The organism is Bradyrhizobium sp. HKCCYLS2038 (assembly GCF_051167655.1).
In the GTDB taxonomy this organism is placed as follows: Bacteria; Pseudomonadota; Alphaproteobacteria; order Rhizobiales; family Xanthobacteraceae; genus Bradyrhizobium.
Window position 1 is genome coordinate 56534 of sequence record NZ_JBNPTM010000014.1, and the last position, 57671, is coordinate 114204.

At 66.9% G+C, this 57671-nt stretch carries 49 protein-coding genes (1 of these 49 cut by a window edge); 23 read left to right on the top strand and 26 right to left on the bottom strand.

Annotated elements, in window-relative coordinates:
* Positions 1-38: 38 nt before the first annotated feature.
* From ACQR1I_RS34445 to ACQR1I_RS34460, 4 genes are all read right to left on the bottom strand, one after another.
* Positions 39-983 (bottom strand): electron transfer flavoprotein subunit alpha/FixB family protein, encoded by a 945-nt coding sequence (locus ACQR1I_RS34445; RefSeq protein ID WP_434870771.1) that lies wholly within the window; start codon positions 981-983, stop codon positions 39-41.
* A complete protein-coding gene (locus ACQR1I_RS34450; RefSeq protein ID WP_316237108.1) occupies positions 983-1732 on the bottom strand; it encodes an electron transfer flavoprotein subunit beta/FixA family protein in 750 nt (249 codons plus the stop codon). Before ACQR1I_RS34450 ends, ACQR1I_RS34445 begins: the two co-directional genes overlap by 1 nt.
* A 118-nt stretch (positions 1733-1850) precedes the next feature.
* On the bottom strand, positions 1851-2423 hold the full coding sequence (locus ACQR1I_RS34455) for a cob(I)yrinic acid a,c-diamide adenosyltransferase (protein ID WP_434870770.1): 573 nt from the start codon (positions 2421-2423) through the stop codon (positions 1851-1853).
* Positions 2424-2472: 49 nt separating this feature from the next.
* Positions 2473-2667 carry a twin transmembrane helix small protein gene (locus tag ACQR1I_RS34460; RefSeq protein ID WP_434870769.1) on the bottom strand — a complete coding sequence of 65 codons (195 nt, stop codon included), beginning with the start codon at positions 2665-2667 and terminating at the stop codon, positions 2473-2475.
* 145 nt (positions 2668-2812) lie between these two features.
* Here ACQR1I_RS34460 and ACQR1I_RS34465 point away from each other — a divergent pair, with 145 nt between their 5' ends.
* Positions 2813-3706, top strand: coding sequence for a YihY/virulence factor BrkB family protein (locus ACQR1I_RS34465; RefSeq protein WP_434870768.1), 894 nt, complete (start codon positions 2813-2815; stop codon positions 3704-3706).
* Here ACQR1I_RS34465 and ACQR1I_RS34470 read toward each other — a convergent pair.
* The 3 genes from ACQR1I_RS34470 to ACQR1I_RS34480 form a co-directional block, all read right to left on the bottom strand.
* The gene (locus ACQR1I_RS34470) at positions 3633-4766 is read right to left on the bottom strand and encodes an ATP-binding protein (RefSeq protein ID WP_434870828.1); all 1134 of its coding nucleotides are present in this window, start codon (positions 4764-4766) and stop codon (positions 3633-3635) included. The two genes, ACQR1I_RS34465 and ACQR1I_RS34470, sit on opposite strands and share 74 nt — an antisense overlap.
* Before the next feature lie 651 nt (positions 4767-5417).
* Positions 5418-6290 (bottom strand): tRNA glutamyl-Q(34) synthetase GluQRS, encoded by an 873-nt coding sequence (gluQRS, locus tag ACQR1I_RS34475; RefSeq protein WP_434870767.1) that lies wholly within the window; start codon positions 6288-6290, stop codon positions 5418-5420.
* Positions 6287-7153: a nucleotidyltransferase domain-containing protein gene (locus tag ACQR1I_RS34480; protein WP_434870766.1), complete on the bottom strand. Its 867-nt coding sequence runs from the start codon at positions 7151-7153 to the stop codon at positions 6287-6289. The genes gluQRS and ACQR1I_RS34480 overlap by 4 nt, the downstream gene beginning before the upstream one ends.
* A gap of 90 nt (positions 7154-7243) precedes the next feature.
* On the opposite strand from ACQR1I_RS34480, the gene ACQR1I_RS34485 reads away from it, so the two are divergent.
* The 4 genes from ACQR1I_RS34485 to ACQR1I_RS34500 all read left to right on the top strand — a co-directional run bounded on the left by ACQR1I_RS34485 (position 7244) and on the right by ACQR1I_RS34500 (position 11512).
* A complete protein-coding gene (locus ACQR1I_RS34485; RefSeq protein ID WP_434870765.1) occupies positions 7244-7888 on the top strand; it encodes a DNA-3-methyladenine glycosylase family protein in 645 nt (214 codons plus the stop codon).
* Between the two features lie 84 nt (positions 7889-7972).
* The gene (locus tag ACQR1I_RS34490; protein ID WP_434870764.1) at positions 7973-9745 is read left to right on the top strand and encodes a flavin-containing monooxygenase; all 1773 of its coding nucleotides are present in this window, start codon (positions 7973-7975) and stop codon (positions 9743-9745) included.
* 30 nt (positions 9746-9775) lie between these two features.
* Positions 9776-10750, top strand: a complete 975-nt coding sequence (locus tag ACQR1I_RS34495) for a peptidyl-alpha-hydroxyglycine alpha-amidating lyase family protein (protein ID WP_434870763.1) — start codon at positions 9776-9778, stop codon at positions 10748-10750.
* Between the two features lie 204 nt (positions 10751-10954).
* Positions 10955-11512 carry an HNH endonuclease gene (locus tag ACQR1I_RS34500; RefSeq protein WP_009025578.1) on the top strand — a complete coding sequence of 186 codons (558 nt, stop codon included), beginning with the start codon at positions 10955-10957 and terminating at the stop codon, positions 11510-11512.
* A 125-nt stretch (positions 11513-11637) separates the two neighbouring features.
* Here the strand turns inward: ACQR1I_RS34500 and ACQR1I_RS34505 are convergent, their stop codons facing one another.
* The 8 genes from ACQR1I_RS34505 to ACQR1I_RS34540 all read right to left on the bottom strand — a co-directional run bounded on the left by ACQR1I_RS34505 (position 11638) and on the right by ACQR1I_RS34540 (position 22766).
* Entirely contained in the window at positions 11638-12177 is a 540-nt protein-coding gene (locus ACQR1I_RS34505) for a hypothetical protein (RefSeq protein WP_434870762.1), read from the bottom strand.
* Positions 12178-12201: 24 nt separating this feature from the next.
* Complete coding sequence (locus ACQR1I_RS34510) at positions 12202-15573, bottom strand: ATP-binding protein (protein WP_434888875.1); 3372 nt, start codon at positions 15571-15573, stop codon at positions 12202-12204.
* A gap of 195 nt (positions 15574-15768) precedes the next feature.
* A complete protein-coding gene (locus ACQR1I_RS34515) occupies positions 15769-17790 on the bottom strand; it encodes an alpha-glucosidase (RefSeq protein WP_434870760.1) in 2022 nt (673 codons plus the stop codon).
* Positions 17787-18638 carry a carbohydrate ABC transporter permease gene (locus tag ACQR1I_RS34520; RefSeq protein WP_434870759.1) on the bottom strand — a complete coding sequence of 284 codons (852 nt, stop codon included), beginning with the start codon at positions 18636-18638 and terminating at the stop codon, positions 17787-17789. The genes ACQR1I_RS34515 and ACQR1I_RS34520 overlap by 4 nt, the downstream gene beginning before the upstream one ends.
* A gap of 2 nt (positions 18639-18640) precedes the next feature.
* A complete protein-coding gene (locus ACQR1I_RS34525; protein ID WP_434870758.1) occupies positions 18641-19555 on the bottom strand; it encodes a carbohydrate ABC transporter permease in 915 nt (304 codons plus the stop codon).
* Positions 19555-20790 (bottom strand): ABC transporter substrate-binding protein, encoded by a 1236-nt coding sequence (locus ACQR1I_RS34530; RefSeq protein ID WP_434870757.1) that lies wholly within the window; start codon positions 20788-20790, stop codon positions 19555-19557. Before ACQR1I_RS34530 ends, ACQR1I_RS34525 begins: the two co-directional genes overlap by 1 nt.
* 55 nt (positions 20791-20845) lie before the next feature.
* Entirely contained in the window at positions 20846-21919 is a 1074-nt protein-coding gene (locus tag ACQR1I_RS34535; RefSeq protein ID WP_434870756.1) for an ABC transporter ATP-binding protein, read from the bottom strand.
* Between the two features lie 139 nt (positions 21920-22058).
* Positions 22059-22766, bottom strand: coding sequence for a GntR family transcriptional regulator (locus tag ACQR1I_RS34540; protein ID WP_434870827.1), 708 nt, complete (start codon positions 22764-22766; stop codon positions 22059-22061).
* A 110-nt stretch (positions 22767-22876) separates the two neighbouring features.
* Here ACQR1I_RS34540 and ACQR1I_RS34545 point away from each other — a divergent pair, with 110 nt between their 5' ends.
* The 3 genes from ACQR1I_RS34545 (at position 22877) to ACQR1I_RS34555 (ending at position 27146) form a co-directional block, all read left to right on the top strand.
* A complete protein-coding gene (locus ACQR1I_RS34545) occupies positions 22877-24034 on the top strand; it encodes an LLM class flavin-dependent oxidoreductase (protein ID WP_434870755.1) in 1158 nt (385 codons plus the stop codon).
* The gene (locus ACQR1I_RS34550) at positions 24034-24927 is read left to right on the top strand and encodes an aldo/keto reductase (RefSeq protein WP_434870826.1); all 894 of its coding nucleotides are present in this window, start codon (positions 24034-24036) and stop codon (positions 24925-24927) included. Before ACQR1I_RS34545 ends, ACQR1I_RS34550 begins: the two co-directional genes overlap by 1 nt.
* A gap of 251 nt (positions 24928-25178) precedes the next feature.
* Positions 25179-27146 carry a putative bifunctional diguanylate cyclase/phosphodiesterase gene (locus ACQR1I_RS34555; protein ID WP_434870754.1) on the top strand — a complete coding sequence of 656 codons (1968 nt, stop codon included), beginning with the start codon at positions 25179-25181 and terminating at the stop codon, positions 27144-27146.
* A 61-nt stretch (positions 27147-27207) separates the two neighbouring features.
* On the opposite strand, the gene ACQR1I_RS34560 is transcribed toward ACQR1I_RS34555, so the two are convergent.
* Both ACQR1I_RS34560 and ACQR1I_RS34565 read right to left on the bottom strand, forming a co-directional pair.
* Entirely contained in the window at positions 27208-28482 is a 1275-nt protein-coding gene (locus ACQR1I_RS34560; protein ID WP_434870753.1) for an MgtC/SapB family protein, read from the bottom strand.
* A 131-nt stretch (positions 28483-28613) separates the two neighbouring features.
* Positions 28614-29855 carry an APC family permease gene (locus ACQR1I_RS34565; RefSeq protein WP_434870752.1) on the bottom strand — a complete coding sequence of 414 codons (1242 nt, stop codon included), beginning with the start codon at positions 29853-29855 and terminating at the stop codon, positions 28614-28616.
* A gap of 853 nt (positions 29856-30708) precedes the next feature.
* Between ACQR1I_RS34565 and ACQR1I_RS34570 the strand changes: the two genes are divergently transcribed.
* From ACQR1I_RS34570 to prfH, 4 genes are all read left to right on the top strand, one after another.
* Positions 30709-31692: a phosphotransferase enzyme family protein gene (locus ACQR1I_RS34570; RefSeq protein ID WP_434870751.1), complete on the top strand. Its 984-nt coding sequence runs from the start codon at positions 30709-30711 to the stop codon at positions 31690-31692.
* Positions 31693-32108: 416 nt separating this feature from the next.
* On the top strand, positions 32109-32561 hold the full coding sequence (locus ACQR1I_RS34575) for a hypothetical protein (protein ID WP_434870750.1): 453 nt from the start codon (positions 32109-32111) through the stop codon (positions 32559-32561).
* Positions 32562-32834: 273 nt separating this feature from the next.
* A complete protein-coding gene (locus ACQR1I_RS34580) occupies positions 32835-33974 on the top strand; it encodes an RNA ligase RtcB family protein (protein WP_434870749.1) in 1140 nt (379 codons plus the stop codon).
* Positions 33971-34594 (top strand): peptide chain release factor H, encoded by a 624-nt coding sequence (gene prfH, locus ACQR1I_RS34585; RefSeq protein WP_434870748.1) that lies wholly within the window; start codon positions 33971-33973, stop codon positions 34592-34594. Before ACQR1I_RS34580 ends, prfH begins: the two co-directional genes overlap by 4 nt.
* 275 nt (positions 34595-34869) lie before the next feature.
* Here the strand turns inward: prfH and ACQR1I_RS34590 are convergent, their stop codons facing one another.
* A complete protein-coding gene (locus ACQR1I_RS34590) occupies positions 34870-35484 on the bottom strand; it encodes a WG repeat-containing protein (RefSeq protein ID WP_434888876.1) in 615 nt (204 codons plus the stop codon).
* A gap of 83 nt (positions 35485-35567) precedes the next feature.
* On the opposite strand from ACQR1I_RS34590, the gene ACQR1I_RS34595 reads away from it, so the two are divergent.
* The gene (locus tag ACQR1I_RS34595; protein ID WP_434870746.1) at positions 35568-36827 is read left to right on the top strand and encodes an Hsp70 family protein; all 1260 of its coding nucleotides are present in this window, start codon (positions 35568-35570) and stop codon (positions 36825-36827) included.
* A 9-nt stretch (positions 36828-36836) separates the two neighbouring features.
* Here the strand turns inward: ACQR1I_RS34595 and ACQR1I_RS34600 are convergent, their stop codons facing one another.
* From ACQR1I_RS34600 to ACQR1I_RS34610, 3 genes are all read right to left on the bottom strand, one after another.
* Positions 36837-38384: a hypothetical protein gene (locus ACQR1I_RS34600; RefSeq protein ID WP_434870745.1), complete on the bottom strand. Its 1548-nt coding sequence runs from the start codon at positions 38382-38384 to the stop codon at positions 36837-36839.
* 260 nt (positions 38385-38644) lie between these two features.
* Positions 38645-39997 (bottom strand): hypothetical protein, encoded by a 1353-nt coding sequence (locus ACQR1I_RS34605; protein WP_434870744.1) that lies wholly within the window; start codon positions 39995-39997, stop codon positions 38645-38647.
* A 178-nt stretch (positions 39998-40175) separates the two neighbouring features.
* Positions 40176-41687 (bottom strand): hypothetical protein, encoded by a 1512-nt coding sequence (locus tag ACQR1I_RS34610; RefSeq protein ID WP_434870743.1) that lies wholly within the window; start codon positions 41685-41687, stop codon positions 40176-40178.
* 303 nt (positions 41688-41990) lie between these two features.
* Between ACQR1I_RS34610 and ACQR1I_RS34615 the strand changes: the two genes are divergently transcribed.
* Complete coding sequence (locus tag ACQR1I_RS34615; RefSeq protein WP_434870742.1) at positions 41991-42560, top strand: GNAT family N-acetyltransferase; 570 nt, start codon at positions 41991-41993, stop codon at positions 42558-42560.
* Between the two features lie 9 nt (positions 42561-42569).
* On the opposite strand, the gene ACQR1I_RS34620 is transcribed toward ACQR1I_RS34615, so the two are convergent.
* Complete coding sequence (locus tag ACQR1I_RS34620; protein WP_434870825.1) at positions 42570-43619, bottom strand: alpha/beta fold hydrolase; 1050 nt, start codon at positions 43617-43619, stop codon at positions 42570-42572.
* Between the two features lie 139 nt (positions 43620-43758).
* Between ACQR1I_RS34620 and ACQR1I_RS34625 the strand changes: the two genes are divergently transcribed.
* Positions 43759-45315, top strand: coding sequence for a winged helix-turn-helix domain-containing protein (locus tag ACQR1I_RS34625; protein ID WP_434870741.1), 1557 nt, complete (start codon positions 43759-43761; stop codon positions 45313-45315).
* A gap of 153 nt (positions 45316-45468) precedes the next feature.
* Positions 45469-45645, top strand: coding sequence for a Flp family type IVb pilin (locus tag ACQR1I_RS34630; RefSeq protein ID WP_434870740.1), 177 nt, complete (start codon positions 45469-45471; stop codon positions 45643-45645).
* A gap of 117 nt (positions 45646-45762) precedes the next feature.
* Here the strand turns inward: ACQR1I_RS34630 and ACQR1I_RS34635 are convergent, their stop codons facing one another.
* The 3 genes from ACQR1I_RS34635 to ACQR1I_RS34645 all read right to left on the bottom strand — a co-directional run bounded on the left by ACQR1I_RS34635 (position 45763) and on the right by ACQR1I_RS34645 (position 49611).
* Entirely contained in the window at positions 45763-46167 is a 405-nt protein-coding gene (locus ACQR1I_RS34635) for a four-helix bundle copper-binding protein (RefSeq protein ID WP_434870739.1), read from the bottom strand.
* Positions 46168-46407: 240 nt separating this feature from the next.
* Positions 46408-48387: a primary-amine oxidase gene (locus ACQR1I_RS34640; protein ID WP_434870824.1), complete on the bottom strand. Its 1980-nt coding sequence runs from the start codon at positions 48385-48387 to the stop codon at positions 46408-46410.
* A gap of 33 nt (positions 48388-48420) precedes the next feature.
* Entirely contained in the window at positions 48421-49611 is a 1191-nt protein-coding gene (locus ACQR1I_RS34645; protein ID WP_434870738.1) for a serine hydrolase domain-containing protein, read from the bottom strand.
* 158 nt (positions 49612-49769) lie between these two features.
* Between ACQR1I_RS34645 and ACQR1I_RS34650 the strand changes: the two genes are divergently transcribed.
* The 7 genes from ACQR1I_RS34650 (at position 49770) to ACQR1I_RS34680 (ending at position 56858) form a co-directional block, all read left to right on the top strand.
* Complete coding sequence (locus ACQR1I_RS34650) at positions 49770-50792, top strand: helix-turn-helix domain-containing protein (protein WP_434870737.1); 1023 nt, start codon at positions 49770-49772, stop codon at positions 50790-50792.
* Positions 50793-50862: 70 nt separating this feature from the next.
* The gene (locus ACQR1I_RS34655) at positions 50863-52380 is read left to right on the top strand and encodes an AMP-binding protein (protein ID WP_434870823.1); all 1518 of its coding nucleotides are present in this window, start codon (positions 50863-50865) and stop codon (positions 52378-52380) included.
* A gap of 70 nt (positions 52381-52450) precedes the next feature.
* Positions 52451-53896, top strand: a complete 1446-nt coding sequence (locus tag ACQR1I_RS34660; RefSeq protein ID WP_434870736.1) for an FAD-binding oxidoreductase — start codon at positions 52451-52453, stop codon at positions 53894-53896.
* Complete coding sequence (locus ACQR1I_RS34665; protein WP_434870735.1) at positions 53893-54336, top strand: DUF4383 domain-containing protein; 444 nt, start codon at positions 53893-53895, stop codon at positions 54334-54336. The genes ACQR1I_RS34660 and ACQR1I_RS34665 overlap by 4 nt, the downstream gene beginning before the upstream one ends.
* Positions 54333-55436 carry a hypothetical protein gene (locus ACQR1I_RS34670; protein ID WP_434870734.1) on the top strand — a complete coding sequence of 368 codons (1104 nt, stop codon included), beginning with the start codon at positions 54333-54335 and terminating at the stop codon, positions 55434-55436. Before ACQR1I_RS34665 ends, ACQR1I_RS34670 begins: the two co-directional genes overlap by 4 nt.
* Positions 55420-55725, top strand: coding sequence for a hypothetical protein (locus ACQR1I_RS34675; RefSeq protein WP_434870733.1), 306 nt, complete (start codon positions 55420-55422; stop codon positions 55723-55725). The genes ACQR1I_RS34670 and ACQR1I_RS34675 overlap by 17 nt, the downstream gene beginning before the upstream one ends.
* A 161-nt stretch (positions 55726-55886) precedes the next feature.
* Positions 55887-56858, top strand: coding sequence for a S1C family serine protease (locus tag ACQR1I_RS34680; protein WP_434870732.1), 972 nt, complete (start codon positions 55887-55889; stop codon positions 56856-56858).
* A 12-nt stretch (positions 56859-56870) separates the two neighbouring features.
* Here the strand turns inward: ACQR1I_RS34680 and ACQR1I_RS34685 are convergent, their stop codons facing one another.
* A protein-coding gene (locus ACQR1I_RS34685) for a hypothetical protein (protein ID WP_434870731.1) crosses the window boundary here: on the bottom strand, positions 56871-57671 show its 3' end. It continues 1137 nt past the right edge of the window; the window shows 801 of its 1938 coding nt (coding positions 1138-1938); the start codon falls outside the window, past its right edge; it ends in the stop codon at positions 56871-56873.

A 57671-nucleotide genomic window follows, 5' to 3' on the forward strand; every position in this document is an offset into this window, starting at 1 on the left:
CCGGCCGCGACAGTCCCATGCGCGGCCGGTGTGGAGTGTCACTTGCCGAGCTTGCCGAGCGCGTCGGTCAGTTCGGGAACCGCCTGGTAGAGGTCCGCCACCAGGCCGTAGTCGGCCACCTGGAAGATCGGCGCGTCCTCGTCCTTGTTGATCGCGACGATCACCTTGGAGTCCTTCATGCCAGCCAGATGCTGAATGGCGCCTGAAATGCCGACCGCCACATAAAGCTCCGGCGCGACGACCTTGCCGGTCTGCCCGACCTGCCAGTCGTTCGGCGCGTAGCCGGCATCGACCGCGGCGCGCGAGGCGCCGACACCGGCGCCGAGCTTGTCGGCCAGCGGCTCGATGTACTTGGCGAAGTTCTCGCGGCTCTGCATCGCGCGGCCGCCGGAGACGATGATCTTGGCCGAGGTCAGCTCGGGGCGATCGCTCTTGGCGACCTCCTCGCCGACGAAGCTCGACAGCGCCGGATCGCCGGCCGCCGCCACGCTCTCCACCGTCGCGCTGCCACCCTCGCCCGCGGCTGCGAACGTGGAGGTACGAACGGTGATGACCTTCTTGGCGTCCTTCGACTTCACGGTCTGGATCGCGTTGCCGGCATAGATCGGCCGCTCGAACGTGTCGGGCGCCACGACCTTGATGATCTCCGAGACCTGCATCACGTCGAGCAGGGCTGCGATGCGCGGCATCACGTTCTTGAAGCGCGACGTCGCCGGCGCGACGACCGCGTCGTAGTTCGCGGCGAGCTTGACGACGAGGTCGGCGAGCGGCTCGGCGAGATCATGCGCATAGGCCGCGTCATCCGCGAGCAGCACCTTCTTGACGCCGGCGAGCTTGGCGGCGGCCTCGGCCGCGCCCTTGGCGCCCTGACCCGCAACCAGCACATCGACATCGGCGCCGAGGGCTGTAGCCGCCGTCAGCGCCTTGTTGGTCGCGTCCTTGATCGCGGTGTTGTCGTGTTCTGCAATCAGCAGCGTGGCCATCAGAGCACCCCCGCCTCGGTCTTGAGTTTGTTGACGAGCTCGGCGACGTCCTTGACCTTGACGCCGGCCTTGCGGCCCGCGGGCTCAGCGGTCTTGATGACCTCGAGCCGCGGCGTGAGATCGACGCCGGTGTCGGCGGCGGTCTTCTCGGCGATCGGCTTCTTCTTCGCCTTCATGATGTTCGGCAGCGACGCATAGCGCGGCTCGTTGAGGCGGAGATCGGTGGTGACGATCGCCGGTCCCTTGAGCTTCACGGTCTGCAGGCCGCCATCGACCTCGCGGGTGACCTTGAAGTCGGAGCCTTCGACCTCGAGCTTGGAGGCGAAGGTCGCCTGCGCCCAGCCGAGCAGCGCCGCCAGCATCTGGCCGGTCTGGTTCGAGTCGTCGTCGATCGCCTGCTTGCCGAGGATGATCAGGCCCGGCTGCTCCTCCTGGGCGACCGCCTTGAGGATCTTGGCGACCGCGAGCGGCTCCACATTGCCCTCGGCCTTGACCAGGATGCCGCGGTCGGCGCCCATCGCGAGCGCGGTGCGGATGGTCTCGGAGGCCTGGGCGGGCCCGATCGACACCACGACCACCTCGGTGGCCTTGCCCGCTTCCTTCAGGCGCAGGGCTTCCTCGACGGCAATCTCGTCGAACGGATTCATCGACATCTTGACGTTGGCGAGCTCAACGCCCGATCCGTCGCTCTTGACGCGGACCTTGACGTTGTAATCGACCACCCGCTTGACCGGCACCAGAACCTTCATCGATCCTCTTTCGCTCTTAATATGTCCGGGGTTGACCTTTTCGGCGCGGAACCTAAAGCGCCCGTACCCCCCGGTCAACGCGCGAAGGGGGAAAAAAGCAGGCCCGCGCGCCCCCGGGTTAACGGTTTTGCCCGGGCACCCATAGCACGTCGCCGGCGCCATTGCGGTTGGCCGCCCGGCTGGCCACGAACAGGAAATCCGACAGCCGGTTCATGTAACGAATGGCAGCCTCGCTGACCGGCTCGTCCGGCTTACCAGCGAGTTCCGCCATGATCCGTTCCGCCCTGCGGCAAATGGTACGGGCCACGTGCAGGTGCGCCGCCGCCGGAGTTCCGCCGGGGAGCACGAACGAGGTCAGCGGCGACAGCCGCTCGTTGAGCGTGTCGATGTCGCGCTCGAGACGGTCGACCTGGCTGGCGACGACGCGCAGCCGCTCGGCCTTGCCCTCCCGCTGGGGCACCGCCAGGTCGGCGCCCAGATCGAACAGATCGTTCTGAATGAGGCCGAGCATCGCATCGATCTCGGGCGCATCGGCAAGGTGCAGCCGGACGACGCCGATCGCAGCGTTGGTCTCGTCGACGGTTCCATAGGCGGAGACGCGCAGATCATATTTCGGACGGCGCTCGCCATTGCCCAGCGCCGTCGTGCCGTCGTCGCCCGTCCGCGTGTAGATGCGATTGAGGATGACCATATCGTTTTCAGCGTCCCGTTCTCAACGTCCCGATCTTAACGACCCGTTCTTAACGTCCCATGGCCCAGATCGCCGCCATCGCGATGACGATCGCGACGAACTGCAGGATCACCCGCCAGCGCATCAGCTTCTGCGACAAATTCGGCGAGCCGCCGCGCATCATGTTGAAGAGGCCGAGAAACAGCACCAGAGCGACCGCGCCGACGGCGATGGGAAGGATGAATTTACCGAGGAGTGAAGCCATTGGGGCTAGATAACATCGCAAAAGCGGAAGCGCCATGCCGGATCGGGGCACCTGAGCCACCAACTTCCGGGGCTGCAACTTCTGGCTTTTGGGCTCGTAATATCGGATTGTGGAATCAAATTTGTTTCGCGGAGTGCAGGAACAGGTGAAGGCGCTTCGCTACATCGTCCACGTCGTCATGGATGCGTTCTACACCTTCCTCGCCGATGACGGCTGGGCGATCGCCAGTCACATCGCGCTGTCCACCCTGATGGCGCTGTTTCCCTTCCTGATCGTCCTGACGTCGCTGGCCGGCTTTCTCGGCTCCAAGGATCTCGCCGACCAGGCCGCCACCCTGATCCTCGAGACTTGGCCGGCCCAGGTGGCCGATGCGCTGACCGGCGAGATCCACGACGTGCTGACCACGACCCGGACCGACGCGCTGACCATCGGCGCCGTGCTCGCGGTCTATTTCGCCTCGAACGGCGTCGAGGCGCTGCGGGTTGCGCTCAACCGCGCCTATGGCGTGATCGAGCAGCGCCGCTGGTACTGGCTGCGGCTGGAATCGATCGGCTATACGCTGATTGCCGCCTTCACGGCGCTGGCGATGTCGTTCCTCATCGTGCTCGGCCCGCTGATGCTGGCCACCGCGCGCCGGTTTCTACCCTTGGCGGTCGAAGCCAACGAGCATTTCGTCAATCTGACGCGCTACGGCATCACTATCAGCGCGTTGGTCGTTGCCCTCTTCATCCTGCACGCCTGGCTGCCGGCGGGACGGCGCAGCTTCATGCAGATCGTGCCCGGCATCGTCTTCACCTTCGTGGCCTCGCTGGTGTCGGGTATCGTGTTCGGCCAGTATCTGGCGCGCTTCGCCTACAACTACGTTACCATGTATGCGGGGCTCGCCTCGGTGATCATCGCTTTGGTGTTCCTGTATTTCATCGCTGCGATCTTCGTGTATGGCGGCGAGTTGAACGCATCGATCATCAAGTCGCGTCTGCCGCGCGGCGTGTCGCTTCAAGAAGCGCAGTCGCTAGAGCCCGCGGCGAAACGGGTTTGAGCAGGAACGCATCCGCGCCGGCGGCGCGCGAGGCCGCCTCGTCCTCGCCCCGTCCGGACACGCCGATGATCGGGATCGTTCCATGCGGCCCTTCGAGCTTGCGCACCCGGGCAATCGCCTCGACACCGTTGATGCCCGGCAGCACCATGTCCATCAGCACGGCATCGTAGCTGCCCGCCGCGATCCGCTCCGGCGCCGCCTCGCCGCGGCCGATGAACTCGGCCTGGTGGCCGAGTTCGTTGAGGATGGTGTTGAGCACCACACGGCCGAACGGATTGTCCTCGACGCCCAGGATGCGCAGCGGCCGCGTCGGCGCCAGGGTGACGCCATCCTCGCCTTCCGCGCTGGTGTGCGGCGCCGCTGCGATCGTCAGCGCGACGGTCAGCGTGAACGTCGTGCCGCCGCCCTCGTGCGGGGACACGGCGACGTCGCCGCCCATCGCCCGCGCCAGTTGCCGCACCGAGGACAGGCCGAGGCCGGCGCCGCCGAACCGCGAGGCGATCGAGACATTGGCCTGGCTGAACGGGCGGAACAGCCTCCTGATCTCCTGCAGCGTCAGGCCGATGCCGGAGTCGGAGACAGCGAAGACGACCGCAACCTTGCCCTTGCCGGAAGCTGATCGGCCGCGGCCGCTCCGCCCGGCCAAGCCGACCTCGAGCGCCACGCCGCCCTGCTCGGTGAACTTCACCGCATTGTCGATGAGATTTTCGAGCGCAGCGCGCAGCCGCACGGGATCGCCGATCACGAGCCCCGGCAGCGCATCGGACACCTCGACCCGCGCCTCTAGCCCCTTGGCGGCCGCGCGACCGGCCAGCGAGTCGCCCGCGGCGCGTGCCAGCACGCGCAGGTCGAACAGGTCCTCGCGCAGCAGCGCGCCGGTGGTTTCGTCCTTGGCGGCAGCGACGAACAGCGTCGCCAGGCTCGACAGGTGCTCCGCCCCGGCCTTGATGGTGTCGACCCAGCGCCGCTCGCGCTCGCCGAGGTCGGAGGTGGCGAGCAGGTCGCTGATGGCGAGAATGCCCGTCAGGGGCGTGCGGACCTCGTGCGCGAACACGGCCAGCGCGGCTTCGACGACCCCGGCGCCCGGCTCCCCTGCACCAGACTTCGTGATGGCCTTCGTTGCGACGGGCTTGGTCGAACTCCGCCGTCCCCCGGCCGGTGCGGTCACCTGAGGAACGTGCTTCTTGAGAGGACGCGCCTTCGTGCGCTCCTTGACGGGCGCAGCCTTGGTCGCCGGCGTCTTCGGCCGCTGGGCCTTGGATGACCGTCCCGCGGACGCCGTGCCGGAGGACGTCTTTTGAGCCGGTCGTGATCCACCAGTCGTCCTGGACGCACCGGCGGGCTTGGACACAGCAGACTTAGACACAGCAGGCTTGGGCACAGCCGGTCTCGGCGCAGCAGGCTTGGGCGCAGCAGGCTTGGGCGCAGCAGGCTTGGGCGCAGCAGGCTTGGGCGCAACCGCCTTGGCCGGGCGGGCCCGACGCCCCGTACTCGTATTCCGAACGCGCTTCATCATGGCCCCTGTGACATGAACTCCGACAAACGAAGGGGCACCTCTACTGTCATGTCTCGCCGTGCCGCTTTCGATTGAAGCTCCCGATAACCCGCGCCAACGAACAGCATGGCACGGTCGTTTCCGGGTGTCACGATGCCCCAGAGGTTGTCCCCGCCGGAAACATTCGGAGACACCGGGACTTGCGGCAGGACGCGGCTAGACCAAGCCGATCCTGTGTCGGATTTCCGCCGGCGAGACGCCTGTGGCGCGCAATGTGCGCAATCCCGTCGCCTGCGTGGATTTGGACAGCTTGTGGCCTTCAGCGTCGCGAACCAGTTGGTGATGCCGATAGGCCGGCGCCGGCAGGTCGAGCAGGGCTTGCAGCAGCCTATGCACGCTGGTCGCATGAAACAGGTCCTGTCCACGGACCACCTCGGTCACGCCCTGTAGCGCGTCGTCGACGACCACCGAGAGGTGATAGCTCGTCGGGGTCTCCTTGCGGGCGAGGATGACGTCACCCCAGGCCTCCGGCCGCGCCTCGACCGTGCCGGTGACGCCGGACGGTCCGGCACCGGACTCGTCCCAGGTCAGCCGGCCGGCGCGCGCGGTCGCTGAGGCCATGTCGAGCCGCAGGGCATAGGGCGCACCGGCGGCCATCAGCTCTGCACGCCGGGCTTCAGACAGCGCCGTCGCGGCGCCCGGATACAGCGGCGCACCATCCGGATCGCGCGGCCAGGCTCCGTCAGCATCGCGCTGGGCGACCAGCCGCGCGATCTCGGCCCGGCTTTCGAAGCTCGGATAGACCAGCCCCATCGCCTGCAGCCGCTGCAGCGCAGCCTGGTACTCGGCGAGATGCTGCGACTGCCGCCGCACCGGCTGCTCCCAGGCGATGCCGAGCCAGGCGAGGTCCTCGTAGATCGCCTGCTCGTAGTCCGGCCGGCAGCGGGTCGGATCGATGTCCTCGATCCGCAACAGGAAACGGCCACCACTCTCCCGCGCGCGCTCAAAGTTCAGCAGCGCGGAATAGGCATGGCCGAGGTGGAGATAGCCGTTGGGACTGGGAGCAAATCGGAAAACGGGTGGCGTCATGACGGGATCGAGGATTCAGATCGGTCGGTCCCTCCTCCCTGCGCGTCGGCTTCCAGCCGCTCGACCACGGTCCGATAGAATTGCTCCGCCTGCTGCATCATCCCGGCCGCACTGCCGCTGCTGTCGCCGAAGGTCGACCGGGCCAGCACGAATTCGGCATCGATGAACTCAGCCACGACCGCCGACAACGGCGCTGTCCCGAGATCGCGGGTCAACGCCTTACGCTGCATCAGCCTCGCCACCTCCACCAGCAAAGCGGATGGCGGATCGCACTCCGCCATCAGCGTCGCGAAATGGATCGGCGCCAAAGCCTCTGCCGGATGCAGGCGCAGCCAGCGCAGCGACAACGCCGGCCCCAGCGCATAGAAGATCCTCTTCTGCGGGACCGCCATGCCGTCGCCGAAATGCACGCGGCGCTGACGTTCGCCGTGGTGCAGATGATGCCGCGCGACGGCATCGCGGCTCGTCACCCCCCGCGCAAAGGCGAGGAATTCGTCTCGGAACCAGGCGACACCGCGATAGATCACCGGCGACTGCAGCCACTCGATGATGACCACATTGCCCTTGAGCAGCAGGCGCACCGCCTTGGCCAGATCCCAGCCATTGGCGTCGAAATCATCCTGCAGCGGAAACTCGATGACATCGCGCACCGGCCACGGCTTGATATGATCCGTCGCGCGCCGCACATAGACGAACCTGCAATCGTAGTCGCTGTCGGGCGAGGCAAAGCCCCAGGCCCGGCTGCCGCTCTCGATGGCGAGCGGCAGAAACACGCCGTGCTCGCGGACGACGCGATCCAGCAGGGCGTCGACACCGGCCACCTTGTCGCGGTCCATGTCGGAGGGGATGCTACGCAAGCTCATGAAAGGTCCAATTTTGACTGATGCTGCCTTAGCCCCGGCTCTCCGTGCCGTCCACCCGGCCGAGCACTGCGTCGATCGGCGTGCCGCTGCATGACCCTCCACCTCGACAGCCAGGCCCTCCTCGAGGATGCCGTCCGTGACCTCGTCAAGCAGGACGCGCGGCTCGCGCCGATCCTCGATGCGACCGGGATGCCGGCGCTGCGGCGGCGGGAGCCGGGGTTTGCGGGGCTCGCGCATATCGTCTGCGGCCAGCAGCTCTCGACGGCGAGCGCGGCGGCGATCTGGGGCCGGCTACAGGCGGCGTTCGCGCCGTTCGAGGCCGACGCGATCCGCCGTGCCCGCGCCGACCGGCTGGGCCGGCTCGGGCTGTCCGCGGCCAAGATCAAGACGCTCAAGCACATCGCGCGCGAGCTCGCGGCGGGCCGGCTGAACCTCGACGTGCTCGCCAACGAGGACGCCGACGCGGCCCACGCGACCCTTACTGCCCTGCCCGGCATCGGGCCATGGACGGCCGACGTCTATCTGCTGTTCTGCCTCGGCCACGGCGACGCCTGGCCGGCGGGCGATCTTGCCGTGCAGGCGGCGGTCAAGGTCGGGCTCGGCCTTGCCGCGCGTCCCACGTCCAAGCAGATGATGCCGCTGGCCGAAGCTTGGCGGCCGCTGCGCGGCGCGGCGGCGCATCTGTGGTGGAGCTATTATCGCGTGCTCAAGACGCGCGAGGGGGTCGTCGGCTAGCCCACTTTCCGTCCGCCTCGCTCCCGGGTTACGCTCCGCGGCCGACGACGATGCCACGAGGCCACCGCGGCGGGGAGGACAGTGATGCTCGACAGGACGCAGGATCTCGCCGCGGGCGTCGACGGCTGGCTCGCGGATTTTGCCCGGGCGATCGCAGCCTGCGACCCGGTCGCGCTGTCCGGGTTGTTTCATGCGGACAGCTACTGGCGCGACGCGCTGGCGCTGAGCTGGCGCATCAAGACGCTCAATGGACGCGACGCGATCCTGCGCGAGCTGCCCGCCGATGCGCGCGTGGCGGCGCCATTCGCCTTTGCCATCGCGCCTGGCCGCGCCGCCCCGCGTCACGTGACGCGCGCCGGGACCGACAGCATCGAGGCCATCTTCCAGTTCGAGACGGTACAGGGCCGCGGCTGCGGCATCGTCCGGCTGATCCCGGATGCGGCCGACAGCCGGCGCCTGAAGGCCTGGACGCTGCTGACTGCGCTGGACGAGCTCAAGGGATTCGAGGAGCCGCTCGGCGCCCGCCGGCCGCGCGGCCAGTCGTATTCGCGCGACTTCCGCGGGCCGAACTGGCTGGACCAGCGCGAGGCCGCGCGCGCCTATGCCGATCGCGATCCGGCCGTGCTGGTGATCGGTGCCGGCCAGGCCGGGCTTGCGATCGCGGCGCGCCTCAAGATGATGCAGATCGACACGCTGGTGATCGATCGCGAAACCAGGATCGGCGACAACTGGCGCAAGCGCTATCATGCGCTGACCCTGCACAACCAGGTGCAGGTCAATCACATGCCCTACATGCCGTTCCCGCCGAACTGGCCGGTCTACATCCCCAAGGACAAGCTCGCCAACTGGTTCGAGGCCTATGCCGAGGCGATGGAGCTGAACGTCTGGACCGAGACGGAGCTCGAAGGCGGCAGCTATGACGAGGCGGCGGCGCGCTGGGATGTGACGCTGCGTCGCGCAGACGGCAGCCGGCGCGTAATGCGGCCTGTTCATATCGTCATGGCGACTGGTGTCAGCGGCATTCCCAACCGGCCGGAGCTGCCCGGCCTGGCCGACTACAACGGCACGGTGCTGCATTCGAGCCAGTATGGCGACGGCGAGGCCTGGGCGGGCAAGCGTGCGCTGGTGATCGGCACCGGCAATTCCGGCCACGACATCGCGCAGGATCTGCATGCCAGTGGCGCGGACGTGACGATGGTGCAGCGGGCGCCGACGCTCGTCACCAACATCGAGCCCTCTGCTCAGCTCGCCTACGCCGCCTACAATGACGGGACGCTGGAGGACAACGACCTGATCGCGGTATCGATGCCGCTCGCGCTCGGCCGCAGCGGCCACCGGATGCTGACCGCGCAGTCGAAGCAGCTCGATCAGGACCTGCTCGACGGCCTCGCGCGGATCGGCTTCAATCTCGACTTCGGCGAGGACGGCACCGGCTGGCAGTTCAAGTACCTCACCCGCGGTGGCGGCTACTACTTCAACGTCGGCTGCTCCGATCTGCTGGTCAGCGGCGCGGTCAAGCTGATCCAGTTCGATCGCATCGCGCGCTTCGGCGTCCATGGCGCCGAGCTGACGGACGGCAGCAGGATCGATGCCGATCTGATCGTGCTCGCCACCGGCTACAAGCCGCAGGAGGTGCTGGTGCGCCGGCTGTTCGGCGATGCCGTGGCTGACCGCGTCGGGCCGGTCTGGGGCTTCGGCGACGGCCAGGAGCTGCGCAACATGTACACACGCACGCCGCAGCCCGGCCTGTATTTCATCGCCGGCAGCCTCGCGCAGTGCCGCATCAACTCGAAATTCCTGGCGCTACAGATCAAGGCGATCGAGCAAGGCTTGCTGCCGGCGAGCGGATCGGGCTGAATGGCGTCATTCGATCATGGAGGCCCTCGCATGTCCCCTACCCTCGGCTCTGGCGACTTCACCTATCGCGTCGTCAAGGACTGGGCGAAGCTCCCCGACGGCTGGGAGCTGACCGACGTCGCCTCGGTCGCGGTCGACGGCAAGGACCGCGTCTACGCCTTCAACCGCGGCGCCCATCCGATGATCGTGTTCGACCGCGACGGCAATTTCCTGAAGAGCTGGGGCGAGGGCCTGTTCAGCCGCGCCCATGGCCTGTCGATCGACAGCGACGACAATCTCTACTGCACCGATGACGGCGACCACACGGTGCGCAAATGCACGCCCGAGGGCAAGGTGCTGCTGACGATCGGCCTGCCCGAGCGCCCGACGCCGTTCATGAGCGGCGAGCCGTTCAACCGCTGCACCCACACCGCGCTGTCGCCGTCCGGTGAGATCTACGTATCAGACGGTTACGGCAATGCGCGGGTCCACAAATACACGCCCGACGGCAGGCTGATCAGGAGCTGGGGCGAGCCCGGCTCCGATCCCGGCCAGTTCAACATCGTTCACAACATCGCGACCGATGCCGACGGCTTCGTCTATGTCGCCGACCGCGAGAACCACCGCATCCAGATTTTCGACGGCGACGGCCGCTACGAGACGCAGTGGAATAACCTGCACCGGCCCTGCGCGCTGTGCGCCTGCGGGGCAAAGCGCAAGACCTTCATCATCGGCGAGCTCGGCCCGGGCATGCCGGTGAACCTCAACGTGCCCAATCTCGGCCCGCGCCTGACCATCACCGACGCTGGCGGCAAGCGCTTGGCGCGGCTCGGCGGCGAGCACGGCCCGGGCTTGGAAACCGGCCGTTTCCTGGCCCCCCACGGCCTGGCCATCGACAGCCACGGCGACATCTATGTCGGCGAAGTCGGTGTCACCAATTGGAGCACGAGCTTCCCCGACCGCGCCATGCCGGCCGAGGTCCGGATCCACCGCTGCCTGCAGAAGCTCGAGCGGGTCCCGGCCTGACGGCCGTCCGCCCGCTTCTCGGGACACGGATCTGCAACTGATTTGCAGTGCGGCAGCCCGCCGCGGCGGGCGGGTTCCGGCGTCCGTCGCGGGGCGGGAGAAGCCGTGTCAAGCCATTCTTGGGGCTTCACAATCCCGTCACGCTGCATGTAGTATGTCAGGGCATGCTGCTTCGCAGCCGTACATGGAGGCCAGGAGCGTTACTTGAACGCACATGTCTCACAAGGCGGTTGGCCGGTGTTGGTGCTGAACGCGGACTTCCGGCCGCTGAGTTATTACCCGCTATCGCTTTGGTCCTGGCAGGACGCGATCAAGGCGGTGTTCCTCGATCGCGTCAACATCGTGGAATATTACGACCGCGCGATCCGAAGTCCGTCCTTCGAAATCCAGCTGCCCAGCGTGGTGTCGCTGAAATCCTTCGTCAAGCCGACCACGCACCCCGCCTTCACCCGCTTCAACGTCTTCCTGCGCGACCGTTTCGCCTGCCAGTACTGCCACTCCGGCGACGATCTGACCTTCGACCACGTCATTCCGCGCAGCAAGGGTGGCCAGACCACCTGGGAAAATGTCGTCGCCGCCTGCTCGCCCTGCAATCTGAAGAAGGGCAACCTCACGCCGCAGCAGGCCAAGATGTTTCCCAAGCAGGCGCCCTACGCGCCGACCGTCCACCAGCTCCACCGCAACGGCCGCCTGTTCCCGCCGAACTACCTGCACGACAGCTGGCTGGACTATCTCTATTGGGACACCGAGCTCGATCCGTAGCGGGCGGCGACCGTCTGGCCGACATCTCGGCTTCACCGCAAGCCGCAGCGGCAGGTCACACGCCTGCCGCGACGCTCGCGTGAACACGTCGACGGAATCGAGAAAGCTTGCGACCTCGCCGCAGGCTATTTCTTGGCCTCACCGGCGCCTTCCGGACTCATATCGATGTGCATCAGCTTCCACGACTTCCCGTCGCGCTTCCACAACATGACATAGGATCCCAAAAGGTCCTTGCCCTGCGGCGCCATGGCCGCCATGCGGAAATTCCCGAAGTCGATGGCATAGTTCCGCGGACGCTGATTGCCGACGAAGCTGGCGGCCCGCGACGGCTTCAATTCGAGATAGGCCTGTCCGACCGTGAAATTATCGCCCTGCTGGCGTTCGGACTTAGGGTTCTGGGCGATCTCCGTGCAGGTCAACTTCGACTTCCAGCGGTCGGTGATGATCTGGTCGGAGGTGTGGCTCCATTTGCCCGGAAACACCTTGCCGCGAAACGAGGCATCCTTGTCCAGCACGTCGCACAGCTGATCGTAGCGCATGTCCTTGTAGGCCTGCAGGAATCTTGCCCGGGATTCATCGAGCATATCCTTGGCGATCGATGCATTGGAGCGCATCACGACGATGGTCGCGACCAGCAGACAGATCAGCAATCGGATCAAACGCATTGTCATTCTCCCCATCATTTGTTTTCAAATCAGCACAATTGATTTCGCCGCATCCGGATCGGATCTCTGCTCCGGAACGGGCATACCGAGTTCGGCAAAACTGCGTCTAGCGGCGGCGAGATCCTCATCCGCCTCCGAACTGCGCCCCAAGCGCCGCAGGAACCGGCTCCGTCCCAACCGCGCCAGCGCCGCCAGCGGCCGCATGCCGAGCGCATCGCCGATTGCCAGAGACATGCCGTAGGATTCAAGGGCCGCCGCCGGGTGGCACGCCGAGTCGTGCGCGTTGATCTCGGCCTGCAGTCGCAAGCCCCAGGCCTCGTGTCCCCGCTCGCTACGCTGGCGCGAGAGATCGAGGGCTTGATCACAGACGGTCCTCGCATCAAGGGCACGACCGGCCAACAGATACGCTTCGCCGAGCCGGATCAGATAGAGCGCGAAACGGGCCATGTTGGCCGTCGATCCGCCGCGATTCACCGCCTGTTCGAGCAGCGGAATCGCCTCGGACGAGCGCCCCTGGATGGTCTTGAGCTGGCCCAGTTCGAATGACACCAGCCGCCGCAACACCGGCAGTTCATACTGAACGCAAAGCTCCGAGGCTCTTTCAAGCGTCTGCTCGGCGAGCTCGATCTGGTGGCGGCACAACAGCGCCGCGCCATAGCCGAACAGGGCCGAGACGAGACTGTAGGGATCCTTCAGCCCGTCCGCGATGGCGATGGCCTGAACGCCGTACGTGATCGCATCATCGAACTCACCGAGTTCGCTGAGACAGACGGCGAGCCACGTGCGCGACAGCACGGCCGGGTGTCCCGGCTGCCCCGAGCGAAGGTACGGCACCCCGCTGTCGAGCGCCACGACGTTTCGTCTCAGGAATTCATCCGAGCGCCTGAACACCCCGAGATTCAGACAGGCGAGCGCAGCCCGGAAACTGGTATCGATCTCCAGCTCGAAATCACCCAGTTCTCTGGCGATCGTCAAGGCACGCTCGACGCATTCGAGGGCCTGCACGGGCGAACCCGCCATCCTGTGATGCTGGATCATGAACGAGGCCACGCGCCCCAATGTTCGCCTGTCGTCGATCATCTTCGCCAAGCCTTCGGCCTCGACGAGATGATGCAGGATCTGCGCGTGCGCGGAAAAAGGCCACAGCGAATTGCGTGCCGCGAAGTGGAGTTCAATACCCTTTTCGAGGTTGGCTCTGTGTCGCGGCAGGTGCTGTAGCGCCGACAGCGCCTTGTTGAAGCAGTCGAGCGCCTGATGATGGGCCGAGCGCTTTGCCGCCTGGGCCCCAGCCTGACCGAGGTAGTGCACGGCCTTGCTCCAGACCTGGCCCTGCAACGCATGTCTCGAAAGGTCCTCGACGTGCTGGCCGGTCTGCCCGGCATGGACCTGCTCGATCGCCTCGACGACCCGGGCGTGTAGATTCCGGCGCCGCTCCTGCGACAGCTCCGCGTAGGCGACTTCGTGCGTCAGAGAGTGCTTGAAAGTATATTCCGGCCCGGACAGCGTATGAATTCGGTACATCAGCTCCTGCTGACGCAGCCTTTCCATCGCGGAATGCAATTGCGAGCCCGGGATCTCGACCACGGCTTCGAGCAGCGACGGCGCAACCTGCTGCCCGATCACTGCGGCGACCTGCAGGAGCTGCCTGAGTTGCGCGGGCAGCCTGTCGATACGGGAGGCGAGCACGGCCTGAACGGACCCGGGAATGCTCGCTTGCTCGAATGCATCGACGAGCCGATAGGCTCTGTGAACCCCCACCAGCTTCTTGCGGTCGATCAGCGACCTGACGATTTCCTCGAGGAAGAACGGATTGCCTCCGGTGCGGGTGACCAGCTCATGCTTCAGTTGATCGAGGCTGGCATCATCTCCGATGAGACCGTCGAGCAGGGCGTTGGCTTCGTAGGTATCGAGCGGCTGCACCCGGAATTGCGAATAGTGATCCCGATTGGCCCATTGATGCTGATGCTCCGGTCGGTAAACCAGGACCAGCAGGATCTTTCGCGTCGGCAGCTGGTCCACGAGCGCGTCAATCACGCGTTCCGACTCGGCATCAAGCCAATGCAGGTCTTCGAACACCAGCATCAATGGCTGGCATTCGCTGACGGCCAGCAGCAACTGCTTTACGACTTCGACGGTCTGCCGTCGTCTAACGTCGGCCTCCAGGGCATTCCAGCCCTCGTCGCCGGTCTCGAGGTCCAGCATCGAGAGCAGAGGCGAGATCATCTTCGACCTGTCACAGTTCAGGATCGAGAGCTTCGCGTTGATCTTGGAACAGGCCAATTCGGCCGTGTCGGTCTTGTCGATGCCCAGATACTGCCTGAGCAGACTGCCGAATGCGAAATAGGCCGTCCGCACCGCGTAGGAGGCGGACTGCGCGACCAGGACCAGCCAGTGTGACAGTTCGTTGTGCTGGCGAAGCTCCATCGTCAGGCGGGATTTTCCCACACCCGCTTCGCCGACGAGGGCGACGATCTGGCCAGATCCCGATGACGCGATCAGCGAAATCTCCCGCAAACGACACAACTCGTTTTCGCGTCCAACCAGGCGAGACCGGCCCCACATGGCCAGCGACGCCCCCAGTCGGGACCGGTCGGTCTCGGTTCCGAGCAGTTGCCAGCCGCTGAGCGGCTCGGTAAGGCCCTTGATCGGCAGATTGTCCCGCGGCTTCGCCCGGACAAATCCCTGCACCAGGGCGTATGTAGCGGGGGTCAGGAGCGTCGTGCCGGGCTCGGCCGCCTGCTCCATTCGCGCGGCGAGGTGCGACACCAGGCCTTGTGCGGTGTATTCGAGGCGGACGTCGCTGCGGATCGAGCGCAGCACGACCTCGCCCGAATTCAGGCCGATGCGAACCAGCGGAACCAAGCCGGCGCCGCCAGCGGATTCGAGCGCATCCTGGCGGATCGAATCGTGGATCGCCAGCGCTGCGAGGCAGGCCCGCAGAGCGTGGTCCTCATGCGCGACCGGAGCGCCGAACAACGCCATGATGCCGTCGCCCATGACCTGGTTCGCCGTGCCGCCAAAGCGGTGAACAGCATCGATCATCTGTTCGAGGAGACCGTCGAGGAGTTGCTGCCCCTCTTCCAGATCGCGCTCCGCAATCAGGCCGGTCGATCCCTTGAGATCGGCGAACAGCACCGTGACGTGCTTGCGCACCGGCTCGATGGCGCCGGTCGATTTCTGCTTTCTCTGCTCCGCCGGAGCCCGAAGATCGGCAGCGTCAGTACTGGCGGCCGCACCGCATGACGTGCAGTAGCGGCTGCCGAGAGCCAATTCACCACCGCAGGCCGAACAGCCCGCAAACAGCGCAAGGCCGCATTCCTCGCAGAATCGGGCTGATGCCTTGCAAGAGGCGCGGCACCGCGTGCATCGGACGGTCCCCGGCAAGATATCGGCCATCGGATCTGCTCACTGGCTCCGGCAAGCCAGTGTATGGTCGTTGCCGAATTTTGGCCAGCGAGCTTCGCAATTCATACGCAACCTTGAGCGGTTACCGCCTCAGACGGCTGCGACCCGTAGCAGCAGCGGGTGGTGGCCGAGCGCGACAGCGTCGTCATCCGCAGCGCCAGGCAGCAGAGGCTGACCCTCGCGCCGTTACAGGCTGCGCAGCGCCGCGAACAGCGCCGACCACGGCGATCCTTCGCGGCAGAACACCGGCGGCTGGCCCAACGGCGCCGGCACCGTCACGGTCCGCCCGCCAGAAAAGCGGCTGGCCGTCCACAGATGCACCCAGTCGGCGCCGCGCGGCAGATAAGTCTCCCACTCCGCAGCCGAAGGCTTCCACACCGGGGCGACCAGGAGGTCGGGTCCGAAAAGATAGGCGTCCTGCACCTGATAGGTCGCAGCGTCGTCCTCGAAATGCAGGAAAAGCGGCCGCTGCACCGGCAGGCCGGTCGCGGCGGCCTCCGCCGAGAGGTGGCGCAGATAGGGCGCAAGATCCACGTAGATCCGCGTCATGCGGGCGAAGTGCGCCAGCACCGCCGGATCCTGATCGATCTGCAGATTGTCGCGCGGCCGGTTGCCCTCATGGGTGCGCATGACCGGCGTGAACGCCGCCATCTCCGCCCAGCGCATCAGGAGCTCGGCGGTGCGCACATTGCCGAACAGGCTGGTATAGCCCCCGATGTCGGAATGGTGATAGGCGTTGCCAAGCAGGCCGCTCGACAGCGCCCCGCAGATGACGCTGACGAGGCCGTCATGGCGGGAGAAGTCGACGCTCTGGTCGCCGGCCCATAGCAGCGGGCAGTGAGCCTGCACGCCGGTGAAGCCGGCGCGCATGAAGAACAGGATCTCGCCAGTGCGGCCGCGCGCCGCCACCGCGCGCGCATTGACCTCGGCCCACAGCGTCGGCCAGCGGTTGTGCAGAAGGCGCGCATCGATGCCGGCATGAAGGTGTACGTCGGTCGGCAGGTACTCGCCGAAATCGGCCATCCAGCCGGACATGCCGAGGTCGATCATCTCTTCGCCGATCACGCGCTCGGCGAACCAGGCCGCGGCCTCGGCGCGGGTGAAGTCGACCACACCGCATTCGAACTCGCCGAAATCGACCCGGGCGGTCCCGCCCGCGGCGTCGCGCGCGAGATGGCCGGCGGCGTCAGCCTCGGCAAACAGCGTGCCGTCGACGCACAGATACGGGTTGACATAGCCGAGGAAGCGGATGCCCTGGGCGCCGAGTGCGGCGATCAGTTCGCGCAGCGCCGGATAGCGGCGCTCATTGGCGCGCCAGTCCCAGAACAGCCGTGACCCGAACGAGGTCTGGCGCAGGCCGACCCAGTCCTCGCACCAGAGGCCGGACACCGCGACGCCGGCGTCGCGGATCGCCTGCAGGCGCGCGAACGAGCGCTCGCCGTCCTTCAGCCCGATGATCGCGCCGTGATAGATCCACTCCGGCAGCTGCGGTTGGCGGCCGAAGCGCCGCGACAGCGCGCCGACGATCGCGGCAAAGCTCGGCGCGGTGAAGATCTCGATCTGCTGGGGCACCTCCCAGACCTCGATCTCGTGGAAGCCGTCATGGCGGAAGTCGAACGCCGACCACGCCGAGGTCTCGACGTGCAAAGCATAGCGGCGCGAGGAGACGAAGGTCGGCTGCGGGTAGTTGGTGGTGTAGTAGTCGCCGCCGGCGCGGCCAGTGACGTCGGCGCGAAAGGTGATCTCGGTGGTCTTGTCGCGACCGACCCCGGGCTCGGACGTCCACAGCGGGAAGCGACGGCCGCGCATGTCGAAATAGGACATCTGCTCGCCGCCGCCCCAGACATGCTCGCCCTCCTCCGCAACGATGCGAAACCACAGCCGGTTGATCGCGGGATCGGGGATGCGGGGAATCAGCCGGTGGCCGTCCAGGGTCAGGATCAGCGCGGTGGGCAGGCCGTCGGCTGCCGCCAGACGCACGGTGTCGCCGTCGATCTCGGTGGCGCGCAGCGCGATCCGCTCGCTCACGTAGTCGGTGATGTCGAAATTGCCGCGCAGCATCGCGATGGTTTCCTCGCCGCGGCCGACGAAGAAGGCCGGCCGCGCGCGGTCGTGCTGCAGGATGACGCGGCCGTCGGCGACGATGCGGAACCCGCCCGCGACCGGCTCGATCCGCAGCGGCGGCGCCGCCTGTTGCTGCAGGCTCATCCCTTGATGCCTCCGACGACGAGGCCCGAGACCACCCGCTCCTGGAACGCGACGATCAGGAGCGCGACCGGCACGATGCCGACCACGAGAGCGGCCGAGATCACCGGCCATGGGAAGGAGAACTCGCCCTGGTAGAGCTGGATGCCGACCGGCAGGGTGCGGAGCGCCGGGCTCGAATTGAACGACAGCGCCATCAGGAACTCGTCCCAGGAGTTGACGAAGGCGAGGATCCCCGCGGTGAACACGCCCGGGCCGCTCAGGGGCAGCACGACATGGACCAGCGCGCCGATCCGGGTGCAGCCGTCGATCATCGCGGCGTTCTCGAGGTCGCGGGGAATGGCCTCGAAGAACGCGACCAGCATCAACGTGCACACCGGCAGCGACAGCACGGTGTCCGGCAGCACGAGCGCGATCCAGGTGTTGAGCAGCCCGAGCCCACGCAGGGTCTCGAACAGCGGCACCAGCAGGGTGACCAGGGGAAAGGTGGAGACGCCAATGATCACGAACAGGATCGCCTGGCGGAAGCGCAGGTTCAGCCGCGCCAGCGCGTAGGCGGCCAGCACGCAGATGAACAGGGTGAGCAGCGTCGACAGCAGCGCGACCATCAGGCTGTTGAACAAGAAGACGAGTAGCTGCTGGTCGGTGAACGCCCTGACATAGTTGACAAGGGTCGGCGCATGCGGCGCCCAGGTGATGGGCTTGGCGGTCAGCTCGGACTCCGGCTTCAGCGAGGTGAACAGGATCCACAGCGCGGGAAACAGGCCGTTGATCAGCAGCGTCGAGGCGGCGATCAGCCGCAGCACACGGCCCGGGATGGACGGCGGCGGGGCGGGGTCGGTGGTCGCCATGGCTAGCTCCGGATCACGCGCAGATAGACCGCAGAAACGGCCATCGAGATCGCGAACATCACCACCGCGAGCGCCGAGCCGTAGCCGAGATCGAGAAAGGAGACCGTGTTCTGGTGGATGTACATCGCCAGCGTCGCGGTTGAGGTGCCGGGCCCGCCGCCGGTCATGGTGTAGGGGATGTCGAAGGTCTGCAGCGAGGTGATGGTGCGGAAGATCAGCGCGACCACGATCGAGGGCTTGAGCAACGGCAGCGTGATCTCGAAGAACTGGCGCAGCCGGCCGGCGCCGTCGACATCGGCCGCCTCATAGAGCGAGCGCGGAATGGTCTGCAGCCCCGCGAGGATCAGGAGCGCCATGAACGAGGAGGTCTTCCAGATGATGGTCAGGCAGATCGCCGCGAATGCCCAGGTCGGCGAATTGAACCAGATGATGCCCGGGATGCCGAGGCGCCGCAGCACGTCGTTGACGATGCCGTATTCGGAATGAAAGAACCAGGCGAAGATCAGCCCGGCGAAGGCGAGCGGCAGCGCCCAGGGCACGAGCAGAGCCAGGCGGACCGGCCACTTCGTGCGGAAAGGCAGGTTGGCGAGCAGCGCCAGCGCAAGGCCCGCCAGCAGCGCGCCGGGAACGGTTATCAGCGTGATCAGCAGCGTGTTCCAGGTGGTCTCCCAGAACACCGGATCCTCCATCACCAGCGTGTAGTTCTCCAGGCCGACGAACCTTGCCGGAAGGCCCGAGGTCAAGGAGAGGCTGAAGAGGCTGGTGTAGAACAGCCGCGCGACCGGATAGGCGATGATGACGACGAGCAGCAGCGCCGCCGGGGTCAGCAGCAGCACCGCCAGCGTCCGGTCGTCGGGATCGAGCCAGCGCGACCAGGCGCGGTCGCGCAGCCCATCGGGAGCGGGGCCTTGCGGCATCAGCGCAGGATACGCTTGAGCCGGCCCTCGATCTGGCTGGCGCCGTCCTCCGGCGTGATCACGCCTGACAGCACCGAGTTGACCGTGGTGCGGATCGCGTCGCTGACCTCGTTGTAGCGTGCGGTGACCGGCCGCGCCTTGGCGGTCTGCACGACGGTCAGGGCCTCGCCGAACCACGGCACCGCCTTCAGTACCTCCGGATCGCGGTAGGAGGCCGCGACGGTCGGCAGCAGCGAGCCGTTGATCGCCATGAAGGATGACACGTCCTGGCTGGCGAGATAGCTGACGAGCTTGCGCGCCTCGTCCTTGTGGGTCGAGTAGGCGGAGACGCCGAACTCCCAGCCGCCGAGGCAACTGGTCTGTTCACCGCCGCCGAGCGCCGGCAGGCGGGCGACGCCGACCTTGCCGGCCACTGCGGATTCGGCGCCCTGGAACAGCGCCCAGGCATAGGCCCAGTTGACCGCGAAGGCGACGTTGCCGGCCTGGAACTCCTTGCGCGTGTCGTCGGTCGCGACCTCGGAGATGTTCTTCTTGGCGACGCCCTGGTCGACGAGGTCCTTCCACAGCTTCAGCGACTTGACCGCCGCGTCGCGGTCGAAGGTCAGCCGGCCGTTGCTGACCAGCGTCTTGCCCTGGCTCCAATAGGGCAGCAGGAAGGTGCAGACCGCGCCCTCTATCGCTTTGCCCTGGAACGACAGGCCCTGCAGGTTCGGGTTCTTCTCGCCCTCGGTGATCTTCTTCGCCGCAGCCGCGAGTTCGTCCCACGTCTTCGGCGGCGCGATAGCGTATTTGTCGAGCAGGTCCTTGCGGTAATAGAGGAACATGGCGTCGGCGAAGGCCGGCAGCGCCACCACCTTGCCGTCCACCGTGTTGGCGTCGACATAGGCGGCGAGATATTTCGTCATGTCGACATTGTCGAGCGGCACGGTCCAGTTCGCGGCGGCATATTGCGCCGGCCGGATCACGTCGAGCGCCAGGATATCGAGGCTCGGGTCCTTGGCCGACATCACCGTGTTCAGGTACTGCGCCTGGAGCTCCGAGGTCGCGCCGCCAGATTCGATGGCGATGGTGACGCCCGGGTTCTTCGCCTCGTACTGGTCGAACACCTTGCGCCAGACCTGCGGCTGCTGCTGGGTCGAGATGAAGATCCGCAGCGACGTATCGGCCGACGCCGGCGGTGAAGCGCCCTGCAGGGCGGCTGCCAGCAAGGCGGCAGCAAGTAGTTTCAGTTTCATGGGGACCTCCCTGTCCTCTTTCGAGACCGTCGGCGGCCCGAGGCCACCGTGCCGATCAGTTGATGATCTGCCCGCTATCCGCATCGAACAGATAGACCTTCAAAGGATCGATGCCGATGTTGAAGCGTTCTCCACTGCCCGGCCGCATGTCCGGCACGAGCCGGGCCGTCAGCCGCTGTCCGCCGATGTCACAGTGCACCAGCGTGTCCGATCCGAGCGGCTCGACGACCTGCACGTCGACCGGCAGCGCGAAGGGCGCGCCCGGCAATCCCAGATGTTCCGGGCGGACGCCGAACAGCAGCGTCCGTCCCTCCAGCGCCTGCGCGGAGGCGAGTGGCAGGGCGGCGAGCGGCAGCGCGGCGCCGTTGCCGAACGTCAGGCTGCCGTTCTCGATCCGCACGGTCACGAAGTTCATCGGCGGCGAACCGATGAAGCCGGCGACGAAGGCATTGCGCGGCCGGTTGTAGATCTCGTCCGGCGTGCCGATCTGCTCGATCACGCCGCCCCGCATGATGACGATGCGGTCGGCGAGCGTCATCGCCTCCACCTGGTCGTGCGTCACATAGACGATGGTGGTGCGGATCTGCTGGTGCAGCCGTTTGATTTCGGTGCGCACCTCGGCCCGCAGCTGCGCATCGAGGTTGGAGAGCGGCTCGTCGAACAGGAACACGCGCGGACGACGGACCAGCGCGCGGCCCATCGCGACGCGCTGGCGCTGGCCACCCGACAGTTGCGCCGGCCGGCGCTCGAGCACCTCGGAGAGGCCGAGCAGCTCGGCGACACCCTCGATCCGGTTGCGCGCGTCCTCGGCTGCCACGCCGCGGACCCGCAGCGTGAAGGCGAGGTTCTCGCGAACGGTCTTGTGCGGATAGAGCGCGTAGTCCTGGAACACCATCGCGACATCGCGCGCACGGGGAGGCAGGCGGTTCATCACCTCGTCGTCGATCCGGACCTCGCCGGCCGAGATCGGTTCCAGGCCTGCGATCATCCGCAGCGTGGTCGATTTGCCGCAGCCGGACGGGCCGACGAGCACGATGAACTCACCATCTGCGATCTCGAGGTCGATGCCGTGGACGACGATCTGAGAGCCATAGCTCTTCTCCAGCTTCCGCAGGCTCACGGATGCCACGCTTCCCCCCGATCGGGCGGCTCGCCGCCGCCATATGCTGCCGTCATTTGCAGTCTTGCGCGCAGGATTCTTACCATCCGACCAAGAGAAATCAATGATGAAGCAATTTCGTCCGATGCGGCCAGTTTGGAAGAATTTGTCACCGGAGGCGCGAAACGTAGACAGCGACCGCGGGGTCGAACCAGGTCTGCGACACCTCGGGGATACTGCGGTCAGCCGCCCGGCTGAGCCGCACAATATGGGGGACCGGGCTGCCCGGCCGCAGCGCGAAGTCCTTCGGCGCCCAGTCCGGCACCTCACCGAGGCCGATGCGGTCCTCCGCGGTTTCGATGAAGAGGTTGAGGCGCGTGCGATAGAAGAGATACAGCGATTCCAGAAGATCAGCCTTGGAGAGGCGTTCGGCGCAGGAGCCGTCGAGCCAGATCTCCTCGAGCGCGGCGGGCCGGCCGGAGATCGCACGCAGGCGGCGGATGCGGTGGGCGTGGTCGGCGCTGCCGAACGGCGGCAGATGGCGAGGCTTGCGCAGCCTCTTCAGCTCGAGCACCCGCGCGGTGGGGAGCCCGCCGCCGCCGCTCGCCAGTTCGAGCCTGAACATCGAATAGATGCTGTTCTGGGGTGAACCGGCGCGGATGTAGTTGCCCGATCCCTGGATGCGCTCCAGGTGCCCGCGCGCCTGCAGCTCCGCCAACGCCTTGCGCAGCGTGCCGACGGCAATCCCGAGCGCGTCGGCCATCTCCCGCTCGGGCGCCAGCTTCTCGCCCTCGACCAGGCGCCCGGCGGCCAGCTCGCGGACCAGGAATTCGGTGACCTGCATGTGGAGCGGCAGGCTTCCCATCGGAGCCTTCATCTGGGAGCCTTCATCGGCGTTGCGTCCGTGGCGCTGGAATTGATGCATGATTGATCTACTTGGGGATCGATGCTATGCGACCCGGCGGCATCCAGCGAGAAGTGCAGGCAATGAGCGTGGTTCCGATAACGTCCGACGGGCTCGACTCGGTCGAGGTGTCGTGGTTCTCGGCGCTGTGCTCCGACGATTATGCCCTGCTAGGCATACCCGACGGCAGCCTGCGGTCAAGCTGGGAGCACTGCTCGGCGATCGTCGGCCGCGCCGAGGCGCTCGGCTTCCGCAACATTCTCTGCCCCTCGTCCTATCAGGTCGGGCAGGACACGCTGAGCTTCGTCGCCGGCTGTGCCCCCCTGACGCAAAACATCAATTTCCTGGCCGCGATCCGCTGCGGCGAGATGCAGCCGATCATGCTGGCGCGAACCATCGCCACGCTCGACCACATGCTGAAGGGCCGCCTGACGCTGAACGTGATCAGCTCCGACTTCCCGGGCGAGGTCGCCGACAGCTCCTTTCGCTACCGGCGCAGCCACGAGGTGGTCGCCATTCTCCGCCAGGCCTGGACCCGCGACACGATCGATTTCGATGGCGAGATCTACCGCTTCAGCAATGTCAGCACCGCGCCGGCCAAGCCCTATCAGCAGAACGGCGGCCCGCTGCTCTATTTCGGCGGCTATTCGCCGGACGCGCTCGAACTCTGCGGCGCGCAGTGCGACGTCTACCTGATGTGGCCGGAGACCAGGGAGCAGCTCGCGGAGCGGATGCGCGCGGTGCACGCGCGGGCGCAGGCGCACGGGCGGACGCTGGACTACGGCCTGCGCGTGCACGTGATCGTACGCGACACCGAGGCCGAGGCCCGCGACTATGCCGAGCATCTCGTCTCCCGCCTCGACGACGAATATGGCCGCCTGATCCGCGAGCGCGCGCATGACAGCCAATCGCTCGGGGTCTCCTACCAGCAGCGGACGCGCGAACTCGCCGACAAGTTCGGCTATGCCGAGCGCCATCTGTGGACCGGCATCGGGCGGGCGCGTTCCGGCTGCGGCGCGGCGCTGGTCGGATCGGCCGACCAGGTCCTGTCGGCGCTCGAGGATTACCGCCGCATGGGCATTCGCGCCTTCATCCTGTCCGGCTATCCGCATCTGGACGAGGCCGAGCATTTCGGCCGCAAGGTGCTGCCGCAGATGAAGACCTGTTCGCTGCCGCACGCATATGGCCGGGTGCCCGCCCAGACACCGCCGACACCGCTCGGAAACGGACCACGCCGATGATGACCCGCTTGAGGCTCGCCGACGATCTCGACATCAGCCGCATCGTCTACGGCATGTGGCGCGTCTGCGATGATGCGGACACCTCGCCGGCGCGGGTCCAGCGCAAGATCGAGACCGCGCTCGCCTGCGGGATCACCACCATCGACCAGGCCGACATCTATGGCGGCTACACCGCCGAATCCGTGCTGGGCGCCGCCTTGCGCGCCGCGCCTCAGCTGCGCGACCGCGTCGAGATCGTCACCAAATGCGGCATCGTCGCGCCGGTCGGACGTCACGCGGCGGCGCGGATCAAGCACTACGACACCACGGCCGCCCACATCGCCGAGAGCGTGCACGCCTCGCTGCGCGCGATGGCGACCGACCGCATCGACCTGCTGCTGATCCACCGTCCCGACCCGATGATCGATCCTGAGGAGACCGGGCGCGCGCTCGACGATCTCGTCGCTTCCGGCAAGGTCAGGTCGGTCGGCGTCTCCAACTTCAGGCCCTGGGACTTCACGCTGCTCCAGTCCGCGATGAGCCGGCTCCTGGTGACGAACCAGATCGAGATCAGCCTGACGTGCACGGGATGCTTCACGAATGGCGATCTCGCCTTCCTGCAGGAGCGCCGGCTGCCGGTGATGGCCTGGTCGCCGCTCGGCGGCGGCAACCTCGTTGCGGCTGCACCGGAGCGGCTGCGCAAATTGCTCGCGCGTCTCGCGGCCGACCACGACGTCGACGTCAGCGCAATCGCGATCGCCTGGCTGCTGCGGCATCCGGCCCGGCTCGTGCCGATTCTCGGAACCAACGATCCGGCGCGGATCGAGAAGGCCTGTGCGGCGCTGCGGGTCGATCTCGACCGCCAGGCCTGGTTCGAGCTTTACACGGCCGCACTCGGCCACGACGTGCCGTGACGGGCTGACGCGGAACACGTTGCAGCTGCATGTCGTGGCTGTGCGGAGATCGGCGCCCCCAGGACGACCCCATACGCCGGGTTGCCCCTGCCTTCTCCCGCGCGGCATGCGAGCACCGTCGATGAGCGGTATTATCTGACGGATTAACCCCACCTTAGGTCCCCCTTCAGCATGCTCTGGCGTTGCCGCGCGGGCCGCCTCCAGCACAGCCCGTTTTCGTCATTGATCCAGCAGGGCCCTTCGTTCCGCGTATGCAGACCGCTCTGACCGACCCCAAGGCGGCGGCGCTCGCGAAAGCCCAGGCGGCGAGCTCGCTGCAGAACATCTTCCTGACGCTGTTCGCGAACGTCGCGATCGCTATCTCGCTGGCGCTGCTGATCTACCTGCGCGAGGGCAGCACGCTGATCCTGTGGTGGCTGGCTGCGGCCGTGGCCTTCGCCACGCTGCGCGCCGCATGGGTCTCGCGCCTGAAATCCTCCGGCAAGATCGAGCAAGATGCGCAACGCGTGCTGCGCACGCTGACCACCATGGCGCTCGCCAGCGGAGTGCTGTGGTCGGTGGTGCCGCTTGGCCTGCCGGCCTTCACCCACGCGCACAACGTCAACGACATCGTCTTCATCATGGCCGGCGCCACGACCGGCTCCATCATCCAGAGCCTCGCCTACTCGCCGATGGCGATCGCGTTCGGGGCGCCGCTGATGGGTGCGACGATCCTGCGCATGCTGCTGTCCGGCGGCGACGTCGGCTACGTCGTTGCCGCCGACATCGCGTTCCTGACCGTCATGCTGTTCCGCGCCGCCCGGCTCGGCGAGCGCAACTTCATCGCCGGCCAGAGCACCACGATTGCGGCGACCGAGCTTGCGGATTCGCTCGCCATCGCCAACCAGACGCTCGAGCGTCTGGTGCGGACGGATTCGCTGACCGGGCTCGCCAACCGCAGCCATTTCCGTAGCGTCGCCAGCACCGCCTGCTCCGAGGGGCGTGGGGTGGCGTTCTTGTTGTTCGACGTCGACAACTTCAAGATCATCAACGACACCCGCGGTCACGACGCCGGTGACCGCGTGCTGCAGGCCGTGGCGATGCTGCTGCGGACGGCCTGCAGCGACAGCGATCTGCCGGTTCGCCTCGGCGGCGACGAGTTCATCGTGGTACTGCAGGGCGAGGACGCCGCCGATCGGTCGGTGGCGCTCGGCGAGCGCCTGATGCAGGCGCTGCTGCGCCCGATGATGATCGCCGGCCAGCCGCTGGGCGTGAGCTGCTCGATCGGCATCGCGACCCATGTCGGCAGTCCGATCGACATCGAGGAGCTGTCGGCCCGCGCCGATGCGGCGCTCTACCGCGCCAAGGATGACGGCCGCGCCTGCATGCGTGTCTTCGATGCACAGATGCAGTGCGCGCTCACGCTGCAGCGTCGTCTCGATGCCGAACTGCCGGCCGCGCTGGCGCGCCGCGAGCTCCATGTCGAATTCCAGCCGCAGGTCGCGATGGCGACCCAGGAGGTCATCGGCTTCGAGGCGCTGCTGCGCTGGAAGCATCCGACCGCCGGCCTCATTCCGCCGCCGGACATCGTCTCCGCCGCGATCCGGCTGCGCGTGGCCGGCCAGCTCACCGAGTTCGTCGGCGAGCGCGTCTGCGCCTTCCTGCGCGCGCTCGACCGCAAGAAGGCGCACGCCATCCGCGTCTCGATCAATGTCTCGCCGCGCGAATTCCCGATCCACTCGCCGGCGCAGACGCTGAAGCTGGTCACCGAGCGCTACGGCGTCGATCCCAAGCGGATCGAGATCGAGGTCACCGAGGAGGCGATGTTCGATCCGAAGCGCTGCGCCGACGAGCTCAAGCTGATCGACCAATATGGCTTTGCGCTCGCGATCGACGATTTCGGCGTCGGTCATTCCTCGATCACCAACCTGATGGCGGTCGAGATCGACACCATCAAGATCGACCGCTCGTTCATCGACGGCATCGCCGCCAACCGCATGGATCAGCAGCTCGTCGCCGCCATCGCCGCGGTGGCGCTGCCGCTCGGCCATCGCATCATCGCGGAAGGCGTCGAGCGCGAGGCGGATGCGGAGTGCCTGCGCATGCTCGGCTGCTCCTACGGCCAGGGCTGGCTGTACGGCAAGCCGATGAAGGAGGACGACGCGATCGCCTGGCTGGTCCAGCATCGCAACGCGACGGCCGCGGCGATCGCGCCGCTGCCGCTGCCGCGCAGCGCGTAGCGCGTAGCCATTCCAATCTCAGTGTAATCAACTTCATCGCCGTGGTCTGTTACCGTCCCCACTACTGAAGCATGTGATGCACGAGATCCGCGCCGAATGCTCCCGCCCATGCGGCGGCGATGACGAGCACCAGTCCCGGGATCAAGCGCAAAGCGAATGACGATCCGCCGCTCGTCCAGGCGACCACGATCTTGCTGATGGTGTTCGCCGACAGCGCCGCGAGCACCGGCGCCACGGCGTCGGCAGCGCCGATCTTGCCGGACGCCACGAGCGCGGCTGCGGCCGCCGCTGGCGCATGCGTGTCCGCCAGGCCCGCGACGACGGCGCTCAACACCAGGCCGGTCTCGCCGAACGCCTCGCGCAGCCCGGCGGAGAGCACAAGCACCGCGGAGATCGTCACCGCCAGCAGCAAGGCACCCTTGAGGCTGAAGGCGCGTCCGAGCGGCAGATCGGCAGCGCCGGTCGGCCGCAGCCCGGCCACCGTGAAGATCGCCCCATAGATCGCGGCTGCCGCACCGGCGCAGAGCAGCGGGCCCAGGAGAGCATAGAAACCCGACAGGCTCGTTGCGGCCAGCACCGCACCGAGCTGAACGATGGTGGCGAGGGTCGATAGCGTCGCGCCGGCGGCCGCGGCGCCTGCAAGCTCCGGCGCCTTGCGCGCTCGCGCGCCCATCGCGCCGATCGTTGCCGTGCTGGAGACGAAGCCCGAGGCGAAGCCGGATACGGCCAGCCCTCCGCGGGCGCCGAGCAGGCGCATCGCGACATGGCCGGTGGCGCCGATCGCCATCATCAGCACCACCAATGTCCAGATGGCGCGCAGCTTGAGCGCACCGAACGGACCAATCGGCTGATCGGGGAGCAGCGGCAGCACGACGAGCGTGGCGGCGGCGAAGATCAGACCATCCTTCAGCTCGCTCTCGCTGAGCACCGCGCGGACGAAGCCATGCAGTGCCGGCCGCGCAGCGAGCAGCACCGCAAGAACGACGGCAATCCCTGCCGCCAGCGCCGCCTGCTCGGTCGCGAGGCCGCCGAGCAGGACGGTCAGGATCAGCGCCATCTCGGTGGTCAGCCCGGGATCTTCGCTGCGCGAGCGCAGATAGGCGACCGCGGTGAGGACCATCACGCCCGCGGTCACGACGGCCAGCAGCAGCTTGCCGCCGATGAACATGCCGATCGCGCCCGCGAGCGACGCCGCAGCGAAGGTCCGCAGGCCAGCCGGCGCGCGGTCCGGCCCCTCGCCCTTGCGACGCTCACGCTCGAGGCCGATCAGCAGGCCGATGCCGAGCGCAACGATGATGCCGAGGAGTCCGGGACTGGCGCTCAGGAGCTGCGGCATCGGCATCGCTCTGATCGGCGCCGACGCGCCGCTCGCAGGCGTTCAGCGCGCGCGCTGTCGGCGCAACGGGCTGATCGCGGTGATCGTGAGGAAAGTCGACGCATCGGTTGAGCTGGTCCTGCAAGCTCCGTTCACGGCGCAACGAATGCGCTGACGATCATCAGCAGACACGTCATGAGGCCGAGCGCGGGGACCCATAAGGGCACGCGGAGCTGGCCTGCCTCCGAACCGCTGCGCCGAAGCCGGATCCGCAGCAGACAGAGATTGACGACGGCGAAGATCGTCAGGGTCACGAGCGAGGTTCCTTCGGCCAGCCGTTCCAGCGGAAAGCTCAACGCAAGCGCGCCGACCGCGAGCACGACGAGCCCGGTCGCAAGCAGCGGCGTCCCGGTCCGCGGGTGGACGCGCCCCAGGATGCGCGGCAGGTCGCCCTGCTCGGCCATGCCGTAGACGACGCGCGCCGTCATCGTCATCTGCGCAAGGATGGTGTTGAGCGTCGAGACGATCGCGATCGCGCTGAAGGTCGACGGGCTGATGTGAGCCACGGCGTTGAACACCAGGCTGAGCGGCGCCGGAGAGGCGGCCAGGACGGCCGGCGGCACGGCGCTGACCGCGATCGCCGCAATCAGCACGTACAGCACGGTGGTGATCAGCAGTGTCAGCGCCATCGCCCAGGGAATGCTGCGCCTTGGGTTCTTGGCCTCCTCCACGACATTGGCGAGGTCCTCGAAGCCGACGAAGGCGAAGAATGCGAGCAGGCCGGCGAAGCTGATGCCCGAGAGAATCGAGAGATCGGGGGGCGGCGGCCCGAGCAGCGCGGGGCCGAACGACACGCCGGAGTGAACGGCGGAGACGACGATCCACACCAGCCCGCCGGTCTCGATCACGGTCAGGACGCCCGCGAGCAGCACCGATTCGAGGATGCCCCACGACGCGACGGCACCAAGTGCGACGACCATGGAGATCGCGATCCACGGCGCAGGCCAATCGATCAGCTGTTTGATGTAGCCGGCACCGCCGAGCGTGACCGCGGCCGCCGCGACGATGCCCGTCGCGAGCCGCAGCGCGCCGACCAACGTCGACAGCAGCCGCGACTCGAACGCCGCGCGCACATAGGCCGCCTCGCCGGCGCTGACGGGGTAGCGCGTGGCAAGCTCAGCGTAGGACGCCGCGGTGAACGCCATCACGAAGGCGGCCAACGCGAACGCCCACGGCGCATAGGCACCGGCATGCCCCGCGACCGCCCCGATCAGGACGTAGATTCCGGCGCCGACGGTGACGCCGGTGCCGTAGAGCACCAGCAACGGCAACCCGAGCCGTCGCTGCAGCCCAGCCGGAGACACGATCGATTGTTGCGGCACTGCGACTTCCATCCTTCACCACGACGCGAGCCCGTCGACTTGGACTATAGGCGCGGGCCATGAGCCCGTTGATCTCGCTCAACCGATCTTCTCGCGATCGCAGCCGCGGCATTCCGCCGCCACCGCGCTCTCGCAACTCTCAGAGCCGCGCGCGCCGGATGCGAGGCTCGTCGAGCCCGGTGATCATCCACAATTGATCGAGACATGGAATGATGATCTCGCGACATGATCTGCCCGAGCTGTGCCGATCGTCGCCCCTCTCGGCCATCGAGAGGGTGCAGGGAAGACCGAGCCTCGGCTGAGGCCCGTGGCCCCCGTGCGGAGAAAATGCACGGGGCAGGAACCACAGGACCAGCCGGAAACGACCCGGCCTTCCCTGCGCGATGGTTGGAACGGCTGCTCCGCGCTCTCCCCGGGGACCGGCTTGTTTGCCCCCGTCATCGGCAACGACGCACGATTGTCACCGCACGAACGTTACGAACTTGACGCCAGCTTCGGGGCGCCAGGACCACACGGCTTGACCGTCCGCGAGCTGCCATTCGTCCTGCGCATCAGCGCCTGACAGGCCCGCGGCCACCACTCCCCGCCTCTCCGTATCGTGACGACGCGTACGTCCCTCTGCATGAGGACGGGATGGAAGGGAGATAAGCATGGATTCCGAAAATTCGAAACTGATTTATTTTTGGCGGAAGCACTGGACAAGCTCAGGCGAGCAGGCGTGCAGCGCCGACTGATTTGGCCGACGGGCAGTCCGGCACAACCTGCACACGCGAGCACGACATGATTGCACGCGCGCCCGCCACCTTCCACGACTCTCCGCAGCACCCTATGATGCCGCCGCCCCCAACAATCCGGAACAGGCGCCGTGCCCGATCTCGAGCCGCTCTACACGACGACCAGCGCCGAGAGCATCGGCCGCTTCGTTGCGACACACTACGTGCTGCCGGAGCCGCTGGCGTGCCGAATGATGAATCGCGGCTTCAACGACATTTATCTGGTCACGGCCGCAACCGGCGACCGCTACGTGTTTCGCCTGTCGCATCACCGCGCCCGCGGCCCGGCCGACGTCCGCACCGAGACCGACTTTCTTGCGCATCTGGCGCGCTGCGGCGTGCCGGTGGCCGCGGCGATGGCGACGCGCGACGGCCCGCTCTTCGTCCGCGGCCAGGCGGCGGATGGTACGCGCGAAGGCGTGTTGTTTCACGCGCTCGACGGCCGCCCCCCCGACCCGGCCTGCCCGATCGATGCACGCGCCACGGGCGTCACGCTCGCCAGGCTGCACGACGCAGCGTCCACGCATCGCGCCGAAGCGCCGCTCTATCGTCTGGATCTCGACCATCTGCTGCGTCGACCGTTGCAGCGCGTCCAGGACCTGTGTCGCCTTCTCGGCGTCGGCGACGGCACAATGTTCCAGGAGATCGCGGCGCGAACGGCGGCACGAATCGAGGCGGCCGACGGCCTGACCTGGACGCATTGTCACGGCGATTGCCATGGCCGCAACGGGCGCATCGACGATGATGGCTGCGCCGTTTTCTTCGACTTCGACGATGGCGGCCCCGGCTATCTCGCCTACGACCTCGCGGTTTTCCTATGGGCAATGCATGCGTTCGGCCGCCGGCTGCCTCAGACGTGGAGAGCGTTCGTCGACGGCTACCGCTCAATCCGCCCGATCTCCGCTGCTGATTTCGAGGCCGCGCATGCCTTCGTCATCGTGCGACATCTCTGGGTGATGGGTGAGCAGGCCAGCCGCGCGCGCGAATGGGGTAGCGAGCCGGTGCGCTGGATCACGCGCGCGCGCGAATATCTGGAGAGCTGGGAGGCGGAGCGGCTCACTGGACGGCTGTTGTGAGCGAAGGGGCGGATGGATTGAACCATATGGCTGCGACTGCCGACGCATGATCCGGCGCTCGATGCACGGGCGAGCAACCGAACGTGCTGTGCAATGCAGCGCTCTCTCCCCTTGCGGGAGAGGGCATGTAGGACAGCCCGGCAAACTCGGTTGGGCGAGGGGTATGCATCCACGAGCACAGCTCGCGGAGAGATACCCCTCACCCAAGCGAACTTGTAGTACTGTTCTACATGCCCTCTCCCGCAAGGGGAGAGGGCGCAGTCATCTACACCGGCTGATTCAATCAGCTGGTTAGATGACAATGATAGCTAACTAAGGGCATGCGCCGATTGTTAAGTGGTGGTTCCCGTGATCTCGGCGACCTCCCGCAGGGACCGGGTAGAGTGACCGTACGACGACATCGGAGACATCTGGTCATGACAGACACGATCGTTCGCTCACGCCGGCTCGGCACGATTGGCTGCGTGGTCGGGCTTCTTGCGCTGGTCGCGGCGGTCCTGCCGACCTGGGTGCTGCCGGTGATCGATCCGCCGCCGCCGATCGACAAGGTCATCGTCGACGTCGGACGCCGCGTCAAGGAGCGGCTGGTGGCGCATCTGAAGGGCGTCGACTACGCGGCGCCCGTACGAGAGACCTCCTGGACCGAACGGCTGCACCAGCAACTGCCTGTGGCCGCGGTGTCGCTCGGCCTGCTGGCGATCATCCTCGGGGTTATCGCGCAGCTCTACCGCGAAGAACGCCGCATCGCCGCGATGGCGACGACATTGGGCGGCTGTGCGATCGCCGTCCAGCTCTCCTTCGTGCTGATGGGCGTGCTGATCGTGGTGGCGATCATCTATGTCGTCGGCGATTTCCTTTCGTTGTTCTAAGCGTGTTGATGACTTGCCGTGGCGCTTCAGCCACAGTGCGCAACTCTGGACGTCTCGGCGCATTGTCAAACCAGCGGCGATGTGATTAGTAGCCGCCGGCGTTGAGCATTCCGCTCCGCCGCACAGGAGAACGACGATGACTGCGATCATCCGCTCCGCCAGGAGCTGCCGGGCCTGATCCCCGCGTGAGGCGGGGTGTGGGTCGGCCTGCGTGCGCTTGCGCGCGCTGTTAGTCCCAGACCAGATCTCCCTGTCTTTCTCCAAGGTACCCACATGGGCAATTCCCATCGCGTGGACGGCCGTGCGCCGGTCCACGGCTATTACTCGTCCAGCTCCTGGATCGAGGGCGCCGCCGTGCGCCAGCTCGAAACGGTGGCTGACATCCCCGGCGTGCGCGCGGTCGCCGGCCTGCCGGATCTGCATCCCGGCAAGTTCGGACCCGTCGGCTGCGCCATTCTCGCCGACGACATCCACCCGGCCTTCGTCGGCTCCGATGCCGGCTGCGGCATGGCGCTGTATCAGCTCGATCTCGCGTCCCGCCGCATCCGCATCGACAAGGCGGCCGACCGGCTGCGCGACATCGCCAAGCCCTATGACGGCAACATCGAAGGCGAGCTTGCGGCCCATGAGCTGACGCCCTCGGACTTCGACGCATCGCTCGGCACGATCGGCGGCGGCAATCACTTCTGCGAGCTGCAGGCCGTGGCGGAGGTGTTCGATGAAACTTGCGGCATCGATCGCGACCGCGCGTTCCTGCTGGTGCATTCGGGCTCGCGCGGACTTGGCCACGCGCTGCTCGAACGGCACGTCGCGGATGGTTTGAAGCCGCTCGCACCTGGCAGCGAGGAAGGCCAAGCCTATCTGGCGACGCATGACCGCGCGCTGCGCTGGGCAAAGCTGAACCGCGACCTCATCGCACGGCGTGCGGCATCGGCGTTGCGCTGCGAGGCCGAGCCGGTCTGCGAATGCTCGCACAATTGCGTGGTCCATCGCAGCGAGGGCGTGCTGCACCGGAAAGGCGCGGCGCCGTCCGACCAGGGGCTCGTCGTCGTGCCGGGTTCGCGCGGCGCGCTGTCCTATCTGGTCGCACCGCTCGCATCGGCGCCGAAGGAAGCGCTGTGGTCGATCGCGCATGGCGCCGGCCGCAAGTTCGATCGCTCGTCGATGATCGGCCGCGTGGGGGCCACAAAGTCGGATCGCGAGCGGCTTTCGCGCAATCCGTTCGGCGGCCGCGTGATCTGCGAGGATCGCGCGCTGCTCGCCGAGGAGGCGCCGGAGGCCTACAAGCCGATATCGGGCGTGATTGCCGATCTCGAAAGCTTCGGGCTCGCGCGCGTCGTTGCGAGCTTCCGGCCTCTGGTGACGGTGAAGAAGATCGCGACCGAGCGGCGGCACAAGGAGGACCGCCGATGAGACGGCTGCTCCTCACATCGGGACGCGGTCCGGCGGAATGCCGGATCGCGGTCGCGCATGCGCTGCAACGGCTTGCCGACGAAGCCGAGGCGGCGGATTGCGATTGCGCGATCGCGCAAGGCGATGCGGATCGTCACGGACCGGCCAGCGCGATCGCCGTGCTGGATGGGCCAGAGGCCGACGCGATCGCGCAGCGCTGGACGCAAGGCTCGCTGCTCTGGGTGTGCCGCAGCCCGCTGCGGCCGCATCACGGCCGCAAGAACTGGTTCGTCGGCGTCGTCGAGCTGCCATTGCCGCACGAGGTGCCGGCCTTGGGCACGGCCGACGTCCGGTTCGAGAGCTTCCGCGCCGGCGGCCCCGGCGGCCAGCACCAGAACAAGACCGAGAGCGCGGTGCGCGCCGTCCATCTGCCGAGCGGCCTCACCGCGATCGCCCGCGACGGCCGCTCGCAGCACCGCAACAAGGCGCTGGCGCTCGCCCGCCTCGCCGCCCTGCTCGACGGCCGCGCGCGCGTCGCCGAGGCCGGCGATATCAGGCTGATCCACGCCGCGCATGATCGAGTCGAACGTGGATCGGCTGGATTGCGTTTCGAGGGTCCGGAGTTCAGGCCGGCTGGGTGATCGACGAGAGGCTGGAGAGTGAACCTCCCTGGCCGCCACATCGACGATCGGACTTTGCGCCCGCCTGTCTGCACGCCGTCATGGCCGGGCTTGTCCCGGCCATCCACGCCGTTCGGCACCCTGAGAACGACGTGGATGCCCGGGACAAGCCCGGGCATGACGGAGCGACTAATTGCGAGGTCGCCCGTCGCCACAGTCCCTGCGGATGCGGTAGGCCGGCGCTCGGAAGCGAGGACGGTGTTACTATCTGTGCTGCGCCGAAACTGCGGCAGCTATCAAGGCCGACACATATCGGCAAACACCGGCCGTTCGCGGGCCTTGAACGGAGCAACCGTCTTCCCGTCAGGATCGATGCATCCCCAGGTTCCGCCTTCGAACCAGCTATGCTCACCTTTGGATACGAGCGAGCACCCGATGCAAACCACGGCGATGCCGTTTTCGAACGGATAGGCGCCGTCATATTTCGCGGAGATCACGCGCTTCAATGCGCGGTCGACATATCCGATTTTCGTACCGACGGGTGCGCGCGCACGGCCATTCACGAACGCATCCGGCCCGTTGTCGAAAGTCATGACTTCCGCCATCGATCCGTCACGGCGCGCGTAGAACCATCCACCTCGTCCACTGCCCGACGGATCCTCCAGACGGACAACAGCCAGACCATGCCGGTCGTAACGCAGACGCGCGCGGTAGGAGCGCTGCAGAAGCATCCGGCCGTTGCCATCGCGGCTTGCGCAACGGCTGCCGGTTACTCCTGGCTCACCGCAATCGAACCAAGCGCCAGGGCGGTCAGGGGATGCATCGACGGCGGCGGCAGGGCGGCCTATGCCTGCGACGGCGAGAATGATGACAATGTGAAGCGCCAGCCGCGCCATGTGCAGATTTGTCATGCCCGTCATGCCTCACATTCGCACATGACATTGCGGTGCGAAACGGCTAAGCGGACCGCCCCCCGGACGAAAACGAGACGAGCATGGCGGCAGCGGCCTATTGCGGCATCGACTTCGGCACTTCGAACACCACGGTCGGCCTCAGCGATCATGCCTCCGCGCAGCTCATCCCGCTGGAGGGCGAGCAGCGCACCCTGCCGAGCGCGATGTTCTTCGATTTCGAGGATCATGGCGTGCAGTTCGGGCGCGCCGCGGTCGAGCGTTATCTGACCGGCCATGACGGCCGCTTCATGCGCGCGCTGAAGAGCATTCTCGGCACCGCGCTGATCCACGAGAAGACCTATATCAGGCAGAAGGCGGTGCCGTTCTCCGGCATCCTCGGCTTCTTCTTCGCGCATCTGAAGACGCAGATCGAGGCGCAACTCGGCCGCGACGTCGATCAGGTCGTGCTCGGCCGTCCCGTGCGCTTCGTCGACAAGGACGATGCCGCCGATGCCGAGGCGCAGGCCGCGCTCGAGGGAATCGCGCGCGAGCAGGGTTTCAGGCACATCGCGTTCCAGTACGAGCCGATCGCGGCCGCGCTCGACTACGAGCAGCAGGTGAACAGCGAGGAGCTGGTGCTGATCGTCGACATCGGCGGCGGCACCTCGGACTTCTCGATCGTGCGCGTCTCACCCGAACGGCGCGGCAAGGCGCACCGCGAGGACGACATCCTCGCCAATGGCGGCATCCATATCGGCGGCACCGATTTCGACCGGCTGCTCAGCCTGAAAAGCGTGATGCCGCATCTCGGCTATGGCAGCCTGACGGTGGACGGCAAGCGCAATCTGCCGACGGCCTACTATCACGAGCTCGCCACCTGGCATCGCATCAACCAGCTCTACAAGAAGGGCGTCATCCACGAGCTGCGCCAGATCCGCTATGAGGCCGAGCGGCGCGACCTGGTCGAGCGCTTCATCAAGGTGGTGGAGGAGCATCGCGGCCATACGCTCGCGATCGGCGTCGAGCAGGCCAAGATCGCGCTGACGGCCGCGAAGTCGCTCACGTCGGTGCTGTCCCACAAGGACGACTGGGCGCGGATCAAGTTCACGCGCAAGGATTTCGACCGCGCCATCGCCGATTCCGTCGAGCGCGTCGTTCGCACCGTCACCACCTTGCTCGACGATGCCGGTGTCGAGGCCGCTTCCATCAACACGATCTTCCTCACCGGCGGCTCGAGCATGGTGCCCGCGCTGCGCCAGGCGGTGCTGGCGCTGTTTCCGGACGCGCGCGTTGCCGAAACCGACCTGCTCGGCAGCGTCGGTCTTGGCCTTGCGCTCGACGCGCGACGCAAGTTCGGCTGAAGCAGCCGCTCATTCGGGGGAGGCTGTCGCGGCCGACCGCGCGGGCCGCTTCGGCGCGCTCTGCGGCTGGGATCGCGTCACCGGATGCGGCGCGGCCGAGGGCGCGTCAACGACCATGGCGGGCTTCGCGCGAGCGGGTCGCGCAACAGCCGGCCCGGTCCGCCCCGGCTCTGCGGCGCGGATGATGCTCCATGGCCCCGCATTGGTCGGACGCGGCGGCGATCCCGCGCCGGTTCGCCGCGCGCGCGGCGTCGGCGGCTCGGCACGCGGCGGCGGCGCGGTGGCGACGTCAGGAGGCGCGGCCAGGAAAATGGCGTCCGTCACGGCGGGCTCGGCCGGCGCAGCGACGACGGGCACCGGCTCGGGTTCGGCTGCAGCAGCGACCGGCTCAGGCGGCGCGGCTTCCGGCGGAGCTGCGTCGACGACATGCGCTTCAGGCAAGGCCGCAACCGCGGGAGCTATCGTCGGAGCAGCCTCCATCAAGGCGCCGGTCGTATCGTCGGCCAGCCTGTGAAACATCTGGCTCGGCAGCAGACACCCGGCCACCGTCAAGACGACGGCCACGCTCCGGCCGAGCCCGACCGCCATGGCGTGAGCCGGAGCGGGCAGCGCGTCACCCGCCCGCCAAGCCAGGTCGACCCCGGCCACCGCAATGAACGCCGCAAGACCAAGACTGCCCCCGACCATCGGCAGAACCGTCGAAGCCTGGACCAGAACAACAGTGAGGGTTAGCGCGGCCACGATCGGCTGCAGCCGTCCAGACAGCCGCTGCGGCGAAGACATGCCGAGAAAACATCCTGCATAATAGGCGTCGACGAGACAGCGTTGGTCGGGCCAAAGCGTCTGGATGATCGCCATTCCGGCAAACGCCAGGGTGGCCGAAAGGAAGGTGCGGGCGACCCGCCCCGCGTCTGCGACCTGCGGAAGCCGTTGGATGGAGAGCGTCAGGAACGTCGCGAGCAGACAGGCCGCAAGGATCGCCAGCGAGCCGTCGAGCTCCTGGTCGAACTGATTGAGGTGCGCCAGACGGAGCGTTTCGCCTCGCCCGGCGAGCCATGGCCCGGTTGTGACGAACAGCAGCGATCCGAACGCAGCCAACGCGCCCAATCGTCCGCCATAGCCCTCGAACAGCACGATGCGCCGCCGGATTTCGATCGCGGTGAAGCCGCAGAACAGCAGGCCGCAGAAGATCGACAGCAGATAGAGTGACGCCTCCTGAGGCAGTCCAGTGCGAGCGACGCTGTCGCTGAGCTGTCCGATCGGCGTCATGCCGCTGAAGCTGCCGCCATAAACCGAGGCGGCGAAAGTGGTCGCGGCGAGATTATCGGGAGACGCAAGGACCAGACCCGCGCACAGCACGACCGTCACCGCCGCCGAGGCGAGCGCGGGCGGCAGGCCCAACGCGCTCAGATGCAGCGTCGCGAGGCAGCCGAGACAGGCGCCCGCGAAGGACGCGAGAAGCGCGAACGGGACGCCGAAACGCCACGGCTGAGGACGCGGCACGTACAGGACCGGCAGGCCCGTTCGCCATGGCGCGCAATCAGAGGCCTGCTGCATCTGCGAACCACCCCCCTGTGGATCGACCGGCACCCCTCATCTCGCCCTGACGCCGGACGAGACCCCCTAAGCACCGCGTGGTGCACGATGAAATCAAAACATGGCCAAACGCGTGCGAAGGTGTGGCGACGGCGGGTTATCGCCTCGGAAAGGCTTACCGTCTGCCGTCACGGGGCCGCCGATGCGCCGAGACCCGACCGGCTCGGCAGCATCGGCCCGGGACTCGCGCTCGACGCGCGGCGAAAGTTTGGCTGAGCGTGTCAGCGCGGCGGCGTGGCCGCTGTGGCAGGCGTCGGCCGCGCATCTGGCGCGCGCCGGACCTGGCTGCGCTTCGCAGCTGGTCGCCGAACAGCCGGAGGTGCGGCGGCCAGCGCCTCCGTTTGCCCGGGGCCGATCATGCTCCACGGCCCTGAAGCGAACGACGTTTGCGGCAGCGCCGGTACGCTCGGACGCCGCGGGCGCGGCTGCTTGCTGCGCAACGGCTGGACCACGGCCACAGCCGCGTCCGGCGTCGGCTCGGCAGACGGAATCGGGGCGACCGGGGCCGGGATGGAGGCGGCCGGCACGGGCTGTTCCACCGCCGGGGCCTCGAGCGCAGCGGCCGGAGCCGCGGCGGCCGTCGCTGCGGGAACGACGATCGAGCCCGTCGTCTCCTCGGCCGGTCTTGCGTTGAACAGATCGTTCGGCAGCAGCATGCCGGCGATGGTCAGCGCAACGGCAACGGCTCTGCCGAGCAGCGGCTGGCGCTCGGCCATGCGGCTGGCGAGATCGACACCGATGACGGACACGAATGCGACGAAGCCCATGCTGCCGCCGACGCTGGGGAGACTAGCCGCGCCCTTGACCAGGACGATCGTCAGCACCGCCGCGGCCAGGACCGGCTGAACCAGGCTTCGCAACCGATGCGGCGATGACATGCCGATGAAGCAGCCGGCGTAAAAGGAATCCGCAAAGCAGATGTCGTCGGGACGGAGCTGCTGCAGAATCAGCAGACCGGCAAACGCCACCGTGGCCGAGACGAAGATCCGCGCAGCCCGGCCAGCGCTGGCGACGCGCGGCAGCCGAAGCGCGAGCATGGTCGCGATCGCGCCGGTGAGGCAAAGCTGGAAGATGATCAGGGAATCGACGATGCCCTTGTCGAAGCGGTCGAGACCCGCCAGCCGAACCGGCGCGTGGTCAGGTCCGAGCATCGGTACGAGACTGAGGAAGAGGAACGATGCTACGGCGGCGAGCGCGCCGAACCGTCCGCCATAGCCGCGCAGGAGCACGGCACGCAGGCGCACCTCGAGCGCGCACACCGCCAGGAACATCAGGCCGCAGAATGCCGCCAGAAGCACCGGCGCCGTGGTCACCGGCAATCCGGCGCGCGCAACGCTCTCGGTCAGCATCGCGATCGGCATCATGCCGCAGAAGCTGCCGCCATAGGCGGACGACGAGAACGTCGTCGGGACGAGATTGCTACTCGGCGCCGCGACCAGCGCTGCACAGAGCAGCAGCGTGGCCGAGGCCGACGCCAGCGCAGGCGGCAGGCCGAGCCAGCTCAGATACAGCGTCGCGAGACAGCCGAGAAAGGCCCCGGCGAAGGACGCCAGCGGCACGACCTGGAGCGGCAACGTCCGGATCTCGAGGGACTCTCTGATCAGCTCCGCGCGCCACGCCCGCATGTCAACGGCCCGGGGCGCGTTCGCTCCGCCTGCATCGAGCTCCGTCATGATCGGTCGATGTCCCATGATCGGTATGAGGCCGCGCGCGGCGCGACGGGGAGAACATCAATTGAGCCCGCCATGCGCATCAGGGCCCTACCGCCGTCGCCGGAAATGGCCGCCACTCCTGCGCCGGCGGCGCGTCATGGCGGGCAATCAGCCGCTGGCGCGGGCTCGACTGCGGCACGACCCGGACCTGGTTGCGCTTGGCCGGCGCCGGCTGCACGGTCCCGGTCTGGCCATAGCGGATGACGCGGCGGGGCGGCTCGGGCGCTGCCGGCAGCGGCGCACCGGAGCCGATCTCGCCCAGGCGACGCGCCGCGCCGCGCGCGGCATCTTCGGGACGCAGAATTTCCAATGGCAGATCCGGCACGCCTTCGAATGCGGCGGGCCCACTCGACGGATCGGCGCCGGTCTCCGGCAACGGAATGCGTGGGATCGCCGGTGCGGGAGGCAGATTGTTCGCGTCCTGGATCGTGCCCGTGGGCTTGTCGTCATGACCACGCTCGAGGAGCAGTTCGGTCGACAGCAGCGCGACGAGAATGGCGAGTGCGGCGACAAGGCCCCGCATTCCCGCGACCATGCTCTGTCGCAGCGCCTCCCCTGCCTCGAGGAACAGCCGGACGGCGGCATCGACGAACAGCACCGAGACGAAGGCGACGTAGCCGAGGCTGCCGCCGACCGCCGGCAGGACCGGACAGGTCAGGAGCAGCAGAGCCGTCAGCACGACGGCCGCCGCCATGGCTTGCAGCAGGTTGCGCAGCCGGCGCTCCGACGACATGCCGACGAAGCATCCCGCATAATAGGCGTCGAGATAGAAATCGTCGCTCGGCGCGAGCCGCTGCAGCGTCACGAGGCCGGCGAACGCGACGGTCGCCGCGACGAAGATGCGCACCGCACGCCGTGAGCCTGCGACCGGGGCCCAGCGCAGCGCGGCCATCGTCGCCAGCATGCCCACCGTGCTCAGGACGAAGGTGATCGCAGCCGTCAGGAGCCCCCGATCCAGCACGCCGCGACGGGCGATCGGAAACAGTTCGCCGTCGGTGCCGAACACCGGCGCCAGGCCGACGAACAGGAAGGATGCGACCGCGGCCAGTGCGCCCAGCCGTCCGCCATAGCCGCGGGCGAGGCCGCCACGCAGCCACATGTCGATCGCGCAGCCGAGGCAGAACATCAATCCGCAGAACAGCGACAGCAGGACGAACGCAGCGTCGAGCGGCAGCCCGGAGCGGATGATGCTCGCATTCAACAGCGCGACCGGGGTCATGCCGACGAAGCTGCCGCCATAGGCCGAGGAGAAGAAGGTGCTCGGCACCAAATCGACCGCGCGCGTCAGGATCAGAGATGAGCACAGCAGCAGCGCGGCGGCGGCCGAGGCGATCAGCGGCGACAAGCCGGCCGCGCTCAGATGCAGCGTCACCAGACAGCCCAGGAAGGCGGCGACGAAGGAGGCCAGCGGCGGGCAGCCGAGCTGAAACAGCGCATAACCGTAGAACGGAACCGCGCGGCCAAGCTGCCGCTCGCGCCATGTCCGGGAATCGAACGCCTGCTCAGCCTGCAGACGACGCAACTGTTGGCCAGCCGTTTGACGCTTGATCACAACAACACCCTGAACCCAGCCGACCCAGGACCCTTCTTTCCGATCGCGCGGCCACCCATCGCGGTGGAACCCGCCCCCGAGGGCCGTGCGGCGGTTGAATCTGGGCCGCACCATTGCAGCCACGTGTGGAATACGAGACGTTGCCGCATTGCGGAAGTATTGGGCTGCGTCCGGTGGCTTAAAGCTTCCGGAAACCTTAATTGCACCACCGGAATATTACCGGATATCACGGGATTTTACGGGGTTACGCCCCGGACGGGCTGCGGTTTGAGGCGCGCGCGGAGGACTGGAAAGGGTCACGGGATGCTCACGCCTCAGCTGCAGACCGCACGCTTGATCCTGCGCCCGCTGGCGTTAACCGATGCGCCGGCGATCCAGCGCCAGTTCGACAATTGGAACATCATCCGCAACCTGTCGGCGGTGGTGCCCTGGCCCTACCCCGGCGACGGCGCCGAGACGTTCATCAGGCTGCAGCTCGACAAGATCGCCGCCGGCGAGGAAATCTATCAATGGGTGCTGGTGCTGCGCGACGGCGACGGCGAAGCCATCGGCAACATCCACTTCCGGCCGCGCATCGAGTCGGTGAAGGGCCATCGCGGCTTCTGGCTTGCCGAACCCTATTGGAATCGCGGCTTGATGAGCGAGGCGATCGCCGCCGTCAACGATTTCGCCTTCGGCCCGCTCGGCCTCGATCAGTTCACCGTCTGCAACGTCGCGACCAACGCGGCGTCGCGCCGGGTCAAGCAGAAGACCGGTGCGGAGTTCACAGGCTTCATCGATCTCGCGCACCACAATGGCGAGACCAGATCCGAGCAATGGATCGTGCGGCGAGAGGCGTGGCTGCAGTGCAGGTCCCCCCAGCCTCCCGCCTGATCGTTGCGCTTACGCGCCGGCGATCACGTCGATCACGGCCTGCGCAAACGCCTGCGGCGCCTCCTGCGGCAGATTGTGGCCGATGCCGCCGGTGATCAGCCGGTGCTCGTAGCGGCCGGTGAACTTCTTGGCATAGGCCTGCGGCGCGGGATGCGGCGCGCCGTTGGCATCGCCCTCCATGGTGATGGTGGGCACGGCGATGTCGGGGAAGGTCGCGAGCTTCGCCTCCAGCGCGTCGTACTTGGCCTCGCCCTGCGCGAGGCCGAGACGCCAGCGATAATTGTGCACGACGATATCGACGTGATCGGGATTGTCGAAAGCGGCGGCGCTGCGCGCGAACGTCTCGTCGTCGAACGCCCATTTCGGCGACGCCGTCTGCCAGATCAGCTTCGCGAACGCGCGCCGGTTCTTGTCGTAACCCTCACGGCCGCGCTCGGTCGCGAAGTAGAACTGATACCACCATTGCAGTTCGGCCGCGGGCGGCAGCGGCATACGGCCGGCCTGTTGGCTGCCGATCAGGTAGCCGCTGACGGAGACCATGGTGTTGCAGCGCTCGGGCCACAGCGCCGCGATGATGTTCGCGGTGCGCGCGCCCCAATCGTAGCCGGCCAGCGTCGCCGTCCTGATCGCGAGCGCATCCATCAGCGCCACGATGTCGGCGGCGACCGCGACGGGCTGGCCGCTGCGTAGGGCGGTCGGCGACAGCAGCCGCGTTGTGCCATAGCCGCGCAGATGCGGAATGATGACGCGATGCCCAGTCGCAGCCAGCGCCGGCGCCACGTCGGCGAAGCTATGGGTGTCGTAGGGCCAGCCGTGCAGCAGGATCACGATGGGACCGTCAGCAGGCCCGAGCTCGGCATAGCCGATGCTGACATCTCCCGCAGTGACCTGCTTGATCGGTCCGAGCGCCGTCGCGGCGCCCGTCCTGATCGCGGGCAGCTTCGACGCGGACGTGAAGCCCTGCGCCGTTGCGGCGCTGGAACCGAGCTTAATAGCAGCGATGGCGGTTCCGGCCAGGCTGAGAAAGCGGCGGCGGCTCTGATGCAGGGCGGACATGATGACGTCTCCTTGGGTTCCGATCCGTCCATCGTGCGCCCTGCCGCGCCGCCGCGCTTGCAGGCGGCGTGGATTTTTCCTTGAGGCCGGCTTGATTTTGCAGGACGCGTGACGCGAAGGTGGATTGGATCCTGCGACAGCCATGGCGGCGCATGTGGTGTATTGCTTCGATGATCTCATGCTGGATCCAGGCCGCCGCGAGCTGCGCCGGGGCGACAGCCTGATCGCGATGGAACCGCAGGTGTTCGACCTGCTCGCGTTCCTGATCCGGACGCGCGACCACGTCGTCAGCCGCGACGAGATCCTCGCCGAGGTGTGGGGCGGCCGCATCGTCTCGGAGGCGACGCTCGCCAGCCGCATCAGCGCCGCGCGCAGCGCGATCGGCGACAGCGGCGAGACGCAGCGCCTGATCCGCACCATTCCACGCAAGGGCATCCGCTTCGTCGGCGAGGTCCGTGAGACGGCGGCCGCGGCGAGGACACCTGCCACGGCCGCGGCCGCATTCGATGGTCCCGCGATCGCCGTGCTGCCGTTCACCAACATGAGCGGCGATCCCGAGCAGGACTACTTCGCCGACGGGATCGTCGAGGACATCATCACCGCGCTGTCCCGCTGCAGCGGGCTTGCGGTGATCGCGCGCAACTCGTCCTTCACCTACAAGGGCAAGGCCGTCGACATTCGCGAGGTCGGACGCGAGCTCGGCGTCGGCTACGTCCTCGAAGGCAGCGTCCGCCGCGCGGGCGCGCGGCTGCGCATCAGCGGGCAGCTGATCGACGCGACATCAGGCGCGCATCTCTGGGCCGAGCGCTTCGACGGACTACTCGACGATGTGTTCGCGCTGCAGGACCGCATCACCGCCAGCATCGTCGCCGCCATCGAGCCCACGCTCGAGCTTGCCGAAGGCGAACGGCGCCGCGCCACGCCGCCGCTGCATCCGGATGCCTATGACCTTCTGCTGCGCGCCGCGAGCCTGCGCGATGCCTTCACGCCCGACAGTCTGCAGGCGGCGACGGACTGTCTCGACCAGGCGCTGGCGATCGACCCGTGCTGGGCGCCGGCCATGGCCGCGAGCGCCTATTGCCGCGCGCTGTGCCATTTCCAGGGCTGGAGCGCCCCGGACGCCGAGCATCGCGCGGCGGCGGTGGCGCTGGCCTGGCAGGCAAGCGAACGCGCTCCCAACGACGCGCAGGTGCTGTGGATGGCGGCGTTCGCGATCTGGAACATGGCCGACGAGATCGCGCCGGCGCGCGAACTGTTCAAGCGATCGCTCGCCATCAATCCGAACTCGGCGATGGCGCTGACGTTGAGCGGCTGGATCGAGGTCATGGCCGGATATCCGGTAGCCGGCCGTACGATGATCGAACGGGCGCGACGGCTGAACCCGCGCGATCCGCGCGGCTGGTTCGCCGCCGGCGCGCTGGCGATCTGCGCGGTCGCGGAGGACGATCTCGCCGCGGCCATCCAATGGGCCGAAGCGGCGCTGGCGCAGAACCGGCGTTTCGCCGTAGCGCTGCGCGTCCTGATCGTGGCGCTGGTCAAGACCGGCAACGGTGGGCGCGCCAACGAGGTCGCGCGGCAGCTGCTGCGAGTGGAACCGAACCTCACGGTGTCCCAATTCCTGGCACGAATTCCGTTTCCGGTTCGCACGATGGCCACAACCTATGCGGAAGCACTGCGCGCAGCGGGTGTTCCGGACTAAGGCTCCCGCGTGTAGTGATCACGGCTGCAACTGGAAATTCTGCCATATTCTGCAAAGCCGCGAAACTTGACCATCCTCCGTTCATACTACCTTAGGTTCCACTCCGTAGTTTCGCGGACGTCGCCCCGACAACGGAATCGACGGACGGCGGAGATGAGCGTGAAAAAAATACTCGTCAAATTTTACGAAGATGAATCGGGCGCGACCGCCATTGAATATGGACTGATTGCAGCTGCCATCGCGCTCGCGCTCATCACCCTTCTCGGCCAGCTCGGACTGACGCTGGAAGGGATCTTCACGAAGCTCACGGCGATGTTGGGCGGGGGCTGATCGATCAGATTGTCTGCAATGGCGTTCTCAGGGCCGGAGCAATCCGGTCGCCATGGTCGGACGGGCCGGGCGTTCGCGCCCGGCCCTTGATCGTTCGAGGCCCCCTGCGGCGCTCGCTCAATGCGTCATGCCGCGGCCCGCGTCCTCACACGCGCTCAGGCAACTGCGGCAGGCGTCGGCACAGATCCGGCAATGCGCATGCATCTCTGCATGCTTGTCGCACTCCTCCGCGCACAGCCGGCAGGCGGCGGCGCAGGCATCGAGCATGCGGCGGATCATCTCCTGATCCGAACCGGTTCGCCGCGTCGCGATGCGACCGGTGATGTTGCAGATATCGGCACAATCGAGATTGAGGCGGATGCATTGCGTCAGCTTGGCGACGCCGTCCTCGGCGAGACACGCATCAGCACAGGACGTGCATGTCTGGGCACAGGAGTAGCATTCCTCGATGCAGCGGATGAGCGCATCGTTGACCTGTCCGCGGACATGCGGATGAGTTTCGATCATTTGTTGAGCGTGCATGGTGAACTCCGGGAGTTGGCCCCGCGTTCGTCAATGACGATCGACCGAGAAGGTTCTTAACCGCCCGTCACGCCGGAACGAACCACCCCCGAGCTCGTTCTCCCCGTGCATGCCGGGTGACAACCGGCCATAATGGGGAACGGCGGACGCAGCTGATTTTGCCGGTTTCTGGCTGCGACATCAACGTATCGGTACGCGCTGACGCCTAACCTGTTCCCGGCATGCATCCACCCCTACGCGTTAACCGTGACAGCAGCTGCCGCTCGTCCCCGAAGGCGTCTCGGCGCTCAGCACGCTCTTCGCGTTCCGGTCTGCGGGAACGTCGAAGCCGGCATTGGCTGCGAAGAAGCCGACGGGCTTCAGCATGAAGCCGGCATATTCGACCGGCATGACCGGGAAATCCTCCGGCTTGCAGACGTGGGTGTGCCCGAACGAGTGCCAGACGACGATGTCGGCATTCTCGATGTTGCGGTTCTGCTCGATGTAGCGCGGCAGGCCGTCGCCGCCGGCGTGCACGTTGGGATAATCGCCGCTCGCATACTTCTCCGCCGGCTCGTAGGCCGTGACCCAGACATGCTTCGTGGCGAAGCCGCCGCGGCGGCGCACGAAGCTGCCTTCCTGCGCCAGCATTACCGGGCTCGGAGTAACCACGAGCTTGTAGCCCGGCGCGGCGCCGACGGAATTCTTGACGTTCGGATTCGAAATCTTCCAGTAGCGCCCGGTCTCCCCATTCGCGAGCCGTGCCGCATCACGCTCGCGCGCCAGCACGCGGCTGGTGGTGTCGAACACGTTGCCATGCGGATTGTCGCGGCCCCACGGACGCGGCACGAACTCGTGCTCCGTCACGGTGTTGCAACCGCCGTCGATGTCCATGTGCAGGCGCGCGTTGAAGAAGTGCTGATGGGTCGGGCCACCGATGTTGTCATCGACCATGCCACCCCACGGATAGGTCGCGCCGGGCGCCACCGCCGCGGTTTGGATGATGCCGGTCAGCTTGCATTCGAGCTGGATGGTGCCATCCTGGTACAGATACCAGTAGAAGCCGTAGTCGTAATTGCCGACGGTGGCGAAGAAGCTGATGACGAGCCGCCGCGAGCGCCGCACCTCGAACAGGCCGTTGCGGAACTCGTAGTGCTTCCAGAGAATGCCGTAATCCTCCTCGTGCATGCATATCGCGTTCTGCATCACGAACGGCTCGCCCTTGCTGTCGGCGGCGGGCACGTCGAAATAATGGATGTTGCCGAGGCAGTCGCAGCCGAGCTCGAGCGCATTGGCGAGCATGCCGAGACCATATTCGCCGGCGTCGAAGGCCGACTTCCAGAAATGATTGGCGGTCGGATCGGCGTAGGGAACGACCATCTCGGTGACGCTGGCGCGATGGATGATCGGGCGCGTGCGTTCGCCATCCTGATAGGACAGGCGATGCAGCACCAGGCCTTCGCGCGGCGTGAAGCCGACACGAAAGCTCCATTTCTGCCAGTCCACCTTCCAGCCGTCGACGGTGAAGCTCGGTCCTTGTGGCTGCTCGATGTTGAGCGGCTTGATGTCGGTGCGCGGCGCCGTCACCTCATGGGCGCCGTAGTTGCGCTTCTTGCGCGGAATCGGGATCACCGGGTCCTCGTCGGTGAGGTCGATGACCTTTCCGGCGATCAGGTCGACGACGGCAACGACCCCCTCGATCGGATGCGCATAGCCGTTGTCCTGCGGATGCTCGCGGAAATAGCTGACGGCGCGGACGATGCGGGCGCCGCGCTCGAACGGCAGGTCGAAGAAGCCGGACGAGAACGGATCGACCTGCACCAGCTCGATGTCCTTGTCGGTCAGGCCGCGCCGGTGCATCGCCTTGCGCCAGCCGGGATCGGCCTTGACCGCCGCCTCGCAGCGGAAGAACTCCTCCAGCATCACCGGCGGCTGGCCATAAGGTGCGTCGCGATTCGCCACCACGTTGCGGGCCGTGATCTCGTTCGCGTCGAGATCGACGACGTGCTCGACCGACAAGCCGCTGGCAATGTCGAGCGAGACCACGAAGGCCCTGCGCGGCAGCGTTTGCCCGCTCGCATGAGCGGCAAGCTCGGCCTTGGTCGGCTCTTCCAGCCGCACGATGGGAAAGCGGCAATCGTCCGGCGACGCCGCACTGGCGCGCACCAGGTTGCAGGCGGCCGCAATCTCGTTTGATGTCAGCGGATCGAGCGGATGAACAACGGCAACCGAAGCGGTGATGTCCTGCACGAGCGTCTCCCTCGGTGATGCGGGTCAGGAAAGATGCGCAATGATCTCGCGAAACGCGGCCAGCCAGCGATGATCCTGGGTGACGTCGAGCGCCTTGGCCTGGGTGGCGAGCTTGACGATGACGGTGTCGCTGGCGACATCGACATAGATCCACTGGCCGTGGATGCCGACCGCGGCGAGATCGCGGCGCCTGGTGTCGACCGTGTACCAGTTGCTGCGATAGCGGCCCTCGGGAAACACGAAGGCGAGATCGCCGTTGGTCCAGGCCTCCCGATTGCCGGCATCGTGAATGTCGTCGATCCATGCGCCGGGCACGACCTGCCGGCCCTGCACCAAGCCGCGACAGCGGATCATCTCGCCGAAGCGGGCGAGGTCGCGCGCGGTCGCCGAGATGCCGCCCGCGAACCGCCCTGCTCCCATCGAGTCCAGCGTGATCGAGGCATCCTCCGCCGCGCCCATCGGCTGCCAGAGATAGTCGGACAGGATCTTGGCATAGGGCGCGCCGCACGCGCGCTCATAGATCCATCCGCACACGTCGGTGTTCGGCGACACGTAATGAAACGCCTCGCCATGCGGCTTGCCGCTGGGACGCAAGGTCGTGAGAAAATCGCGCTGGTCACCGGAAGGCACGCCGGGCGGCGCGACGTCCCAGCCCGACGAATAGCGGTAACGCGTCACGTCGCCGTTCGGGTCGTCGTAGTCCTCCTCGAAGCGGATGCCGACCTGCATGTCGAGGAGGTGGCGGATGGTGCAGTCGCTATAGGCCGTGTCGGCAAGCTCCGGCAGATGGGTCGTGACCTTGTCGGCGGGATCGATCAGCCCGCGCGCGGCGAGCACGCCGCCGAGCGTCCCGCAGATCGACTTGCTCACGGAGCACAGCATGTGCGGCGTGGTGACGCTCATGCCCTCGCCATACCATTCCGTCACGATGACGCCGCGATGCATCACGATCAGCGCATCGGCATCGGTCGCCTGCAGCGTTTCCGCGATCGTGGTCGCCTGGCCATCGGGCGCGGTGAACGGCAGGCCGGTCAGTTCGCGCTGCGCCGAGAACAGCGAGGAGGGCTGCGCGGCACGGCGGATCACCGCGGTCGGCAGCAGCTCGCGCGCGTGGGTGAAGCCCCAGCGGATCGCCGGATAGGTGCGCCAGTTGGCTTTCGTGACCTGCGCCTCCGCCGGCGGAGGGCAGCCGCGCATGATGTCCGTCGGTCGCATGTCGTCCTCCCTCGGCACGTGGATGTGAGGCGAAACTGCCAATCAGGCGCGGGACAGCGTTATCGAAATCGGGCAAGATCGATGGTTCCGCAACCCGCAAGACGTTGCGCCCAGGCGCGGGTCTTGCAAGGTTCGGGCTGTATTTCCGTCGTAACGTCATGATCTTGACCGCATCGCATCGATCCGAGGACAACCGGCCGCGGCTGCTGCAGACCAGCAGCGCCGACGTCGACGAGCATTGTGCCGATCTCGGCGGCTGGCGGCTGACCTATGACCAGATCAGCGCCGGGGCCTTCCGCGGCAGCTTCACCCAGCTGTCGCTGCCGCAGCTCGACATCTTCCACGAGTTGACCAGCCAGCAGGTCCGGCAGTCCGGCCAGCTCGGGCATGGCTGCTTCGGTCTGGCGGTGCCCTGCCGCGGCGAAGGCCCGGTCCATGTCAACGGCACGGCCGTGCCACAGGATGCGCTGATCCTGTCCTTCGATGGCGATGTCGACATCTGCACGCCGCGCGGCTCCGAATTGCGCGGCCTCACCATCTCCACGCAGCAGATCGAGGACATCATCGGCCAGCTCGCCATCGAGCTGCCGCACGATCTCAAACACCGGATGCGGGCGGTGGCGGTGCCGCCCGAGGCGCTGCGGCGCTTCCGCGGTCTGCTGGCGACCATCGATGCGATGGCGCGCGAACATGGCGACGGCATTCATCAGAACGCCATCTGCGTGGCACAGCAGAACGCCTTGCTGGTCGAGATCGCCGACATGCTGCCGAGTGCGCGGCCCTGCGACGACATCAGCAGCGGCGCAGCGCGCAAGCGCATCGTCGATCGGGCCTGTGAGATGATGCTGACCGCGACGGACGAGCCGGTGTCGATGCTCGACATCTGCAAGGCCGTCGGCGCCAGCCGCCGCAAGCTGAGTTATTGCTTCCAGGACGTGCTCGGCACCAGTCCCGTGACCTATTGGCGCGCGGTGCGCCTCAATCGCGTACGACGCGATTTGAAGTCGGGCCGCGATCCGCGCGACGGAATTTACGACGTCGCGGTGCGTCACGGGTTCTGGCACTTCAGCCAGTTCTCGCTCGACTACAAGCGCCATTTCGCAGAACTGCCATCCGAAACCCTGCGGCGTGCGCGTATGGACGCGTCTCCTCGGTTGAGGCACAACTCTGCTCATCACTGACGTCTGCCGCGTGACCGGCGGACCAAGAATGGCGCGCGCGAGCGATGCGGCCGATGATGCGGAGGACGAGATGCTGATCCCACTCGCGGATGTGCCGCGCTGGTATGCCGAGCGCAAACCGAAGGACAGCATCGCCGTCCAGCATGGAACCGAGGCGCTGACCTGGGAGCAGCTCGAACGCCGCGCCAATGCGCGCGCCCGTGCCTTCGCCGCCAAGGGTGTCAAGCCCGGCGACTTCGTCGCGATCGGCCTGCCCAATGGCAACGCGCTGTTCGAGACCAGTTTTGCAGTGTGGAAATGCGGCGCGACGCCGACCTCATTGTCATGGCGGCTGCCGCGCGGCGAAGCGGCCGCGGTGCTGGAGATTCTCCAACCGTCGCTGGTGGTCGGCGGCGAGGCCGACTGGAACGCGCCGAATACGCTGCCGGCCGGCTTCACGCCCGAGGGGTTTTCCGAGGAGCCGCTCAGCGCGCCGGTGTCGCGCTATTGGAAGGCGATGACCTCCGGCGGCTCGACCGGACGACCCAAGGTCATCCTCGATCATGCGCCGGCGGTGACCGACACGGCGGCCGAGCCGCCGCTCGGAATCCCCAGGGGCGCGTCGCTGCTGAATCCCGGGCCGCTCTATCACAACGCGCCCTTCATCGTGTCGCACTACGCGCTGTTCGCCGGCGGCAAATTGACGGGCATGGTGAAGTTCGATGCCGAGGAGACGCTGCGGCTGATCCAGGCGCAGCACATCCAATGGGTCAACTTCGTGCCGACCATGATGCACCGCATCTGGGCGCTGCCGGAGGCGATCCGCAACAACTACGACATGTCGAGCCTGAAGATGGTGTTCCACATGGCGGCGCCGATGCCGCCCTGGCTTAAGGAGAAGTGGATCGAGTGGCTCGGGCCGGAGCGCGTCTACGAGCTCTATGGCGGCACCGAGCGCCAGGGCCGCACCATCATCTCCGGCACCGAATGGCTGCAGCACAAGGGCTCGGTCGGCAAGATCGATGACACCTGCGGCTTGCGCATTCTCGGCCCCGACGGCAACGACGTCGCGCCCGGCGAGAGCGGCGAGATCTACTTCCTGCCGGCGGATGGTCCCGGCGCCACCTATCACTATCTCGGCGCCGAGCCGAAGCGGCGTGCCGATGGTTGGGAATCGCTTGGCGACGTCGGCCGGCTCGATGCCGACGGCTATCTCTATCTCGGTGACCGGCTGGCCGACATGATCCTGCGCGGCGGCGCCAACATCTACCCGGCCGAGGTCGAGGCGGCACTGATGGCGCATCCCGACATCCGCTCCTGCGTCGTCGTCGGCCTGCCGGATCCGGAGCTCGGCCAGCGCGTGCATGCAATCATCGAGATCGACCGGGCCAAGGACATCAAGGGCATCATCGACGGCATGGGCACGTTCCTCGCCGACCGGCTCAGCCGCTACAAGCATCCGGAGAGCTATGAGCTGGTCGACATGATGCTGCGCGACGATTCCGGCAAGGTGCGCCGGACCCTGCTGCGCGACGAACGTGCCGGCTGGATCAAGGACGGCCGCGATTTCCGCATCATGCCGGCCCGGACGCGAGCGGCCTCGGATTGACCGTCAGGAGAATTTTTCGAACGTTTACGATGCTGGCATAGACTCCGTGAGGACGAGGAGTGTCCGCACCATGATCTCGAGACGACGGTTTCTGCGCACCGCAGCGACGGCTGCGGCGCTTCCATTTGCGCGGATGCCGCGGGCCCGGGCCGAGCTGCGCACCATCCTCAACGATGCCAGCCGGCTCAACCCGACGCCGGTGGCCAAACATGTCGTCATCACCAAGCCCGCGACCGACGACCTGATCGCGCGCCTGCGCGGGGAACTGAAGGAAGCCGCGGCGGCGAAGCGTCCGATGACGGTGGCGGTGGCCCGGCATTCGATGGGCGGCCAGAGCCTGCCCCGCGATGGCACCGCCGTGACGCTCGATGGCGGCCCGATCGAGCTCGACACGGCGGCGCGGACCTATCGCACGGGAGCCGGCAACCGCTGGTGGGACGTCATCGCCGCGCTCGACGCCAAGGGCTTCTCGCCGGCGGTGATGCAGTCCAACAGCGATTTCGGCGTCGGCAGCACGTTTAGCGTCAACGCCCATGGCTGGCCGGTGCCCTACGGTCCGTTCGGCTCGACGGTGAAGTCGATCCGCATGCTGCTCGCGGACGGCACGCTGGTGCAGTGCTCCCGAAATGAGAATGCCGAACTGTTCGGACTCGCGATGGGCGGCTATGGCCTGTTTGGCGTGATCGTCGACCTCGAGGTCGAGATGGTGCCGAACGTCCTGCTCGAGCCGCGCTTCGAGCGCATGGCGCCGGAAAAATTCGCCGAGAAGTTCACGCAGAGCATCGACGGCGATGCCAACGTGAAGATGGCCTATGGCCGCATGTCGGTGTCACGCAAGGCGTTCTTCGACGACGCCCTGCTCGTCACCTTCCGGCCGGCGCCGGACGCACCGGCGACGCTGCCTGCCGTGACGAACTCGGGCAAGCTCACGGGGGTCGCCAACACGATCTATCGCGCGCAGACCGGCTGGGAGGTCGCCAAGGGGCTGCGCTGGTTCATGGAGACGCGGCTCGGCCCCGCCATCTCCGACGGCCGCTACACCCGCAACTCGCTGATGGCCGAGCCGGTCGCCAATCTGGCGCAGAAGGACATGCACCGGACCGACATCCTGCACGAATATTTCGTCGCACCCGAGCGGTTCGGCGAGTTCCTCACCGCCTGCCGCGAGATCATTCCCAAGGCGCGCGCCGAATTCCTCAACGTCACCTTGCGCTATGTCGCCGAGGACAAGACGCCGGCGCTGACCATCGCCCCGGTGCGCCGTATCGCCGCCGTGATGTCGTTCTCGCAATCGACCTCGCCGGAAGGCGAGATCGACATGATGCGCACGACCGAGGCCTTGATCGACCGCATCACCGCGATTGGCGGCGCGTTCTATCTGCCCTATCGTCTGCACGCCCGCCGCGACCAAGTCGAGAAGGCCTATCCGGCGATGGCAAGCTTCGTTGACGCCAAACGGCGTTACGATCCGAACCTCCTGTTCCGCAACGCGATGTGGGACACGTATTTCGCATGACGACGACAACCGCGGACGGCTTCTCCCTGGATCGCTATCGCATCGCTGCGCTCGCGCTCGCCGTGGCGCTGCTGTTCGCGGCCGCCACCGACTACATCCCCGCCTTCATCGATGCGCAGGGCCGAGTGTTCGGCCTGTTCCAGCTCGACGTCTACAAGGATGCGCTCCACGTGGCGTCCGGCCTGTGGGCGCTGGGGGCGATGCTGACCCGCCGCAGCGCGGTATTCTTCCTGCGCGTGTTCGGCACGCTGTATTTCCTCGACGGCGTGATGGGCGTGTTCACCGGCTCCGGCTACCTCGACCTCTCGATCTTCATCGACGGCATCCGAAACACGTCATGGCTGGTGAAGTTTCTCTCCAGCGTGCCGCATCTGGCGCTCGGCGCGCTCGGCATCGCGGTCGGCTGGTCGCCATGGCGCATGCGAGCCGTATCAGCATGAGCCTGCGCCGCAAATTCCTCACTCTTGTCGGCGTCGGCATCGCCGCCGCGGCCATCGCCATCACGACCACGGTGATCAGCGTCGAGACCGTCTGCACCGCCGACGTGCCGACGCCCGTGGTGATATCGCAATTCGGCATCACCGATGAAGGCTATTCCAGTCCGCAGGGCGACAGCTTCCTGACCTTTCCGGAGTGGTACATCGTCCACGCCTACAGCGATCTCGCCGGCGTCACCGAGCAGAAATCGGAGTCGGCGTTCCACTATCTGTCGAGCATTGCCGGCTTCTGGCGCAGCCTGTGTCGCGCCACCCGGCAAGCCGATGGCTCCGGCCCCGCGAGCTCGGACCAGAAGCTGACGAACTACATCATCGGCTTCAGCTTCACCGCCGAAATGGCGCTGCAGGGGGCCTACGAGAACAGCATCGGCGCGCTCACCGAGGACACCACCGAGGGCGTCAAGACCGCCGAGGATGCCTTCAACCTGGCTTTGCTGAAGGACTACGCGGCGTTCCTCTATCAGACCCCGTGGTATCGCTACCCCTTTGCCGCCAAGCTCGGCCAGTTCTGGCGCGAGACGCCGTTCGTGCCGTCGGTGCGCGCGGTGGAACGGCGCGTCTCGCTCAGCCTGCAATATGCCGGGCGCGCCGCCTATGCCGCCATCATCGGCTATGCGGCCGGCTATGATCCCGCGGTTCTGACCATCCGGAGCGTGGTAACCGGAATGCACTCGACCGAGCTCGCGGGCCTCCCGGGCGTGACGGTGATCCGCGAGGTGACGGGCGCCAAGGGAACGGCGGGGACCCTGGTGGAGACCGAGCGCTACGCCAGGTTCGATGCGTTCGCGAAGGAGCTCGGACGCCATTCCGGCGCCGCGCTCGCGGAAGTCGCCGGCAACCACCGCATCCTCGTCACCATCGTCGTACCTCCGGGTGACGGACGGCTGGCAGCTTTCGATGGGCTGCCTATATTCAGTATCCCGATCCAGTCCCGTCCGGGCTCGCGCCGTATCGGCGTCGACGTCCCGGTGCGGTCGCTGGTTCAGGACATCGCCCGTTTCGACGCCGCCGGCTACACCTTCGAGCATGCCTACGACTACTGATCAGAGGCCCCCGTCTCGTGCCCTGCCCTGGCGGGGGCTCGTGGCCGTCGCCTTTGCCTGGTTCGCGGGCATGGCCGCGATGGCGATCGTGGTCAGGCCCGACGCCGTCGTCGTGTTCGGGCCGTCGGATCGCATGATCTCGGCGATCGTCGCGTCCGATGGAGCCTTGCTCGATGCCGGGCGTTTCCATGTCGCGGCGAGACCGGGGGCAACGACGGTCGGCGGCCTCTATGCGGCCGGCGCCTGGCTGGTGTGGCCCCTCATCGGCAAGGGCTGCGGCCGCGGGTGACCACAGCAAGGGCGTCATTTCTCCCGGCAGGGCTGCGGGCCGGCGGAACTGGCGCCGACGCCCAAAGATGTTAAGCTCGCGTTCACGCCGTGGCGATGACGCGACATGATGCAGGAGCTTGGTCGACACCCCCCGGGGTCTCGACAAGCAGGAGTAGATAGATGGCTTCTTTGACGGAATGGAAAGTGCCGTTTGCCTTCCAGCCTCGTGCCGAAGACTACCAATACGATCTCGACCGCGCGTTGTCCTCGATCGTGGGCCTGCATGCCATCATCCCGTCGGATGCGTTCAGTGCGGAAACGCTGGGCACCGAGCGCGCCGGCAACGCCGTCGTCATCGATGACGGGCTGCTGCTGACGATCGGCTATCTGATCACCGAGGCCGAATCCGTCTGGCTGCACCTCAACGATGGACGGGTCGTGCAAGGCCACGTGCTGGGATTCGATTTCGCCACCGGCTTCGGCCTGGTACAGGCGCTCGGTCAGCTCGACCTGCCGGCTTTGCCGCTCGGCTCGTCCGCGGCCACCAAGGTCGGCGATCAGGTGGTGCTCGGCGGCGCCGGCGGCCGGACGCGATCGGTCGCGAGCAAGATCATCGCCAAGCAGGAATTCGCGGGCTACTGGGAGTATCTGCTGGACGAGGCGATCTTCACCCATCCGGCGCATCCGAATTGGGGCGGCACCGGCCTGCTGTCGCCCAAGGGCGAGCTGATCGGCATCGGATCGCTGCAGTTGGAGCGCGAGCGCGACAGCAAGGCCGAGCACGTCAACATGGTCGTGCCGATCGACCTGTTGAAGCCGATCATCGACGATCTCCGCCGCTTCGGCCGCGTCAACAAGCCGGCACGGCCCTGGCTCGGCATGTTCGCGACCGAGGTCGACGATCGCGTCGTGGTGATCGGCGTCGCCACCAACGGGCCGGCCGCCCGCGCCGAGCTGAAGTCCGGCGACGTCATTCTCGGCATCAACGGCGACAAGGTGACGAGCCAGAGCGAGTTCTACCGCAAGCTCTGGGCGCTTGGCGACGCCGGCGTGGACGTGCCATTGACCGTGCACCATGAGGGCGTCGACTTCGACGTCACGGTTGCCTCCACGGACCGCGCCAAGATGCTGAAGGCGCCGCGAATGCACTGACGCGGCGCGGCCTCACGCAACGACGTGCCAGGCCGCAGCGACCTGGTCGTGCAGCTGTGCATCGGTCGGCAGCAGCGAAGCCAGCGCCGGATCGAAGCCGGGATGAGCCTGCGCGTAGTTCGCCATCGCCTGCACCAGCTGCGACACCTGCGTATCGAGCTCCAGACCGCCGGCCTTGATCTCCTGCAGCTGATAGGAGCCACCGAGGAACCAGTCCGCGACGGTGACTTGCTGATGGGTGCCGAGAATGTCGATGTCGAGATCATTGCCTGATTTGACGAACCAGAAATTTTCCGCCGTGTAGGCCGTGCCGAAATCCAGCGTTCCCGTCGGCTTCGACAGCGAGGCGACACCATTGATGATGACGTCGTTGCCGTCGCCGGGCGCATAGACATAGGTGGCGCCGACGCCGCCGACCAGGATGTTGTTGCCGGCGCCGCCCTTGAGCACGTCGCTGCCGCCGCCACCGATCAGTAGATCGTTGTTGGCGGTTCCGAACAGCGTGTCGTTGCCGCCGCCTGCGATCAGGAGCGCGCCATCAGTCGCCGCGATCACCACGCCTGAAACCGCGTCGATCGCAACGCTGGTCGACGCATCGCTCAGGGCTGCGCTCAGCCAATCCAGATTGTCGGTCTTGCCGCCCCAGAGCACGCCGATCGCCATGTCGATCAGCGTGGCGTCCTCGCCGTCGACGCTCGCGACGGCGTCGATCAGCGCGACCGTGCCGAGGATGTCGACCGCCGATCCGGTGTCCGTGTGCGACCACAGCGCTGACGACAGGTCCGCGACCAGAAGGTTCTTGGCCAGGTCCTG

What these genes read in the sequence shown, in the direction of transcription:
- ACQR1I_RS34580 (WP_434870749.1), top strand. Translation starts at nt 32,835, where the DNA reads ATGGGCAATTCCCATCGCGTGGACGGCCGTGCGCCGGTCCACGGCTAT.
- ACQR1I_RS34490 (WP_434870764.1), top strand. Translation starts at nt 7,973, where the DNA reads ATGCTCGACAGGACGCAGGATCTCGCCGCGGGCGTCGACGGCTGGCTC.
- ACQR1I_RS34650 (WP_434870737.1), top strand. Translation starts at nt 49,770, where the DNA reads ATGATCTTGACCGCATCGCATCGATCCGAGGACAACCGGCCGCGGCTG.
- ACQR1I_RS34665 (WP_434870735.1), top strand. Translation starts at nt 53,893, where the DNA reads ATGACGACGACAACCGCGGACGGCTTCTCCCTGGATCGCTATCGCATC.
- ACQR1I_RS34675 (WP_434870733.1), top strand. Translation starts at nt 55,420, where the DNA reads ATGCCTACGACTACTGATCAGAGGCCCCCGTCTCGTGCCCTGCCCTGG.
- ACQR1I_RS34460 (WP_434870769.1), bottom strand. Translation starts at nt 2,667, where the DNA reads ATGGCTTCACTCCTCGGTAAATTCATCCTTCCCATCGCCGTCGGCGCG.
- ACQR1I_RS34595 (WP_434870746.1), top strand. Translation starts at nt 35,568, where the DNA reads ATGGCGGCAGCGGCCTATTGCGGCATCGACTTCGGCACTTCGAACACC.
- ACQR1I_RS34530 (WP_434870757.1), bottom strand. Translation starts at nt 20,790, where the DNA reads ATGAAACTGAAACTACTTGCTGCCGCCTTGCTGGCAGCCGCCCTGCAG.
- ACQR1I_RS34660 (WP_434870736.1), top strand. Translation starts at nt 52,451, where the DNA reads ATGATCTCGAGACGACGGTTTCTGCGCACCGCAGCGACGGCTGCGGCG.
- gluQRS (WP_434870767.1), bottom strand. Translation starts at nt 6,290, where the DNA reads ATGACGCCACCCGTTTTCCGATTTGCTCCCAGTCCCAACGGCTATCTC.
- ACQR1I_RS34670 (WP_434870734.1), top strand. Translation starts at nt 54,333, where the DNA reads ATGAGCCTGCGCCGCAAATTCCTCACTCTTGTCGGCGTCGGCATCGCC.
- ACQR1I_RS34450 (WP_316237108.1), bottom strand. Translation starts at nt 1,732, where the DNA reads ATGAAGGTTCTGGTGCCGGTCAAGCGGGTGGTCGATTACAACGTCAAG.
- ACQR1I_RS34510 (WP_434888875.1), bottom strand. Translation starts at nt 15,573, where the DNA reads ATGGCCGATATCTTGCCGGGGACCGTCCGATGCACGCGGTGCCGCGCC.
- ACQR1I_RS34550 (WP_434870826.1), top strand. Translation starts at nt 24,034, where the DNA reads ATGACCCGCTTGAGGCTCGCCGACGATCTCGACATCAGCCGCATCGTC.
- ACQR1I_RS34625 (WP_434870741.1), top strand. Translation starts at nt 43,759, where the DNA reads ATGGCGGCGCATGTGGTGTATTGCTTCGATGATCTCATGCTGGATCCA.
- ACQR1I_RS34525 (WP_434870758.1), bottom strand. Translation starts at nt 19,555, where the DNA reads ATGCCGCAAGGCCCCGCTCCCGATGGGCTGCGCGACCGCGCCTGGTCG.
- ACQR1I_RS34515 (WP_434870760.1), bottom strand. Translation starts at nt 17,790, where the DNA reads ATGAGCCTGCAGCAACAGGCGGCGCCGCCGCTGCGGATCGAGCCGGTC.
- ACQR1I_RS34495 (WP_434870763.1), top strand. Translation starts at nt 9,776, where the DNA reads ATGTCCCCTACCCTCGGCTCTGGCGACTTCACCTATCGCGTCGTCAAG.
- ACQR1I_RS34540 (WP_434870827.1), bottom strand. Translation starts at nt 22,766, where the DNA reads ATGAAGGCTCCGATGGGAAGCCTGCCGCTCCACATGCAGGTCACCGAA.
- ACQR1I_RS34565 (WP_434870752.1), bottom strand. Translation starts at nt 29,855, where the DNA reads ATGGAAGTCGCAGTGCCGCAACAATCGATCGTGTCTCCGGCTGGGCTG.
- ACQR1I_RS34480 (WP_434870766.1), bottom strand. Translation starts at nt 7,153, where the DNA reads ATGAGCTTGCGTAGCATCCCCTCCGACATGGACCGCGACAAGGTGGCC.
- ACQR1I_RS34645 (WP_434870738.1), bottom strand. Translation starts at nt 49,611, where the DNA reads ATGCGACCGACGGACATCATGCGCGGCTGCCCTCCGCCGGCGGAGGCG.
- ACQR1I_RS34560 (WP_434870753.1), bottom strand. Translation starts at nt 28,482, where the DNA reads ATGCCGCAGCTCCTGAGCGCCAGTCCCGGACTCCTCGGCATCATCGTT.
- ACQR1I_RS34600 (WP_434870745.1), bottom strand. Translation starts at nt 38,384, where the DNA reads ATGCAGCAGGCCTCTGATTGCGCGCCATGGCGAACGGGCCTGCCGGTC.
- ACQR1I_RS34445 (WP_434870771.1), bottom strand. Translation starts at nt 983, where the DNA reads ATGGCCACGCTGCTGATTGCAGAACACGACAACACCGCGATCAAGGAC.
- ACQR1I_RS34680 (WP_434870732.1), top strand. Translation starts at nt 55,887, where the DNA reads ATGGCTTCTTTGACGGAATGGAAAGTGCCGTTTGCCTTCCAGCCTCGT.
- ACQR1I_RS34615 (WP_434870742.1), top strand. Translation starts at nt 41,991, where the DNA reads ATGCTCACGCCTCAGCTGCAGACCGCACGCTTGATCCTGCGCCCGCTG.
- ACQR1I_RS34655 (WP_434870823.1), top strand. Translation starts at nt 50,863, where the DNA reads ATGCTGATCCCACTCGCGGATGTGCCGCGCTGGTATGCCGAGCGCAAA.
- ACQR1I_RS34455 (WP_434870770.1), bottom strand. Translation starts at nt 2,423, where the DNA reads ATGGTCATCCTCAATCGCATCTACACGCGGACGGGCGACGACGGCACG.
- ACQR1I_RS34485 (WP_434870765.1), top strand. Translation starts at nt 7,244, where the DNA reads ATGACCCTCCACCTCGACAGCCAGGCCCTCCTCGAGGATGCCGTCCGT.
- ACQR1I_RS34635 (WP_434870739.1), bottom strand. Translation starts at nt 46,167, where the DNA reads ATGCACGCTCAACAAATGATCGAAACTCATCCGCATGTCCGCGGACAG.
- ACQR1I_RS34590 (WP_434888876.1), bottom strand. Translation starts at nt 35,484, where the DNA reads ATGACAAATCTGCACATGGCGCGGCTGGCGCTTCACATTGTCATCATT.
- ACQR1I_RS34630 (WP_434870740.1), top strand. Translation starts at nt 45,469, where the DNA reads ATGAGCGTGAAAAAAATACTCGTCAAATTTTACGAAGATGAATCGGGC.
- ACQR1I_RS34505 (WP_434870762.1), bottom strand. Translation starts at nt 12,177, where the DNA reads ATGCGTTTGATCCGATTGCTGATCTGTCTGCTGGTCGCGACCATCGTC.
- prfH (WP_434870748.1), top strand. Translation starts at nt 33,971, where the DNA reads ATGAGACGGCTGCTCCTCACATCGGGACGCGGTCCGGCGGAATGCCGG.
- ACQR1I_RS34555 (WP_434870754.1), top strand. Translation starts at nt 25,179, where the DNA reads ATGCAGACCGCTCTGACCGACCCCAAGGCGGCGGCGCTCGCGAAAGCC.
- ACQR1I_RS34575 (WP_434870750.1), top strand. Translation starts at nt 32,109, where the DNA reads ATGACAGACACGATCGTTCGCTCACGCCGGCTCGGCACGATTGGCTGC.
- ACQR1I_RS34545 (WP_434870755.1), top strand. Translation starts at nt 22,877, where the DNA reads ATGAGCGTGGTTCCGATAACGTCCGACGGGCTCGACTCGGTCGAGGTG.
- ACQR1I_RS34520 (WP_434870759.1), bottom strand. Translation starts at nt 18,638, where the DNA reads ATGGCGACCACCGACCCCGCCCCGCCGCCGTCCATCCCGGGCCGTGTG.